47 protein-coding genes and 2 pseudogenes (2 of these 49 cut by a window edge) are annotated in these 57,671 nt (G+C 64.1%); 16 read left to right on the plus strand and 33 right to left on the minus strand.

The annotated features are described in order from the left end of the window. The 5 genes from aceE to CCOS191_RS25175 form a co-directional block, all read left to right on the plus strand. On the plus strand, positions 1-96 hold the 3' end of the coding sequence (gene aceE / locus CCOS191_RS25155) for a pyruvate dehydrogenase (acetyl-transferring), homodimeric type (RefSeq protein WP_046857433.1). 2,550 nt of this gene lie to the left of the window's left edge; 96 of the gene's 2,646 nt are visible here — the last part of the coding sequence; the start codon falls outside the window, past its left edge; the stop codon is at positions 94-96. Between the two features lie 13 nt (positions 97-109). Next, entirely contained in the window at positions 110-1,738 is a 1,629-nt protein-coding gene (gene aceF / locus CCOS191_RS25160) for a dihydrolipoyllysine-residue acetyltransferase (protein ID WP_046857434.1), read from the plus strand. Between the two features lie 254 nt (positions 1,739-1,992). Further along, positions 1,993-4,686, plus strand: coding sequence for a putative bifunctional diguanylate cyclase/phosphodiesterase (locus CCOS191_RS25165; RefSeq protein WP_046857435.1), 2,694 nt, complete (start codon positions 1,993-1,995; stop codon positions 4,684-4,686). Positions 4,687-4,834: 148 nt separating this feature from the next. Next, entirely contained in the window at positions 4,835-5,503 is a 669-nt protein-coding gene (gene msrA / locus CCOS191_RS25170; protein WP_023632108.1) for a peptide-methionine (S)-S-oxide reductase MsrA, read from the plus strand. A gap of 3 nt (positions 5,504-5,506) precedes the next feature. Next, positions 5,507-6,121, plus strand: a complete 615-nt coding sequence (locus CCOS191_RS25175) for a glutathione S-transferase (protein ID WP_046857436.1) — start codon at positions 5,507-5,509, stop codon at positions 6,119-6,121. Positions 6,122-6,304: 183 nt separating this feature from the next. Here the strand turns inward: CCOS191_RS25175 and creD are convergent, their stop codons facing one another. The 4 genes from creD to rloA2 all read right to left on the minus strand — a co-directional run bounded on the left by creD (position 6,305) and on the right by rloA2 (position 10,526). Then, positions 6,305-7,633, minus strand: a complete 1,329-nt coding sequence (creD, locus tag CCOS191_RS25180) for a cell envelope integrity protein CreD (protein WP_046857437.1) — start codon at positions 7,631-7,633, stop codon at positions 6,305-6,307. Between the two features lie 170 nt (positions 7,634-7,803). After that, a complete protein-coding gene (creC, locus tag CCOS191_RS25185) occupies positions 7,804-9,237 on the minus strand; it encodes a two-component system sensor histidine kinase CreC (protein ID WP_046857438.1) in 1,434 nt (477 codons plus the stop codon). Then, on the minus strand, positions 9,237-9,917 hold the full coding sequence (gene creB / locus CCOS191_RS25190) for a two-component system response regulator CreB (RefSeq protein WP_046857439.1): 681 nt from the start codon (positions 9,915-9,917) through the stop codon (positions 9,237-9,239). The genes creC and creB overlap by 1 nt, the downstream gene beginning before the upstream one ends. 108 nt (positions 9,918-10,025) lie before the next feature. Then, on the minus strand, positions 10,026-10,526 hold the full coding sequence (gene rloA2, locus CCOS191_RS25195; RefSeq protein WP_046857440.1) for a retropepsin-like aspartic peptidase RloA2: 501 nt from the start codon (positions 10,524-10,526) through the stop codon (positions 10,026-10,028). Positions 10,527-10,709: 183 nt separating this feature from the next. Between rloA2 and CCOS191_RS25200 the strand changes: the two genes are divergently transcribed. Then, complete coding sequence (locus CCOS191_RS25200; RefSeq protein WP_046857441.1) at positions 10,710-11,597, plus strand: acyltransferase; 888 nt, start codon at positions 10,710-10,712, stop codon at positions 11,595-11,597. Between the two features lie 171 nt (positions 11,598-11,768). Then, positions 11,769-13,118 (plus strand): APC family permease, encoded by a 1,350-nt coding sequence (locus CCOS191_RS25205; protein WP_046857442.1) that lies wholly within the window; start codon positions 11,769-11,771, stop codon positions 13,116-13,118. Positions 13,119-13,171: 53 nt separating this feature from the next. Here the strand turns inward: CCOS191_RS25205 and CCOS191_RS25210 are convergent, their stop codons facing one another. Together CCOS191_RS25210 and CCOS191_RS25215 are read right to left on the minus strand one after the other, a co-directional pair. After that, complete coding sequence (locus CCOS191_RS25210; protein WP_046857443.1) at positions 13,172-13,741, minus strand: DUF2780 domain-containing protein; 570 nt, start codon at positions 13,739-13,741, stop codon at positions 13,172-13,174. Between the two features lie 209 nt (positions 13,742-13,950). Continuing rightward, a complete protein-coding gene (locus CCOS191_RS25215; RefSeq protein WP_046857444.1) occupies positions 13,951-14,259 on the minus strand; it encodes a hypothetical protein in 309 nt (102 codons plus the stop codon). A 399-nt stretch (positions 14,260-14,658) separates the two neighbouring features. Between CCOS191_RS25215 and CCOS191_RS27725 the strand changes: the two genes are divergently transcribed. After that, the gene (locus CCOS191_RS27725) at positions 14,659-15,510 is read left to right on the plus strand and encodes an RHS repeat-associated core domain-containing protein (RefSeq protein WP_082120489.1); all 852 of its coding nucleotides are present in this window, start codon (positions 14,659-14,661) and stop codon (positions 15,508-15,510) included. 319 nt (positions 15,511-15,829) lie between these two features. On the opposite strand, the gene fdhA is transcribed toward CCOS191_RS27725, so the two are convergent. The 7 genes from fdhA to CCOS191_RS25250 form a co-directional block, all read right to left on the minus strand. Then, positions 15,830-17,029 (minus strand): formaldehyde dehydrogenase, glutathione-independent, encoded by a 1,200-nt coding sequence (gene fdhA, locus CCOS191_RS25220; protein WP_046857445.1) that lies wholly within the window; start codon positions 17,027-17,029, stop codon positions 15,830-15,832. Positions 17,030-17,315: 286 nt separating this feature from the next. Next, a complete protein-coding gene (gene purU, locus CCOS191_RS25225; RefSeq protein WP_023631289.1) occupies positions 17,316-18,173 on the minus strand; it encodes a formyltetrahydrofolate deformylase in 858 nt (285 codons plus the stop codon). A gap of 11 nt (positions 18,174-18,184) precedes the next feature. Continuing rightward, on the minus strand, positions 18,185-18,817 hold the full coding sequence (locus tag CCOS191_RS25230) for a sarcosine oxidase subunit gamma (RefSeq protein ID WP_046857446.1): 633 nt from the start codon (positions 18,815-18,817) through the stop codon (positions 18,185-18,187). A gap of 176 nt (positions 18,818-18,993) precedes the next feature. After that, positions 18,994-22,011, minus strand: coding sequence for a sarcosine oxidase subunit alpha (locus CCOS191_RS25235; RefSeq protein WP_046857447.1), 3,018 nt, complete (start codon positions 22,009-22,011; stop codon positions 18,994-18,996). Beyond that, the gene (locus CCOS191_RS25240) at positions 22,008-22,343 is read right to left on the minus strand and encodes a sarcosine oxidase subunit delta (RefSeq protein ID WP_023631299.1); all 336 of its coding nucleotides are present in this window, start codon (positions 22,341-22,343) and stop codon (positions 22,008-22,010) included. Before CCOS191_RS25240 ends, CCOS191_RS25235 begins: the two co-directional genes overlap by 4 nt. Before the next feature lie 17 nt (positions 22,344-22,360). Continuing rightward, complete coding sequence (locus CCOS191_RS25245; RefSeq protein ID WP_046857448.1) at positions 22,361-23,611, minus strand: sarcosine oxidase subunit beta family protein; 1,251 nt, start codon at positions 23,609-23,611, stop codon at positions 22,361-22,363. A gap of 15 nt (positions 23,612-23,626) precedes the next feature. Then, complete coding sequence (locus CCOS191_RS25250) at positions 23,627-24,880, minus strand: serine hydroxymethyltransferase (protein ID WP_046857449.1); 1,254 nt, start codon at positions 24,878-24,880, stop codon at positions 23,627-23,629. Positions 24,881-25,198: 318 nt separating this feature from the next. Here CCOS191_RS25250 and CCOS191_RS25255 point away from each other — a divergent pair, with 318 nt between their 5' ends. Beyond that, positions 25,199-26,239 carry a threonine aldolase family protein gene (locus CCOS191_RS25255; protein ID WP_046857450.1) on the plus strand — a complete coding sequence of 347 codons (1,041 nt, stop codon included), beginning with the start codon at positions 25,199-25,201 and terminating at the stop codon, positions 26,237-26,239. Positions 26,240-26,338: 99 nt separating this feature from the next. Here the strand turns inward: CCOS191_RS25255 and CCOS191_RS28855 are convergent, their stop codons facing one another. The 4 genes and pseudogenes from CCOS191_RS28855 to CCOS191_RS25270 form a co-directional block, all read right to left on the minus strand. Further along, positions 26,339-27,076, minus strand: coding sequence for a methyl-accepting chemotaxis protein (locus CCOS191_RS28855; RefSeq protein ID WP_442963679.1), 738 nt, complete (start codon positions 27,074-27,076; stop codon positions 26,339-26,341). 126 nt (positions 27,077-27,202) lie between these two features. After that, positions 27,203-28,369 (minus strand): annotated as a pseudogene (locus tag CCOS191_RS28860) (cache domain-containing protein); the annotation flags it as partial. A gap of 43 nt (positions 28,370-28,412) precedes the next feature. Further along, entirely contained in the window at positions 28,413-28,715 is a 303-nt protein-coding gene (locus tag CCOS191_RS25265) for a cell division protein ZapA (RefSeq protein ID WP_023630184.1), read from the minus strand. Then, positions 28,712-28,942 carry a hypothetical protein gene (locus CCOS191_RS25270; RefSeq protein ID WP_011536153.1) on the minus strand — a complete coding sequence of 77 codons (231 nt, stop codon included), beginning with the start codon at positions 28,940-28,942 and terminating at the stop codon, positions 28,712-28,714. Before CCOS191_RS25270 ends, CCOS191_RS25265 begins: the two co-directional genes overlap by 4 nt. Before the next feature lie 291 nt (positions 28,943-29,233). On the opposite strand from CCOS191_RS25270, the pseudogene CCOS191_RS28865 reads away from it, so the two are divergent. Together CCOS191_RS28865 and CCOS191_RS28870 are read left to right on the plus strand one after the other, a co-directional pair. Then, positions 29,234-29,989 (plus strand): annotated as a pseudogene (locus tag CCOS191_RS28865) (MCP four helix bundle domain-containing protein); the annotation flags it as partial. Further along, complete coding sequence (locus CCOS191_RS28870; protein ID WP_371920989.1) at positions 29,981-30,844, plus strand: methyl-accepting chemotaxis protein; 864 nt, start codon at positions 29,981-29,983, stop codon at positions 30,842-30,844. The pseudogene CCOS191_RS28865 and the gene CCOS191_RS28870, both read left to right, overlap by 9 nt. 107 nt (positions 30,845-30,951) lie before the next feature. Here the strand turns inward: CCOS191_RS28870 and CCOS191_RS25280 are convergent, their stop codons facing one another. Next, positions 30,952-31,716 carry an RHS repeat-associated core domain-containing protein gene (locus tag CCOS191_RS25280; protein ID WP_231867459.1) on the minus strand — a complete coding sequence of 255 codons (765 nt, stop codon included), beginning with the start codon at positions 31,714-31,716 and terminating at the stop codon, positions 30,952-30,954. Between the two features lie 153 nt (positions 31,717-31,869). Further along, complete coding sequence (gbcB, locus tag CCOS191_RS25285; protein ID WP_046857453.1) at positions 31,870-32,970, minus strand: glycine-betaine demethylase subunit GbcB; 1,101 nt, start codon at positions 32,968-32,970, stop codon at positions 31,870-31,872. Between the two features lie 297 nt (positions 32,971-33,267). Between gbcB and gbcA the strand changes: the two genes are divergently transcribed. Further along, positions 33,268-34,560 (plus strand): glycine-betaine demethylase subunit GbcA, encoded by a 1,293-nt coding sequence (gbcA, locus tag CCOS191_RS25290; protein WP_046857454.1) that lies wholly within the window; start codon positions 33,268-33,270, stop codon positions 34,558-34,560. 143 nt (positions 34,561-34,703) lie between these two features. Here gbcA and CCOS191_RS27735 read toward each other — a convergent pair whose 3' ends face one another. The 8 genes from CCOS191_RS27735 to CCOS191_RS25325 form a co-directional block, all read right to left on the minus strand. Then, positions 34,704-35,480: an RHS repeat-associated core domain-containing protein gene (locus tag CCOS191_RS27735; protein WP_082120492.1), complete on the minus strand. Its 777-nt coding sequence runs from the start codon at positions 35,478-35,480 to the stop codon at positions 34,704-34,706. Positions 35,481-35,578: 98 nt separating this feature from the next. After that, the gene (locus tag CCOS191_RS28090) at positions 35,579-35,809 is read right to left on the minus strand and encodes a hypothetical protein (protein WP_156177706.1); all 231 of its coding nucleotides are present in this window, start codon (positions 35,807-35,809) and stop codon (positions 35,579-35,581) included. 408 nt (positions 35,810-36,217) lie between these two features. Further along, on the minus strand, positions 36,218-36,988 hold the full coding sequence (gene etfB / locus CCOS191_RS25300; RefSeq protein WP_046857456.1) for an electron transfer flavoprotein subunit beta: 771 nt from the start codon (positions 36,986-36,988) through the stop codon (positions 36,218-36,220). Positions 36,989-36,998: 10 nt separating this feature from the next. Then, positions 36,999-38,231: an electron transfer flavoprotein subunit alpha gene (etfA, locus tag CCOS191_RS25305; RefSeq protein WP_046857457.1), complete on the minus strand. Its 1,233-nt coding sequence runs from the start codon at positions 38,229-38,231 to the stop codon at positions 36,999-37,001. Next, positions 38,231-40,183 (minus strand): dimethylglycine demethylation protein DgcB, encoded by a 1,953-nt coding sequence (gene dgcB / locus CCOS191_RS25310; protein ID WP_046857458.1) that lies wholly within the window; start codon positions 40,181-40,183, stop codon positions 38,231-38,233. The genes etfA and dgcB overlap by 1 nt, the downstream gene beginning before the upstream one ends. Before the next feature lie 173 nt (positions 40,184-40,356). Further along, entirely contained in the window at positions 40,357-42,417 is a 2,061-nt protein-coding gene (gene dgcA / locus CCOS191_RS25315; RefSeq protein ID WP_038707195.1) for a dimethylglycine demethylation protein DgcA, read from the minus strand. A gap of 15 nt (positions 42,418-42,432) precedes the next feature. Continuing rightward, a complete protein-coding gene (locus tag CCOS191_RS25320; protein ID WP_012316656.1) occupies positions 42,433-42,963 on the minus strand; it encodes a DUF5943 domain-containing protein in 531 nt (176 codons plus the stop codon). Between the two features lie 213 nt (positions 42,964-43,176). Further along, positions 43,177-44,154 (minus strand): dipeptidase, encoded by a 978-nt coding sequence (locus CCOS191_RS25325; RefSeq protein ID WP_011536164.1) that lies wholly within the window; start codon positions 44,152-44,154, stop codon positions 43,177-43,179. A 274-nt stretch (positions 44,155-44,428) separates the two neighbouring features. On the opposite strand from CCOS191_RS25325, the gene CCOS191_RS25330 reads away from it, so the two are divergent. After that, on the plus strand, positions 44,429-44,830 hold the full coding sequence (locus tag CCOS191_RS25330; RefSeq protein WP_046857459.1) for a lysozyme inhibitor LprI family protein: 402 nt from the start codon (positions 44,429-44,431) through the stop codon (positions 44,828-44,830). A gap of 55 nt (positions 44,831-44,885) precedes the next feature. Here the strand turns inward: CCOS191_RS25330 and CCOS191_RS25335 are convergent, their stop codons facing one another. After that, a complete protein-coding gene (locus CCOS191_RS25335) occupies positions 44,886-46,562 on the minus strand; it encodes a DUF4153 domain-containing protein (RefSeq protein ID WP_046857460.1) in 1,677 nt (558 codons plus the stop codon). A gap of 461 nt (positions 46,563-47,023) precedes the next feature. On the opposite strand from CCOS191_RS25335, the gene ilvD reads away from it, so the two are divergent. Beyond that, positions 47,024-48,865 carry a dihydroxy-acid dehydratase gene (gene ilvD / locus CCOS191_RS25340; protein WP_046857461.1) on the plus strand — a complete coding sequence of 614 codons (1,842 nt, stop codon included), beginning with the start codon at positions 47,024-47,026 and terminating at the stop codon, positions 48,863-48,865. Positions 48,866-49,029: 164 nt separating this feature from the next. Here ilvD and CCOS191_RS25345 read toward each other — a convergent pair whose 3' ends face one another. Further along, complete coding sequence (locus tag CCOS191_RS25345; protein WP_197541432.1) at positions 49,030-50,085, minus strand: haloacid dehalogenase-like hydrolase; 1,056 nt, start codon at positions 50,083-50,085, stop codon at positions 49,030-49,032. Between the two features lie 247 nt (positions 50,086-50,332). Here CCOS191_RS25345 and CCOS191_RS25350 point away from each other — a divergent pair, with 247 nt between their 5' ends. Next, positions 50,333-51,724: an L-cystine transporter gene (locus tag CCOS191_RS25350; protein ID WP_046857463.1), complete on the plus strand. Its 1,392-nt coding sequence runs from the start codon at positions 50,333-50,335 to the stop codon at positions 51,722-51,724. Positions 51,725-51,764: 40 nt separating this feature from the next. Here the strand turns inward: CCOS191_RS25350 and CCOS191_RS25355 are convergent, their stop codons facing one another. The 4 genes from CCOS191_RS25355 to CCOS191_RS25370 all read right to left on the minus strand — a co-directional run bounded on the left by CCOS191_RS25355 (position 51,765) and on the right by CCOS191_RS25370 (position 56,404). Further along, positions 51,765-54,155, minus strand: a complete 2,391-nt coding sequence (locus CCOS191_RS25355) for a TonB-dependent siderophore receptor (protein WP_442963654.1) — start codon at positions 54,153-54,155, stop codon at positions 51,765-51,767. A gap of 120 nt (positions 54,156-54,275) precedes the next feature. After that, complete coding sequence (locus CCOS191_RS25360; protein WP_231867460.1) at positions 54,276-55,259, minus strand: FecR family protein; 984 nt, start codon at positions 55,257-55,259, stop codon at positions 54,276-54,278. Then, a complete protein-coding gene (locus CCOS191_RS25365) occupies positions 55,256-55,789 on the minus strand; it encodes an RNA polymerase sigma factor (protein ID WP_046857466.1) in 534 nt (177 codons plus the stop codon). The genes CCOS191_RS25360 and CCOS191_RS25365 overlap by 4 nt, the downstream gene beginning before the upstream one ends. A gap of 99 nt (positions 55,790-55,888) precedes the next feature. Further along, positions 55,889-56,404 (minus strand): dihydrofolate reductase, encoded by a 516-nt coding sequence (locus CCOS191_RS25370; protein ID WP_046857467.1) that lies wholly within the window; start codon positions 56,402-56,404, stop codon positions 55,889-55,891. 54 nt (positions 56,405-56,458) lie between these two features. Here CCOS191_RS25370 and CCOS191_RS25375 point away from each other — a divergent pair, with 54 nt between their 5' ends. After that, positions 56,459-57,671: the 5' portion of a DUF2868 domain-containing protein gene (locus CCOS191_RS25375; RefSeq protein ID WP_082120493.1), read on the plus strand. Its footprint extends 179 nt past the window's final position; only the first 1,213 of its 1,392 coding nucleotides appear in the window; its start codon is at positions 56,459-56,461; its stop codon lies beyond the right edge, outside the window.

Raw genomic sequence — 57,671 nt, forward strand, 5'->3', positions numbered from 1 at the left:
CTGGCTGACCGTGGCGAGATCGAACCCAAGGTTGTGGCTGACGCCATCGTCAAGTTCGGCATCGACCCGGACAAGCGCAACCCACTGGACTGCTGAGGAGTATTTTTAAGTGAGCGAACTCATTCGCGTACCTGACATCGGCAGCGGTGAAGGTGAAATCATCGAGCTGTTCGTCAAGGTCGGTGACCGTATCGAGGCCGACCAGAGCCTGCTGACGCTGGAGTCCGACAAGGCCTCCATGGAGATCCCGGCCCCCAAGGCCGGCGTGGTCAAGGAACTGAAGGTCAAGCTGGGCGACCGCCTGAAAGAAGGCGACGAGCTGCTGGTCCTGGAAGTCGAGGGTGCCGCTGCTGCGGCACCTGAGGCGCCTGCCGCTGCTGCCCCTGCGCCAGCTGCTGCCCCAGCGCCTGCTGCCGAAGCCGCCCCTGCTCCGGCCGCAGCCCCGGCTGCCGCCAGCGTGCAGGACATCCACGTGCCGGACATCGGCTCGTCGGGCAAGGCCAAGATCATCGAAGTGCTGGTCAAGGTCGGCGACACCGTCGAAGCCGACCAGTCGCTGATCACCCTGGAGTCCGACAAGGCCTCCATGGAGATCCCGTCGCCCGCCGCTGGCGTGATCGAAGCCGTGCTGTGCAAGCTGGAAGACGAAGTCGGCACCGGCGACCTGATCTTCAAGATCAAAGCCGCTGGCGCTGCCCCTGCTGCTCCGGCTCCGGCCGCTGCCGCACCGGCTGCCGCTCCTGCCCCAGCTGCTGCACCTGCCGCTGCTGCTCCGGCAGCCGCCCCGGCACCGGTCGCCACCGCGCCGGCCGCCGGCAGCAACGCCAAGGTCCATGCCGGCCCTGCCGTTCGTCAGCTGGCCCGTGAATTCGGCGTCGACCTGGGTTCGGTCGCGGCTACCGGTCCGCACGGCCGCATCCTGAAAGAAGACGTGCAGGTCTACGTCAAGGCCATGATGCAGAAGGCCAAGGAAGCCCCGGCTGCCGGTGCTACCGGTGGTGCCGGCATCCCGCCGATCCCGGTCGTCGACTTCAGCAAGTTCGGTGAAGTCGAAGAAGTCGCCCTGACCCGCCTGATGCAGGTCGGCGCCGCCAACCTGCACCGCAGCTGGCTGAACGTGCCGCACGTGACCCAGTTCGACTCCGCCGACATCACCGAGCTGGAAGCCTTCCGCGTTGCGCAGAAGGCCGTGGCCGAGAAGGCTGGCGTCAAGCTGACCGTGCTGCCGCTGCTGCTCAAGGCCTGCGCCTTCCTGCTCAAGGAACTGCCGGACTTCAACAGCTCGCTGGCGCCAAGCGGCAAGGCGATCATCCGCAAGAAGTACGTGCACATCGGCTTCGCCGTGGACACCCCGGACGGCCTGCTGGTCCCTGTGATCAAGAACGTCGACCAGAAGAGCCTGCTGCAACTGGCTGCCGAAGCCGCCGCACTGGCCGAGAAGGCCCGCACCAAGAAGCTCTCGGCCGACGACATGCAAGGCGCCTGCTTCACCATCTCCAGCCTCGGCCACATTGGCGGCACCGGCTTCACGCCGATCGTCAACGCGCCGGAAGTGGCGATCCTCGGCGTCTCCAAGGCGACCATGCAGCCGGTCTGGGATGGCAAGGCCTTCCAGCCCAAGCTGATGCTGCCGCTGTCGCTGTCCTACGATCACCGTGTGATCAACGGCGCCGCCGCCGCGCGCTTCACCAAGCGCCTGGGCGACGTGCTGGGCGATATCCGCACCATGCTGCTGTAATAGCTGCACGCTGCCCCTCACTCGAGGGGCAGCACCGTTTTCGAGCTGCCACGCTCGTACCTCAACCCCGCCAATTGGCGGGGCTTTTTTTTATTGGGCCCGCTCCCACCAAGGACCTCGCTTCAGATTTCATCCTGTTGGCCGACAACCTGTTCACAGCATCCCGCATGGCCGCTTGCCAGCCCACGGGACATGATGCAACCTTGCCCGATACGCCGTGCCTCAGGCCGCGCCCCAGTTCAAGCGAGTCTTCGATGAAAAGCCAACCCGATGCCGCCAGCCGTGTGGCGGCCGAGGTCGTGACGCAGCTCCCCGTGCCCTCGCGGCTCGGCATGCTGCGTTTCGAACGGCTGAACGAAGCCAGTTGGGCGATGCTCTACCTCGATCCGGCCTGCGACCGCCAGTTCGGCCTGCCCGCCGCCGAGCTCTGCGCCCTGATCGGCTCGCCCTATGCCAGCCTCATGGAGCCGGAGGCGCGCTACAAGCTGCACGACGAGATCCAGCTGCAACTGGCCCAGCGCGGCTATTACCGGGTGCGCTATACCCTGCACGCCAGCCCCGCGCCACTGCGCCTGCTGGAAGTCGGCGAAAGCTACAAGCAGCACAACCGCCAATTGTTGCGTGGCTACCTGACGGTGTTCGACGACCACCAGCAGGACGCCCCCGACCTCGACGCCAACGACCTGGAATCGCGCAACAACCGCCTGCAGCTGGCCCTGCAGCTGAACCAGCGCGCCCAACAGGAGCAGCTCGAGCACCTGGACCGGGTCCGCGCCCAGCAGGACCTGATCCTGCGCCTGGCACGCCAGCGCTACAGCGTCGGCAACTCGCTGCTCGAAGCCGCCGAGCTGATCACCCGCAGCGCCTGCGAGATCTACCGGGTCGACTGCGCCAGCATCTGGTACCTGGACGACCAGCGCCTGGAGCCGATCAGCGCCTGGTATCGCCGCGAACAGCAGCACCGCATGCCCGAGGCGATCGACGCCAGCCGCTTCCCCGACTACCTCGAGGCCCTGCATGCCAGCCGCGCCATCGACGCCCACAACGCCAGCCACGACCCGCGCACCCGCGAGATGGCCGAGTCGCTGTACAGCACCGACGACAACGCCATGCTCGATGCCAGTATCCGCATCGATGGCCAGGTTGTCGGCGTGCTGTGCCTGGAGCAGACCGGCCAGCCGCGGGCCTGGCAGTCGGACGAGATCGCCTTCGCCGGCGAGCTGGCCGACCAGTTCGCCCAGGTCATCAACAACCACAACCGACGCACCGCCGCCAGCGCCCTGCACCTGTTCCAGCGCGCTGTAGAGCAAAGCGCCAGCGCCTTCCTGCTGGTCAACCGCGACGGCGTGGTGGAATACGTCAACCCCAGCTTCACGGCGATCACCCAGTACAGCACCGAGGAAGTCCAGGGCCACCACCTGGCCGAACTGCCGGCCCTGGAAAACCTCAGCGAGCTGCTGTTCGACTCGCCGTCGAGCCTGGCCATGGGCAACAGCTGGCAGGGCGAGTTCAAGAGCCGGCGCAAGAACCTTGAGCCCTACTGGGGGCAACTGTCGATCTCCAAGGTGTACGGCGACAACCGCGAGCTGACCCACTACATCGGCATCTACGAAGACGTCACCCAGAGCAAACTGGCCCAGCAGCGCATCGAGCGCCTGGCCTACACCGACAACCTGACCAACCTGGGCAACCGCCCGGCGTTCATCCGCAACCTCGACGAGCGCTTCGCCCGCGACAGCAACAGCCCGATCTGCCTGCTGCTGGTGGACATCGACAACTTCAAGCGGATCAACGACAGCCTCGGCCACCAGACCGGCGACAAGTTGCTGATCAGCCTGGCCCGGCGCCTGCGCAACAGCCTGGCCAACGGCGGCAGCCTGGCGCGCTTCGCCAGCAACGAGTTCGCCGTGCTGCTCGACGACACCAGCCTCGATGACGGCCAGGGCGTGGCCCACCAGCTGCTGCGCACCCTCGACAAGCCGATGTTCGTCGACAACCAGCTGATCAACGTCACCGCTTCCGTGGGCCTGGCCTGCGCGCCACTGCACGGCAGCGACCCGGCCACGCTGATGAAGAACGCAGGCCTGGCCCTGCACAAGGCCAAAGCCAACGGCAAGCACCAGGTCCAGGTGTTCACCGAGGTGCTCAACGCCGAGGCCAGCTACAAGCTGTTCGTCGAGAACAACCTGCGCCGCGCCCTGACCCAGAACGAACTGGAAGTGTTCTACCAGCCCAAGCTGTGCCTGCGCAGCGGTCGCCTGCTGGGCCTTGAGGCGCTGCTGCGCTGGAACCACCCCGAGCGCGGCATGATCCGCCCCGACCAGTTCATCAGCGTGGCCGAGGAAACCGGCCTGATCATCCCCATCGGCAAGTGGGTGGTGCGCCAAGCCTGTCGCATGAGCCAGCAGCTGCGCGAAGCAGGTCTTGGCAACCTGCACGTGGCCATCAACCTGTCGCCCAAGCAGTTCTCCGACCCGGAGCTGGTCGGCTCGATCGCCGGCATCCTCAAGGAAGAAGCCCTGCCGCCGCACCTGCTGGAACTGGAGCTGACCGAAGGCCTGCTGCTCGAAGCCACCGAAGACACCCACCGCCAGCTCGACGAGCTCAAGGCCCTGGGCCTGACCCTGGCCATGGACGACTTCGGCACCGGTTACTCGTCGCTGAGCTACCTGAAGAAGTTCCCGATCGACATCATCAAGATCGACCGCAGCTTCATCAACGAGATCCCCGACAACCAGGACGACATGGAGATCACCTCGGCGGTGGTGGCCATGGCCCACAACCTCAAGCTCAAGGTAGTCGCCGAGGGCATCGAGACGCCCGAGCAGCTGGCGTTCCTGCGCCGGCACCGCTGCGACGTCGGCCAGGGCTACCTGTTCGACCGCCCTATCCCAGGGCGCGAGCTGAGCGAAAAACTGCGCCGCTATCCGCGTGGGCCGGTGGACTGACAGCGGCACAAACCTCGGGCACTATAGAAGCCATCCAGGCCTCATCGCCGGCAAGCCGGCTCCCACAGTAATCACGACCTCCTGTGGGAGCCGGCTTGCCGGCGATAAGGCCAACACCTGTCCAACTGGTAAACACAGAGGAACGGCCATGGTCCTGCGTTCGGAAATCCTGGTGAACAAAAACGTCCTGCCCACCGCGGAACAGGCCCTGCCTGGCCGCGAAACCCCGATGACCCTGCCCGAGTTCCACTACGTGTTCGAAGGCACCCCGCTGCTCGGCCCATTCTTCGAAGGCGACATCGACTTCGCCATCTTCGGCCTGGGTTGCTTCTGGGGCGCCGAACGGCGCTTCTGGCAGCGCGAAGGCGTGGTCAGCACCGTGGTCGGCTACGCTGGCGGCTTCACCCCCAACCCGACCTATGAAGAAGTCTGCTCGGGGCTGACCGGCCACACCGAAGTGGTGCTGGTGGTGTTCGACAAGAACAAGGTCAGCTACCGCGAACTGCTGGCAATGTTCTGGGAGCTGCACAACCCGACCCAGGGCATGCGCCAGGGCAACGATGTCGGCACCCAGTACCGCTCGGCGATCTACTGCACCTCGCCGCAGCAACTCGAGGAAGCCCAGGCCAGCCAGGCCGCCTTCCAGGCCGAGCTGAGCAAGGCCGGCTTTGGCGAGATCACCACCGAGATCGCCCAGGCGCCGACCGTGTACTTCGCCGAGGCCTACCACCAGCAGTACCTGGCCAAGAACCCGGACGGCTACTGCGGCATCGGCGGCACCGGCGTGTGCCTGCCGCCCAGCCTGCAGGGCAACTGAGCCATGATCCTGTTCCATTCGCCGTTGTCACCGTTCGTGCGCAAGGTGATGATCGTCCTGCACGAGACCGGCCAGCTGGAGCGCGTCAGCGTGCAGGGCGTGAACATCAGCCCGCTGAACGGCGACGAGCAGCTCAACCGCGACAACCCGATCGGCAAGATCCCGGCCCTGCGCCTGGACGATGGCAGCGTGCTGCACGATAGCCGGGTGATCTGCGAATACCTCGACAGCCAGCACGTCGGCCTGCCGTTGATCCCCCGCGAGGGCTCGGCGCGCTGGCGGCGCCTGACCCTGGCCGCGCAGGCCGACGCGATCATGGATGCCGCGGTGGCCACGCGCTACGAGACTTTCCTGCGCCCGGTGGACAAGCAGTGGGACAGCTGGGTGACAGCGCAGGGCGAGAAGATCCGCCGCGGGCTGGCGAGCCTGGAGCACGAGCACCTGGCAGAAATCATCTCCGGCTTCGATATCGCCGCGATCGGTGTGGCCTGCGCCTTGGGTTATCTGGACTTGCGTCAGCCGGAGTTCGACTGGCGCGGAGAGTATCCGGGGCTGGCGGCGTGGTATGCCGAGGTGTCGAAGCGGCCATCGATGGTGGCTACAGCTCCTGTAGCCTGATCCACCGCAATCGCCGCGGTTCGTCGCCACGACAAGCCGGCTCCCACAGAGTTCAGCGCAATCCTTGTGGGAGCCGGCTTGCCGGCGATTGGGCTGCACAGCAGCCCCAGCATCAACGCGGTATCACAGGAAACAGCTGCCCGATCCGCTGCGCCAACCAGCGCCCGATCTCTCTATCCTCCCTCATACCCCCCTCCCCACCCGCGACCAGTCCAGCCGGCGGGTCAGCACCATGAACACACCCAGCAGGCCAAAGCACAGCAACGAGCCCATCAGCAGTGCGTAGTCCTCGGCGCTGAGCAGCCCGTAGAGCATGCCGTACAACGCCGCCAACCCCGCCGCAAAGCCCACCCCGCGTCCCAGGCTGCGCAGCACGTGCACCAGGTAGAAGCCGATCAGCAGCACACAGCCCGACGCCGACAGCCCATAGGCCAGGCCGAACCCCAGGTGCTCCGACAACGACAGCAGCAGCAGGTAGAAGAACGCCAGGGCCACGCCCACCAGGATGTACTGCACCGGGTGCACGCTGAGGTTCTTCAGCACCTCGAACAGGAAGAAGCCGGCGAAGGTCAGGGCAATGAACAGCAGCGCGTACTTGATCGCCCGCTCGCTCTTGAGGTACTGGTCCACCGGGTCGACGAAGCTGACGCCAAACGCCCGGTCGGTGAAGTCAGCGCACTTCTGCGCCGTGGCGCACAGGCGCACCGCCTCTTCCAGGTTGGTGGCGAAGAACGTGGTCTGCCAGTGGGCGCTGAAGCCTTTCTCGTCGATGGCGCGGCGGCTGGGCAGGAAGTTGCCGATGAAGCTCGGGTGCGGCCAGTTGGCGCGCATGTCCACGGTACTGCTGCGCCCGACCGGCAGCACGGCCAGTTGCCCGGTGCCCAGCAGGTCCAGGTCGAAGGCATAGGTGAACTCCCGGGCCTGCGGCTCGCTGAACTGCGGCAGGTCCACATGCACGCCGCCAGGCAACCAGTCGACACCGTTGCCGGGCTGGAACGGCAGGCGCTGGTCGTCCAACTTCAGTTCAAGGCTGTTCTCGATGCCGCGGATATCACTGATGCCGACCATCAGCCGCGGCTTGTCGAAGCGATAGTCGTCGTAGTCCTTCTCGATCCCCCAGCGCTCGGGCAGCTTGAAGCGGCCGCTGATCCTGCTCTTGGCATGGAACAGGCGCGCCTGGTAGATACCCCGGGCACGCAGCTCGGTATCGACGCCCACATCCATTTCGAAGGTTTCCGGCAGGAAATACAGCTGGCCGTGGACCGTGCTGGTTTCCTGGACGCTCTTGCCGTCCTTGTCGATCCAGCGGCGCTCGTACTTGCGATAGGGCACCACCACCACCGGGCCGCTGACCAGCTGGTCGAAGCTGGAGCTCGCGGCGATCTCGCCGAGCACGTTGTTGCGCAGTTGCTGACGTTCGTCGATCAAGCCGCCGATCATCAGCAGGGGAATCAGCAGCAGCAGGATCAGCACGGCGATCAGGCCGAGCTTGAAACCTAGGGTCTTGTTCATGGGGTTGGGCTCCGTTTGCGATGCGGGCAGTGTCTGCCCGCTGCGTGGAGCCCTTGGGGAGGGAATGTGGAGATTGTGTGGAGATTCGGGCTACCCGCGCGCATGCCATGCGCAAATCCCTGTGGGAGCCGGCTCGCCGGCGAAAGGGCCGCAAAGCGGCCCCCGGCAATTCAACTGACGCGCCGCGCCGGCAGCCACAACCTCACCCGCACGCCACCCTCGACGTTGTCCACCGCCAACGCCCCGCCATGCAACTGCATCACCTCGGCCACGAAGTTCAGCCCCAGCCCGGTGCTCTTGCGCCCGGTGCCGGGCCTTGGCAGCGAGTAGAAGCGCTCGCTGACCCGGCCCAGGGCATAGTCGGGGATCGCCTGCCCCTGGTTGAACAGGCTCAAGGCTACCCGCTCGCCATCGCGCTCCAGCTCGAAGGCCAATGCGCCTTGCTGCGGAGTGAAGTCCAATGCGTTGTCCAGCAGGTTGGCCAGCGCCTGGCGCATCAGGAATGGATCGCACAGTAGCCTGAGGCCCGCCGGGATCCGCTGGCGTACCTGCAACCCGGCACCGTCGATCCTCGTGCCATGGGCCAGCAGCAGCTCGTCGATCAGCGCCGCCACCGCCACCTGCTGCTCGTCCTCCAGGGCCTGCATCTGTTCGACCCGGGCCAGGTTAAGCAGCCGCTCGATCATCTGCTGCAAGCGGTCGCTCTCGCGCTCGATGTTGCCGGCAAAGCGCGCCCGCTGCTCTTGCGGCATGTCGCCCTGGAGCAGTTCCGAGGCGCCACGGATCGCCGCCAGCGGGCTCTTGAGTTCATGGGTGAGTGTGTGCACATAGCGTTCAACGTAGGCCTTGCCTTCGAGCTGAGTGCGCATGCGCTCCACCGCCGTGGCCAGTTGCAGCAGCTCGCCGCCCTTGTAGTGCGGCAGCGCGGCACGCTGACCCTCGCTGACCGCTTGGGCGTAATGAGTGAGGCGGCGCAGCGAGCGGGTCAGCCACCACGACAGCGCCGCCCCCACCAACAGGCCGAGCACGATCAGCCCGAGGCCGAGGATCAGCAGGCGCCGCTCGGAGCGATCGATGTAAGGCTGCAGCGAGCTGTTGGGCTTGGCCACGGTGACCACGCCGATGATCTGGCCGCCGTCGAGGATCGGCGCCGCCACATGCATCACCGAGGTGCTTTCATCATCCGGGTCGCTGCGGGTCGAGCGTGCGCCGTACTGGCCACGCAAGGTCAGGTAGACGTCATTCCAGCGCGAATAGTCCTTGCCCACGTCCCGGCCGCTGGAGTCGAGCAGTACGACGCCCTTGGCATCGGTCACGTAGATCCGGTGGCTGACCTGGTTTTTCGCCAGCCCCCAGATCTGCGCGCTCGGGCGCCGCTCGCCATAGGAGGCCAGTACCTGCGACAGGCGGCTCTGGGTCAGGGTGCCGTTCTTCACATCGTCATGAAGGATCTCGGCCAGCAGGTTGGCGGTGTCCACCAGGGTTTCTTCCGATGACTGACGCACCACCGGGCGGATCTGCTCGCGCACCGTGTTGAGCAGGAAGTAACCCGCCAGGCCGACGAACAGGAAGTACACCAGGAAGATGCGAATCCCCAGGCGCATCAGGCGTGCTCCGGGCTGTAGCTGTAGCCCAGGCCGCGGTGCGTCTGGATCGCCTCGGCATCGGGCGCGACCTGGCGCAGCTTGGCGCGCAGGCTCTTGATATGGCTGTCGATGGTGCGCTCGTAGCCCACGTCCGAAGCCACGCCCAAGCCATCGAGCAGTTGCTCGCGGCTGAACACCCGGCGTGGTTGCTCGAGCAGGCTTTGCAGCAAACGGAACTCGTGGCGGGTGAGCGCCAGCGCCTGGCCCCGGTAGCTGATGCGCATCGCCAGGGTATCGAGCTGGAACGGCGTGCTGTCGCTGGCCACTTCAATCCTTGGCGCCATGCGCTTGAGGATCGCCCGCACCCGCGCCGCCACCTCGCGGGGGCTGAACGGCTTGACCACGTAGTCGTCGGCGCCGATCTCCAGGCCCAGCACGCGGTCGATCTCGGCGTCGCGGGCACTGAGGAACATCACCGGCACCTCGCTGAAGCGGCGCAGCTGGCGGCAGGTCTCGAAGCCACTGATATCGGGCAGGCCGATATCGAGGATAACCAGGTCGGCCGGGCGCAGGCGCTGCTGCTCGACGGCGGCGCTGCCGAGGGTCACCCACTCGGTGCTGTGGCCGTCGGCCTGCAGGGCGTAGATGAGGGTGTCGGCGATGGCGGATTCGTCTTCGACGATGAGGATGTGGGGCATCTGAGCGGCAAGCCTCAAGCTGCAAGCTTCAAGTGAAAGCGGATCGCGGCAACTTACACCGATCCGCCGTTTCTTGCAGCTTGTCGCTTGAAACTTGCAGCTGGCGAATCAGCAGTCCGGCTTGCCCGCCGTGAACTTCTTCGCCGGGTTCACCGCCGCTTTGAACTCGCGCAGGGCCTTGGCGCCCACCAGCAGCGGGTAGTTGAAGCTGCTGCGGTCGACCAGGTTGACCTCCACGGTACGCTTCACGTCGCCCAGGCACAGCTCCAGGTCGACCACCGGGCGGCGCGACAGCTCGGGCGCATCACCTTCGTCTTCCTCGTCGGCTCGGTTCTTGATCTTGCTGATGCGCGCCAGCTTGTGTTCGTAGACCTTGCCATTGGCATCCTTGGTGGCCAGGCGGAAACGCACCCAGTCCTCGCCATCGCGGGTGAACAGCTCGATATCCTTGGCCGACAGCGACGCGGTGTAGGCACCGGTGTCCATCTTGGCCTTGAGGGTTTCACCGATCTCCGGCAGGGCGATGTTCTCGTAGCGGCCGTACAGGGTGGGCTCGGCGGCCATCACCGGCAGCGCCAGAAGGGACAGCAGGGCAAGCAGGGGTTTCACGGGGCAGGCTTCCTTGAGAGGGGTCAGTGCTTAGACTGCGCAGGCAGGATAGGTTCGTTGCAACAGGGTAAACAACACAATGTGAAACATTTGTCCCAGTTAATGGACGTACGACGTTTGGCGTAGGCCACTGCCCTGCTTATCATTAGCCACCGTTTACCTCACACCAACAAGAGTCCCCTTATGCGTCGCCTGCTGACCGGCATCCTCACCCTCACCCTGCTGCTGCTCAACACCCTGGTGCTGATCGGCCCGCTGCTGGTCTTCGCCCTGCTCAAGCTGGTGCTGCCGGGCCGTGGCCGCGACTACGCGTCGGCCGCGGTGATGTGGATCGCCGAAACCTGGTCGGAAATCGACAAGGCCATCTTCGCCCTGTGCATCCCCACCCAGTGGGACATCCGCGGCGTCGACACCCTGCGCCAGGACACCTCGTACCTGTGCGTGAGCAATCACCAGACCTGGGTGGATATCCCGGCGCTGATCGAGAGCCTCAACCGTCGCGTGCCGTTCTTCAAGTTCTTCCTCAAGAAAGAGCTGATCTGGGTACCGCTGCTGGGCCTGGCCTGGTGGGGCCTGGATTACCCGTTCATGAAGCGCTACAGCAAGGCCTTCCTCGACAAGCACCCCGAACTCAAGGGCAAGGACCTGGAGATCACCAAGGCCGCCTGCGAGTTGTTCAAGCGCCAGCCGGTGACCGTGGTCAACTACCTCGAAGGCACCCGCTTCACCGAGGCCAAGCGCGCCGAGCAGCAATCGCCCTACCGTCACCTGCTCAAGCCCAAGGCCGGCGGCGTGGCTTTCGTGCTGGCGGCGCTGGGCGAGCAGCTGGATGCGCTGCTCGATGTAACCATCGTCTACCCGGGCGACAAGGCGCCGGGGTTCTGGGACCTGCTCAACGGCAGCATCAGCCGGGTGATCATCGACATCCGCGTGCGCGAGCTGGACCCGGCGCTGTGCGAGGGCGATTACGAGAACGACCCGGCGTTCCGTCAGACGGTGCAGGCCTGGGTCAACCAGCTGTGGCTGGACAAGGACCAGCGGATCGCGCAGTTGCGCGCAGAGATGCGCTGAAACCAATGGCCCTGTCGCGCTCTTGCCCGCGATAGGGCCTACAAATACCTCACCGAACCCCGATTAAAATCCAGATTTATAATCGACATAAGGAACTCTTTGTTTGTCACCACCCGTCTGAGTGGATAAAAATCGATCAACCACAACTACAAGAAAAGCCAGGATCGATCGATGGCCAACCCTCCCTGCTCCGCCCCCGCGCAACTGCGCCGCGTCCTGGGCCTGCCCGCCCTGGTGTTCTTCGGCCTGGTGTACATGGTCCCGCTGACCATCTTCACCACCTACGGCATCGTCACCGAACTCACCGGTGGCCGCACCGCCGCTGCCTACCTGGTCACCCTGCTGGCCATGCTGTTCACCGCCACCTCCTACAGCTTCATGGTCAAGCGCTTCCCGGTCGCGGGCTCGGCGTACTCCTACACCAACATGGCGTTCGGCCCCAACGTGGGTTTCCTGGCGGGTTGGTCGCTGCTGCTCGACTACCTGTTCATCCCGATGATCAATTACCTGCTGATCGGGCTGTTCCTCAACATCGCCTTCCCGGCCATCCCGGCCTGGACCATCGTGCTGGCGGCCATCGCCGTGGTGACCGTGCTCAACGTGGTCGGCATCCACTCGGTGGCCAAGACCAGCAACCTGATCGTCGGCGCGCAGATCGTCTTCATCGGCGTGTTCATCGCCCTGTCCTGGCAGGGCCTGGCCGGCCAGCCGGTGGACCTGCTGGCGCCGCTGCGCGGTGATGGCAGCGCGCCGGGCTTCGGTGCCTTGATGGCCGGGGCGGCGGTGCTGTGCCTGTCGTTCCTCGGCTTCGATGCCGTGTCGACCCTGGCCGAAGAGTGCAAGGACGCCCGCCGCGACGTGCCGCGAGCGATCATTCTCACCACCCTCGGCGCCGGGCTGCTGTTCACCGTGCTGGCCTATGTCAGCCAGCTGGTGCTGCCGGGCAGCACCTTCGCCAACACCGATGCCGCCGCCAACGAAGTGATGATGAAGGCCGGCGGGCAGTTCCTCGCCAACTTCTTCACCGCTGCCTTCGTTGCCGGCAGCCTGGGCTCGGCGCTGGCCTCGCAGGCGGCGGTGTCGCGCATTCTGTTCACCATGGGCCGCGACCGCGTGCTGCCGCAGCGCAGCTTCGGCTACCTGTCGCCGCGCTTCGGCACGCCGGTGTTCGCCACCCTGCTGGTGTCGGCGTTCTCGCTGCTGGCACTGGTGATCGACCTGGCCACCCTCGCCTCGCTGATCAGCTTTGGCGCGCTGGTGGCGTTCTCGGCGGTGAACCTGGCGGTGGTGAAGACGCACCTGATGGATGACGCCGGACAGCGCACGCCGCTGGGCCTGCTGCGCTACGGAACGGTACCGTTGGTGGGGTTGGGCCTGACCTTGTGGCTGTGGACCAGCCTGTCGGCGCTGACCCTGGTGATCGGCTTATGCTGGTTTGCGTTGGGGCTGGCGTACCTGGCGGTGCTGACAGCTGGTTTCCGTCGGCCGGTGCGGTTGGTGGATTTCTCCGAGACCGCGTAGCTCCGCATGTCTCCTGCAGGAGCGGCGGTGCACCGCTCCTTCAGAGGGTGGGGTCAGACCGACGGGGTATTTACCGCCGGGCTACCCCACAAGCTCCCCAGGTTCTGCAGCAACGATCCGGCAATCCCCTGCTGCCCCAGGTACTGCAGGATCAACGGCGCGAACTGGCCGATCATCCCGGTATCCATGCCCAGCGCCTTGAAGGCGGTGTCCAAGTCGTTGCGGTTCTCGACTTCACCGCCCAGCGCATTGCTCAGGGCCGAGCTGTTCTTGTCGTTGCCCAGCAACTGCCCCAGCCCGTTCAGCCCACCCAGCGCATTGTTGCCCGACAGCAGGTCGAGCCCCGGCACAGCCTTGGTCAACTGCCCGTAGTCATCGCCGCTGAGGTTGTTGCGCGCCAGGCCCAACATGGCCCCCGCGCCGCCGATGGCTTGCTCGGGAGTGATCTTCAATTCGCTACCCAGCGTGTTGAGCAGGTTGGCCTGGGCGGCCGGCGCTTGCCCCTGGGCCTGATGGTTCTGGTTCTGCATGGCCGAGACGGCATTGGCTGCGTCGCTGAGGTTGAAGGCGAACACCGGGCTTGCGGCCAGGGTCATCAAGGTTGCCAGGGTGAATGCTTTCATCGGGAGAGACCTCGTCGGCCGGAATGGCCGGGAAACGAGGGGTTGGACTGGGGTGCCGGAGGTTTGTTCCGGGCCGGCCATCGGTGTTCATCCCAGGGGCCAATCGCTGGCAAGCCAGCTCCCACAGTGGATTGCGCAATAGTCTGAGCCCTGCGCGGTCCCTGTGGGAGCCGGCTTGCCGGCGATCGGGCCGCACGGCCCCAGCTATTTCAACCCGGCTGATAGAACCCCGAGGCAGGCACCTGCTTCAACGCCCCCACCAGCGCATCGACCTGCCCCCACGCGACAGTCAGATGCTGCAGGCTCGAAGCCTGGAGCTGCTTCAGATCGCCGTCGGTCGCCAGTTCCTGGGCGTGGTAGCCGTCGGTATAGGCGATGAACATGAAATGGCAGACGTTCATCAGCACCTCCTCGATGGGCACGGCGCCTTCGAGGATGGCGGTGGAGAGGGATTGGCCAGGTGGGAGTTGGAATTTGGCGTGGAGGTCTTCGGGTGGGTCGGGGACGATCTTTTTCATCGAGGCACCATGCTGTGTTGGGTGCCACCCGTCCGCTTCCACACATCAGGGTGACAGCTGTACACGGGGTGGAAAGACCGGTGCATGGTGAACCCGGCAGGCCCAGAGACCTCCCGCGTACAGCCGTCATGACGACAACAACCATGCTAACTGCCGGGTTTCCACGCCCGATCGCTGAACCGACAGCGACCGGGAAAGCCTAGAGGGCAGGATTTCCCCGGACAATCAGACGTGCATCGACAGATCGCGCAGGATATTTCCTGCAACCTCAAGCAGTAAGTGGGATATAGCCTCATCCCGGGTAGGATTCTTCCTCAGGCCTAGCATTTCTGCCAGTAGCGGGCCTAGCTCCGTTGCTGCAAATTTGAGTAGGAGACCCAAATTTATTTGGAGAAAGCCATGCGACCGAAGCACCTCTCCCCCTCGGCAACATCGTTACTGGCAACAGACATGCAAGGTTCAATATTGCGTGCGCATACAAAACAAGAACCTCTTTCACTATCGTATGCGACCTACGGATTCGACCCACGTGCAATCTCGGACAGCCCCCAACTCCGATTCAACGCAGAACTTCGCACAGTTGCAGGTTTCTACCTACTTGGCAGCTACAGAGCCTACAATCCAATACTGATGCGTTTTCACTCGCCCGATTACTTAAGTCCTTTCGGAGCCGGCAACATCAATGCTTACGTTTACTGCTCTAATGACCCGGTAAATTATACTGACGCCTCCGGCCACATGCGAAATCCGCTACGAAGCCCAGCGGCCTTAACGCTAATCGGCGGAAAAAGCATCGTAGATGGGAAGCTCTACAGAAATGAAATAATCGGCGGCCAAACTAGACGAGTACAAGCCCCCGGTTTCACCGCATCAGAAACTATCCATCTACAACAACTCAAAAACGAACAGCAGAACGAAATCCTGGCGACTATCCAAGAAATTTCTAATCTCAAAAGACGTTATGGCGCCGACATTGGAAAACTGCACGAACTAAATACCACCATAAATAGACTTAATGAGGATATTGACTATTACATTAATAGCCTTCCAAGGACTAAAGATCCCCGCGCAGTAGAAAACACGATCGTTCATATGCAAGACAAAAGACGGGGCGCTTACCGCGAAATCGCCGCATTACCGACAGGAACCTCAAGCGCCAGCGAAAATCTCTCTACACTCACCAAGCATTTGTCGCAGCTTGAAGGTGACCTTAAAAACGTGCGAGATCTTATGCGAGCCAACACCAATTAATAATTCTACCTATACATAAATCTTCAGGTTTCACAGCAGCTTCAGGCGCAAAGTCTCTCTACATAGGCTACCCGTATGACACAGGCACATAAGCGCATAAGCTCCACGACATTACTGGCAACTGATATGCAGGGCTCAGTGCTCCGTGAGCACTCCCCCAAAAAACCTGATGCTTTTTACGAAAGCCTCTCTGAAAAAGACAAAGCATCTCTTACCGCAAATTCATCAGAACCGAAAAATTCGCGCACTTAAAGTACATACCGAAAATGACTAATACAAAAAACAGAGCCCCTACCTACGGGGCTCTGGCTATTCCGACCTACGCCGCACTAAACGTCTTATGCGGATCAATCACAAACTTCTTCGGCACCCCCGCATCAAACTCGCCATACCCCTCCGGCGCCTGATCCAGGCTGATCACCTGCACCCCCACCACTTCGGCGATGTTGATGCGGCCCCACATGATCGCCTGCATCAGCTGGCGGTTGTACTTCATGGTCGGGGTCTGCCCGGTGTGGAAGCTGTGCGACTTGGCCCAGCCCAGGCCGAAGCGGATGCTCAGCGCACCGATCTTGGCGGCGGCATCCACCGCGCCCGGGTCTTCGGTCACATACAGGCCCGGGATGCCGATGTTGCCGGCAACGCGGGTCACTTGCATCAGCGAGTTGAGCACGGTGGCCGGGGCTTCGTGCTTGGCGCCTTCATGGCCATGGCCACGGGCCTCGAAGCCGACGGCATCGACGGCGCAGTCCACTTCCGGCTCGCCAAGGATATCGACGATCTGCTCGTGCAGCGGCGTGTCCTTGGACAGGTCGACCACCTCGAAACCCTGGGATTTGGCGTGGGCCAGGCGCAGCGGGTTGAGGTCGCCGACAATCACGCAGGCGGCGCCCAGCAGGCGGGCGGACGCTGCGGCGGCCAGGCCGACTGGACCGGCACCAGCAACGTAGACGGTGCTGCCCGGGCCAACGCCTGCGGTGACGGCACCGTGGTAGCCGGTAGGGAGGATGTCGGACAGGCAGGTCAGGTCGCGGATCTTCTCCATGGCCTTGTCGCGGTCCGGCAGTTTCAACAGGTTGAAGTCGGCGTACGGCACCAGCACGTATTCGGCCTGGCCACCGGTCCAGTCGCCCATATCCACATAGCCGTAGGCACCGCCAGCGCGGGCCGGGTTCACGGTCAGGCACACGCCAGTGTGCATTTCTTTGCAGGAACGGCAACGGCCGCAGGCGACGTTGAACGGGACCGACACCAGGTCGCCGATCTTCAGGCGCTCGACGTCACGGCCCAGCTCGACGATTTCACCGGTGATTTCGTGGCCGAGTACCAGGCCGACCTGGGCAGTGGTGCGGCCACGAACCATATGCTGGTCGGAGCCGCAGATATTGGTGGAGACCACCTTGAGGATGACACCGTGCTCGATCTTCTTGCCGCGCGGGTCCTGCATCTTGGGGTAGTCGATCTTCTGCACCTCGACCTTGCCCGCGCCGAGATACACCACTCCACGGTTACCAGACATGCTCTTACCTCGCTTGATTTGTATTTATGCAGCGGTGGTGGAAAGCGCCGCCTTTCCGTGGGCGGCCTGTGTTACTGGAATGAAGGGATTGTGGGCTTGATGGGGGATGGGGCGGTGACTGGATGCGACAGGGGGATGCCTGTTTGCGGCGCAAAAACCTGGGGCCGCTTTGCGGCCCATTCGCTGCGGTTCGTCGCCACGACAAGCCAGCTCCCACAGTGTCCGCGCAGAACCTGTGGGAGCTGGCTTGCCAGCGAAAGGGCTGCGCAGCAGCCCCGGCGATCTATCAGAGCACGACCGTGCGATTGGCGTTGAGGAACACCCGCCGTTCGATGTGATAGCCGACCGCCCGCGCCAGGGTCAGGCACTCGATATCCCGCCCCTTGGCGATCAGGTCTTCCGGATAGTGGCTGTGATCCACCACCTCCACGCCCTGGGCGATGATCGGCCCTTCGTCCAGGTCGTTGTTGATGTAGTGCGCGGTGGCACCGACCATCTTCACGCCCTTGTTGTAGGCCTGGTGATACGGCTTGGCGCCCTTGAAGCCAGGCAGCAACGAGTGGTGGATGTTGATCGCCCAGCCATCCAGCCGGCGGCACAGCTCCGGCGACAGCACTTGCATGTAGCGGGCGAGGATCACCAGTTCGGCGCCGCTCTCCTCGATCACCTGCAGCACCTTGCGCTCCTGCGCCGGCTTGTCGTTGGGGTCGAGGGCGAAGTGGTAGTACGGAATCTTGTGCCAGTGCGCCAGGGGCTCCAGGTCGGGGTGGTTGGACACCACCGCGACCACGTCCATCGCCAACTGGCCAATGCGTTGGCGGTACAGCAGGTCGTTCAGGCAATGGTCGGCCTTGGACACCATGATCACCACCTTGGGACGGTGGTTGGGCGCGGTCAGCTCGAAGGCCATGCCGAAGGCTTCGCTGCGTTCGGCGAGGCCGGCACGGAAGCCCTCCTCGTCGAAGCCGTCCGCGGCGCGGAACTCCACACGTATGAAGAACCGCCCCGACAACCGGTCATCGAAGGAATGGTGCTCGGTGACGTAGCAGCGCTGCTCGTAGAGGTGACGCGTCACCACATCGACCGTGCCGAGCATGCTCGGGCAGTCGGCGGTGAGAATCCAGGTGTCCGGTGCCCGACTCATGGTGCTGCTCCTTACGCTTCGATGGCCAGGCCGTACTCGGCCGACGCGTCCTGCAGCCACAGCCACCAGTAGTCGGAGAAGCTGCGGCGAATCACCAGCTCCCAGGTGTCCTCGGCGGTACGGCGGATCACCAGTTGCGACTTGGCGAACACGGTGCCGACGGCCTTGCCGACCGGGAAGTTGTTCGGGTGTACATCATAGCTGGTGGATTTCATCAGCACGTCGCGCACGTTGGGGCCACGCAGTTCGAGCAGGGTCTGCCCACCGGTGACGTTGACCACCTGGATATGCTGGCCGTCGAGGGCATCGCGCAGCTTCTGCTCCACCGTGAACTCCTGGCCGCCGGGGACGATCAGCAGCCACTCGTCCGGGCCGACCCACTGCAGCGACATCTCGCTGTTGGCGACCACGGTCAGGGCCACCGGCAGCTCCAGGCCAAGGGCCTTGTGCACGCCGCCGGCGAAGGCCTGGTCATGGCCGTCGCCACGCAGGGTCAGGTGGCCGAGGAATTTCTTTTCGCGCAGGGTCACGCCTGCGTTCTTGCGGCCCTTGCCGACCAGGCTGGCCAGGTCGGCGTGGTGCAGTGGCGACTGAGCCTTGGCTTCAGGGCCTGGGTTTTGCTGGAAGACGTTGATAGCGCTCATTTCTTACCTGCCTTGAATTCGTGTACGTCGAAGCGATGCAGCAACTGGATGGATGCGCTGGCCCCATCGCTGGCAAGCCAGCTCCCACAGGGACCGCATCGTCCTCAGGAACTGCATCGAACCTGTGGGAGCCGGCTTGCCGGCGAAGGGCCTGCCTGCCCCCACAGGGCCCGGAATCAAACGTTCTGCCGCTCACCCTTCGGATCGAAGAACACCGAAGACACGATTTCCGCCTCGATCACGCTGCCATCGGCCTGCGGCGAATACACCCGCTCGCCCATGCGCTTGAGGCCGCCCTTGACCACGCCCATGGCGAACGAATAGCCCAGGGAGTTGGCCGCGTAGCTGGAGGTGACGTGGCCGACCATGTCCATCGGGATCGGCTGCTTGGGGTCGAACACCAGCTGGGCGCCCTCCGGCAGCCACACGTTCGGGTCCACGGGCTTGAGGCCCACCAGCTGCTTGCGATTGTCGCGGGTGGTGTCTTCACGGTTCATGCCGCGCAGGCCGATCCACGAGAAGGCCTTGTTGCGGCCCACGCACCAGCTCATGTTGAGGTCGTCCGGGGTCATCGAGCCGTCGGTGTCCTGGCCAACGATGATGAAGCCCTTCTCGGCGCGCAGCACGTGCATGGTCTCGGTGCCGTACGGGGTCAGGTTGTACTTTTTGCCCGCCTCGGCGATCTGCTCCAGCACGCCCATGGCGTAGTTGGCCTGCACGTTGATCTCGTACGACAGCTCGCCGGTGAACGAAATGCGGAACACCCGCGCCTGCACGCCGCCGACCAGGCCTTCCTTCCAGCTCATGAACGGGAAGCCGTCCTTGTCCAGGTCGATGTCGCTGACCTCGGCCAGCAGCTTGCGGCTGTTGGGGCCGGACAGGGTCATGGTCGCCCAGTGGTCGGTGACCGAGGTGAAGAACACCTTCATTTCCGGCCATTCGGTCTGGTGGTACAGCTCCAGCCACTGCAGCACGCGGGCCGCGCCGCCGGTGGTGGTGGTCATGATGAAGTGGTTGTCGCCGACACAGGCGGTCACGCCGTCGTCGAAGACCATGCCGTCTTCCTTGCACATCAGGCCGTAGCGGGCCTTGCCCACGTCGAGCTTGGTCCAGGCGTTGCTGTAGATGCGGTTGAGGAACTCGCGGGCGTCCGGGCCCTGGATGTCGATCTTGCCCAGGGTCGAGGCGTCCAGCAGGCCGACGCTGTCACGCACGGCCTTGCATTCGCGGGCCACGGCGGTGTGGATGTCTTCGCCGGGCTTGGGGAAGTACCACGGGCGCTTCCATTGGCCGACGTCCTCGAACTCGGCGCCATTCTTGATGTGCCAGGCATGCAGGGCGGTGAAGCGCACCGGCTCGAACAGGTGGCCGCAGTGCCGGCCGGCTACCGCGCCGAAGGTCACCGGCGTGTAGTTGGGGCGGAACATGGTGGTGCCCATTTCCGGGATGCCTATCCCGAGCGAACGGGCGGCGATGGCCAGGCCGTTGATGTTGCCCAGCTTGCCCTGGTCGGTGCCGAAGCCCAGCGCGGTGTAGCGCTTGACGTGCTCGACCGACTCGAAGCCTTCGCGGGTGGCCAGCTCGATGGCCGCGGCGGTGACGTCGTTCTGTTGGTCGACGAACTGCTTCGGCGCACGGGCGGTGCCTTTGTCGTGGGGCACCTGGAACAGCGCCACGGTGGCCTCTTCCTTGCGCGCCAGGGTTTTCGGCAAGGTGCCGACGCTGGCCTTGAAGCCGGCCTCGGTGGCGGCGCGAACACCGCCTTCGAAACCGTCGGCGATCACGTCACCGAGGGCGTAGACGCCGTTTACACCACCGACGCACACGCGCTTCTGCGGGGCATCGCCCGGCACGAAGCCGAGGATGTCTTCACGCCACACTGGGCGACCGCCCAGGTGCGAGGCCAGGTGCACCACCGGGCTGTAGCCGCCGGAGGTGGCGATCAGGTCGCAGTCGAGGGTTTCACCGGGGCTGGTGACCTTGTGCGCCTGCACATCGATGGCGGCCACGCGGGCGCCGGTGACGTGCTTGCTGCCCTTGGCCTCGATCACGGCGCTGGAGGTGAGGATGCGGATGCCCTTGGCACGCGCCTCCTCGACCAGCGAACCGCGTGGGTTGTGGCGGGCATCGGCGATGGCGACCACCTGCAGGCCGGCGTCGTGCCAGTCCAGCGCGGCGCGGTAGGCGTGGTCGTTGTTAGTCGACAGCACCAGCTTGCGGCCTGGGGCCACGCCGTAGCGGCGCACGTAGGTGGACACGGCGCCGGCCAGCATGTTGCCCGGCAGGTCGTTGTTGCCGTACACCAGCGGGCGCTCATGGGCGCCAGCCGCCAGCACCACGCGGTTGGCGCGCACGCGATGCACCCGCTGACGCACCTGGCCGATCGGGGCGCGGTCACCGAGGTGGTCGGTGAGGCGCTCATGGATGGTCAGGAAGTTATGGTCGTGGTAGCCGTTGACCGTGCTGCGCGGCAGCAGGGTGACTTCCGGCAGGCTTTCCAGCTCGGCCACAACCGCATTGACCCAATCGGCGGCCGGTTTGCCGTCGAGGGTTTCGCGGCTGTCGAGCAAGGTGCCGCCGAATTCTTCCTGCTCGTCCGCCAGGATCACCCGTGCGCCACTACGGGCGGCAGCCAGCGCGGCGGCCAGGCCGGCGGGGCCGGCGCCGACGATCAGCACATCGCAGTGCTGGTTCATGTAGTCGTAGCTGTCCGGGTCGTTCTGCAGCGGCGCGCGGCCGAGGCCCGCCGCCTTGCGGATGTACTTCTCGTAGGTCATCCAGAACGACTTGGGGTACATGAAGGTCTTGTAGTAGAACCCGGGCGGCATCATGCTGCCGCCGACCTTGCCGATGATGCCCATCATGTCGTTGTTGACGTTCGGCCAGCCGTTGGTGCTGGTGGCCACCAGGCCTGCGTACAGGGCCTGCTGGGTGGCGCGCACGTTGGGGATCTGGGTGGCTTCGCTGGCGCCGATCTGCAGGATCGCGTTCGGCTCTTCGGTACCGGCGGCGATGATCCCGCGGGGACGCGAGTACTTGAAGCTGCGCCCGACGATATCGACGCCGTTGGCCAGCAGCGCGGCGGCCAGGGTGTCGCCGGCATAGCCCTGGTAGGTCTTGCCGTTGAAGGTGAAGTTCAGCACCTTGCTGCGGTCGATACGGCCGCCGCTGGCGAGGCGATAGGTCTGGCTCATACTTTTTCCCCTTGGCCCTTGGCGGTCGCTGGCGCGCTGCTCTGTTTCGAGGCGGCGGTGACCTGAGGCTTCTCGCCGATCTTGTAGGTTTCCAGAATCTCGTAGGTCACGGTGTCGCGGGTGACGTTGAAGTACTGGCGGCAGCCGGCAACGTGATCCCACAGCTCGTGGTGGATGCCACGCGGGTTGTCGCGGAAGAACATGTAGGTGCCCCACTCCTCGTCGGAGCAGGCGTTCGGGTCCAGCGGGCGGGCGATATGCGCCTGGCCGGACGCGTGGAATTCTTCCTCGGAGCGCAGCTCGCCGCAGTGGGGACAGAAGATGTGCAACATGACGGTTGTCTCCGGGGTCAGTGGGCGACGGCAGCGGCGCCGTGTTCGTCGATCAGCGCGCCGTTGTAGAAACGGTCGATGGAGAATGGCGCGGCCAGCGGGTGCATCTCGCCCTTGGCCAGGCTGGCGGCAAACACGTTGCCCGAGCCTGGGGTGGCCTTGAAGCCGCCAGTGCCCCAGCCGCAGTTGAAGAACATGTTCTTCACCGGGGTCTTGGAGATGATCGGGCAAGCGTCGGGGGTGGTGTCGACGATGCCGCCCCACTGGCGGTTCATGCGCACGCGGGAGAGGATCGGGAACATCTCGACGATCGCCTGCAGGGTGTGCTCGATGACCGGGTACGAACCGCGCTGGCCGTAGCCGACCCAGCCGTCGATACCGGCGCCGATCACCAGGTCGCCCTTGTCGGACTGGCTGATGTAGCCGTGCACGGCGTTGGACATGATCACGCTGTCGATGATCGGCTTGATCGGCTCCGATACCAGCGCCTGCAACGGGTGCGATTCCAGTGGCAGGCGGAAGCCGGCGAGCTTGGCCATGTGCCCGGAGTTACCGGCGGTGACCACGCCGACGCGCTTGGCGCCGATGAAGCCCTTGTTGGTCTCGACGCCGATCACCGCGCCGTTTTCCTTACGGAAGCCAATCACTTCGGTCTGCTGGATCAGGTCCACGCCCAGTGCGTCGGCGGCACGGGCGAAGCCCCAGGCCACGGCATCATGGCGAGCCACGCCGCCACGCCGTTGCACGGTGGCGCCGAGGATCGGGTAGCGGGTGTTTTTCGAGCAGTCCAGGTAGGGGATCTCGGCCGCCACCTGTTCGGTGCGGATCAACTCGCCGTCTACACCGTTGAGGCGGTTGGCGTTGACCCGGCGCTCGGAGTCGCGGATGTCCTGCAGGGTGTGGCACAGGTTGTAGACGCCGCGCTGGGAGAACATAACGTTGTAGTTGATGTCCTGCGAAAGGCCTTCCCACAGCTTCATGGCGTGCTCGTACAGATGAGCCGACTCGTCCCACAGGTAGTTGGAACGCACGATGGTGGTGTTGCGAGCGGTGTTGCCGCCGCCCAGGTAACCTTTCTCGATCACCGCGACGTTGGTGATGCCGTGCTCCTTGGCCAGGTAGTAGGCGGTGGCCAGGCCATGGCCGCCACCGCCGACGATGACCACGTCGTAGACCTTCTTCGGCGTCGGCGTGCGCCACATGCGCTGCCAGTTCTCGTGGTGGCTGAGGGAGTGCTTGAAGAGGCCGAAGCCCGAATAACGTTGCATGGTGTTCTGCTCCACTCAGCGGTAGACCGGGAAGTCGGCGCACAGCGCGGCGACGTTCTTGGCCACATCGGCCTCGACATCGGCGTCGCCCAGGTTGTCCAGCACATCGCAGATCCAGCCGGCCAGGGCCACGCACTGGGCGACCTTGAAGCCGCGGGTGGTGACGGCCGGGGTGCCGATGCGCAGGCCCGAGGTGACGAACGGCGACTGCGGGTCGTTGGGCACGGCGTTCTTGTTGACGGTGATATGGGCGCGGCCGAGGGCGGCGTCGGCGTCCTTGCCGGTCAGGCCCTGGCGGATCAGGCTGACCAGGAACAGATGGTTGTCGGTGCCGCCGGACACCACGTCGTAGCCGCGCTCGATGAACACCTGGGCCATGGCCTGGGCGTTTTCGATGACTTGTTTCTGGTAGGCCTTGAATCCAGGCTCCAGCGCTTCCTTGAAGCACACCGCCTTGGCGGCGATCACGTGCATCAGCGGGCCGCCCTGGGCACCGGGGAACACGGCGGCGTTGAGCTTCTTCTCGATCTCTTCGTTGGACTTGGCCAGGATCAGGCCGCCACGCGGACCGCGCAGGGTCTTGTGGGTGGTGGTGGTGACCACGTCGGCGAAGGGGATCGGGTTGGGGTACAGGCCGGCGGCGACCAGGCCGGCGACGTGGGCCATGTCGACGAACAGCAGCGCGCCGACTTTATCGGCGATCTGGCGGAAACGCGGGAAATCCAGAGTCTTGGAGTAGGCCGAGAAGCCGGCGACGATCATCTTCGGTTTGTGTTCCACGGCCAGGCGCTCGACTTCGTCGTAGTCGATCAGGCCGGTGTCGGTGTTGATGCCGTACTGCACGGCGTTGTAAAGCTTGCCCGACGAGGACACCTTGGCGCCGTGGGTCAGGTGGCCGCCGTGGGCCAGGCTCATGCCCAGGATGGTGTCGCCGGCCTGCAGCAGGGCCAGGTACACGGCGCCGTTGGCCGAGGAGCCGGAGTGCGGCTGGACGTTGGCGTAGTCGGCGCCGAACAGCTGCTTGGCGCGCTCGATGGCCAGCGCTTCGACCTTGTCGACATGCTCGCAGCCGCCGTAGTAGCGCTTGCCCGGGTAGCCCTCGGCGTACTTGTTGGTCAGGCCGCTGCCCTGGGCCTGCATCACGCGCTTGCTGGTGTAGTTCTCCGAGGCGATCAGCTCGATGTGATCTTCCTGGCGCTGCTCCTCGGCATTCATCGCCGCCAGCAGTGCGTCGTCGTAACCCTGGATCTGGTCTTGCTTGCTGAACATCGTGTATCTCCCGGCAGCGATCGTTTCTTGTCTGGTGAGGGTTTTCCCACCCTTTGCAGCGATGGTATGACCGGGCACGGCGGTACAGATGCCTGCGCGCGCCTTGCAATGGCGCGTTTACGACATTGCTACCCCAAGCGCCACACAGCCCTGTGGGAGCCGGCTTGCCGGCGATGGGGCCAGACGCAGAACCATCGCTGGTTGAGCGGACGATATCTCCGGCAAGCCGGCTCCCACAGGGATAGCGATGGCCTGTATAGGCAACCGCCGAATCGATGGTTTAGAGTGCGTGCCTGCGTCGTAAAAAGGACAGGCGTCATGACCAATAACAACCAGCAATTCGCCAGCGACAACTATTCCGGCATCTGCCCCGAAGCCTGGGCCGCGATGGAAAAGGCCAACCAGGGCCACGAACGCGCCTACGGCGACGACCAGTGGACCGAACGCGCCTCGGAGTACTTCCGCAAGCTGTTCGAGACCGACTGCGAAGTGTTCTTCGCCTTCAACGGCACCGCCGCCAACTCCCTGGCCCTGGCCTCGCTGTGCCAGAGCTACCACAGCGTGATCTGCTCCGAGACCGCCCACGTCGAGACCGACGAATGCGGCGCGCCGGAGTTCTTCTCCAACGGCTCCAAGCTGCTCACCGCGCCTAGCGTCAACGGCAAGCTCACCCCCGAGTCGATCCGCGAAGTGGCGCTCAAGCGCCAGGACATCCACTACCCCAAGCCGCGGGTGGTGACCCTTACCCAGGCCACCGAAGTAGGCACCGTCTACCGCCCCGACGAGCTCAAGGCGATCAGCGCCACCTGCAAGGAGCTGGGCCTGAACCTGCACATGGACGGCGCGCGCTTCACCAATGCCTGCGCGTTCCTCGGCTGCTCGCCGGCTGAACTGACCTGGAAGTCTGGCGTGGATGTGCTGTGTTTTGGCGGCACCAAGAACGGCATGGCGGTGGGCGAGGCGATCCTGTTCTTCAACCGCGACCTGGCCGAAGACTTTGACTACCGCTGCAAACAAGCCGGGCAGTTGGCGTCGAAGATGCGCTTTTTGTCGGCGCCATGGGTCGGCCTACTCGAAGACGGCGCCTGGATGCGCCATGGCCAGCACGCCAACCACTGCGCGCAGCTGCTGGCGTCGCTGGTGAGTGACCTGCCGGGGGTGGAACTGATGTTCCCGGTTGAAGCCAACGGGGTGTTCCTGCAGATGCCGGAACCTGCGCTGGAGGCGCTGCGCAACAAAGGCTGGCGTTTCTATACCTTCATCGGTAGCGGTGGTGCGCGGTTCATGTGCTCGTGGGATACCCAGGAATCTCGCGTGCGGGAGTTGGCGGCGGATATCCGCGGTATCTTCAACGCCTGACAGGCCGCCATCGCCGGCAAGCCGGCTCCCACAGGGTTAAGCGATCACCTGTGGGAGCCGGCTTGCCGGCGAAACGAGCGCAAAGCGCTCGCCTGCGACTCAAAGGCGGAACCCACCCATCTGCCGCGCCAGGTCATCGGCCAAACCACGCAGCGCCTGGCACTCCTCGCGGCAATCCTGCACCTCGGCGGCCGTCTGCCGCGCCAGGTCGGAAATGCCCTGTACCGTCCGGTTGATCTCCTCGGTCACCGCCGACTGCTCCTCCGTTGCCGTGGCCACCTGCTCGTTCATGCCGCTGATGCGCTCGACCTGATCGGTGATCGCGCCCAGCGAGGTGCCGGTGCGCTGGCTCGACTCGACCCCGTTGCCGGTGGCCGTTTGCCCGGCCTGCATCGACGCCACCGCCATGCCGGCGCCGTGCTTGAGACGCTGGATCATCTGCTGCACTTCGTCGGTGGACACCTGGGTGCGTCGCGCCAAGGTGCGTACTTCATCGGCGACCACCGCGAAGCCCCGGCCCATCTCGCCGGCCCGCGCTGCCTCGATGGCGGCGTTGAGCGCCAGCAGGTTGGTCTGCTCGGAAATGCTGCGGATCACCGCCAGCACTTCATCGATCGAGGCAACCTCGTCGGCCAGCTGGGTCACGGCCTCGGCGGCGCGGCCGATCTCCCCGGACATGCCCTCGATGTTGTGGATGGAGCGGCGCACCACCTCCCGCGCCTGCAGCGCCTCTTCCCGCGCCGACTGCGAAGCGTGGGCAGCGGAGCCGGCGTTCTGGGCAATATCCTGCACGGTCAGGCCCATCTCGTGCACGGCGGTGGCAACCATCTCGGTCATTTCCTGCTGGCGGCCCGAGCGCTCGGCGGTGTTGTCCACCACCTGGGTCACCTGCTCCACCGACTGGTGCAGGCGTTCGGTGGTGCGCAGCACTTCGCCGATCAGGCCACGCTGGCTGTCGAGGAAACGGTTGAAACCCCGGGCCAGGTCACCCAGTTCGTCCTGGCGCGCATCGTCCAGGCGATGGCTGAGGTCGCCCGCGCCACCGCCGATCTGCACCAGCGCCGCCGTGACCTGGCGGATCGGCCGCACCAGCCCGCGCGCCAGCAGCACCACCAGCAACAACGAGATCAGCGCCACGCCGCCACCAATCAGGCAGGTCTGCCAGATGGCCTGGCGCGCCTGGGCATAGATCTCGGCTTCTGGCACCTCGGCCACCAGCGTCCAGTTCAGGTCGCGCAAGGGCAAGCCCAAGGCCAGGTAGTCCTCGCCATCACGTTGGAAACGGCTGCTGCGCAGGCCCTCGCCGCCCACCAGCACAGCTTTCGCCGCCTCGACGTCCAGTTGCTCGGCAAGTTGACGCTTGCCGCTGAACTGCTGGTCGGGATGCACCTGGATCAGGCCGTCGTTGCGCACCAGGAACACCTTGCCGTGCTCGCCGAAGCTGAAGTCGTGGATCAGCTTGGACAGCTCGGTCATGCGCAGGCCCATGCCCGCCACGCCCACCAGCTGGCCGGCCTTTTCCACGCGATAGTCGATGAACAGCGCCAATTCGCCCGTGGAGCCATCGATGTCGATGTTCAGCATGCGCTCGGCACCGCTGTCGATGTAGCCGTAGAACCAGTTGTCCTTGGGGTTGGCGCGGCTGAGGGTGCGGTCCAGGCCTTTTTCGTTGTAGTAGTTGCCGCTCACCGTGGAGGCGACCAGGGTGGTAAAGGCGTGGTTGCGCTGCTTGGCGGCGTCGAGGTACTCGATGAACGCCGGCAGCGCGGCGGGATCTTCACCGGCAGCCAGCCAGTCGCGCAGGAGGGTGTTGCCGGCGATATCCGCGGCAGCCACCAGCGGGCGGCCGAGCATGCGCTCGATATCGTTGCGGATGGCCTCGATACTGGCCGGCAAGGCCGTATCGACCAGATAGCGTTCGGTCAGGCGGTTGAGCGCCACCGTGTAGATCGCCACCACCACCAGGATGCTCGCCAGCAGGGCGGCGCCCATGCTCGCGATCAATTGCCATTGGATGCTCCGCCGCCAGATGCGCATGTGCCACTCCCCGATAATTATTGTTTTTCGGGAAGTGTATACACTTAAGTATCCAGTTGTTCCAGTGATCTGCGACAGACTGGACGCCCGCATCGCGGGGCAAGCTCGCTCTCACGAAGGCGCACGATGACGTCAGTCAGACGTCGGAGACGGCCTTGCTGATGGCATCGACCGTAGCGTCGATCTGCGCCTGAGTGCGCTCGAGGGTGCGGTCGTGCTCGCGCTGCAGTTCGATCTGCTTGGAGCACAGGTTCAGGGCGGCCAGCACCAGCAGCTTGTCGCCGATCAGGGTCGGGTAGCTGCGCTTGGTCTCGGCCAGGGCGACATTGAGCATGCGCACGGCCTGGTTCAGGGTTTCTTCCTGGCCCTCGGGGGCCTTCAGCGAATAGTCGTTGCCCAGGATCGACACGACGTTGACCGGCTGCGCTTGCAGTCTCATGCGTTCACGACACCTGCGCTGGCGCGCTCGACCAAGGCCTGAATGCGTGCGGCGGTGGCGCCGTGCTTCTCTTCCTGTTCCATGAGCGACAACTGCAGGCTGTCGTTCTCTTCCTTGGCCTGGGCCAGTTCCTGGCTGAGGCTGGCGTTCTGTTCGGCCAGCTGTGCGTTCTTGTGCATCAGGTCGCTGACCAGTTGCTCGAGTTGATTCAGGGAAGTTTCCAACATGCGTCTATCTCGGTTGTTGCAAAGGGCGCACACGATAAGGAAAAACCTGCGCCCCCGCCATTAAATATCGGATTCAAAAGGTGTTTGCCGGGTTCAGGTTGACCCAGGATCAGCCCCCTTGTTCCGACCTGGGTCAACCGCTGGTCAGGAAAATAGTTAGCTGCCTCACAATTTCATCAAGTCAGCCTAAAGACTGGCCGGTCACGACCGATAGGCAGGCAGGTCTTCTTCCGTCGCATGGATCGCGGCACCTCTTCTGCCTTGGAAACCGCCTCCATGTCCTTACGCAATATGAATATCGCGCCCCGCGCGTTGCTCGGGTTCGCCGTGATCGGTGTGCTGATGCTCGGCCTGGGTATCTTCTCGCTGATCCAGATGGGCAACATCCGCCAGGCCGGCGTGACCATCGAAGAAGTCAGCGTGCCCAGCATCAAGACCCTCGACGAGCTGACCGCACTGAACCTGCGCCTGCGCACCCTCTCCTACCGCCTGCTGCTCAACCGCGAACCGGCCACCCAGCAAGACACCCTGCGCCTGCTGGACGAGCGCAACGCACAGATCGACAAGGCGCGTCGCGCCTACGAACCACTGGTGACCGCCGCCGACGAGAAGGCCGCCTTCGACCAGTACGGCCTGCTGCTCAACCAGTACCGCCAGCTCGAGGCGCGCATGCGCAGCCTGAGCCAGGCCGGCGACCTCGATGCCCTGCGCGACCTGCTCAACCGCGACCTGCTGGACAACTCCGAGCAGATCAACAAGGTCATGGACGCGCTGGTGCGCATCAACACCGACCAGACCAGCGCCACCAACGCCCAGGCGGCCGAGCAGTACAGCGGCGCCTTCGCCCTGGTCATCAGCCTGCTGGTAGCGGCCACGGTGCTGACCTTGCTGTTCGCCTTCCTGCTCACCCGCAGCATCGTCAAGCCCATCGACGAGGCGCTCAAGGCCGCCGAGCAGATCGCCGAAGGCGACCTGACCCACAGCATTCACGCCGACGGCACCGATGAGGCCGCGCGCCTGCTCAAGGCCATGGCCAAGATGCAGGACAAGCTGCGCGACACCTTGCAACTGATCGCCGGCTCCGCCACCCAGCTGGCCTCCGCCGCCGAAGAGCTGAACAGCGTCACCGACGAAAGCGCCCGTGGCCTGCAGCAGCAGAACAACGAGATCGAGCAGGCCGCCACCGCCGTTACCGAAATGACCAGTGCCGTCGAAGAAGTGGCCCGTAACGCGGTCAGCACTTCGGAAGCCTCCAGCGAAGCCAGCCGTTCGGCCGGCGATGGCCGCGACCTGGTACTGGAGACCGTGGGCGCCATCGAGCGCATGAGCGGCGATGTGCAGGCCACCGCCAAGCTGATCGCACACCTCGCCGAGCAGTCCCGTGATATCGGCAAGGTGCTCGACGTGATCCGCGGCCTGGCTGACCAGACCAACCTGCTGGCGCTCAACGCCGCCATCGAGGCCGCCCGCGCTGGCGAGGCAGGCCGTGGTTTTGCCGTGGTTGCCGACGAAGTGCGCGCCCTGGCCCACCGCACCCAGCAGTCCACCAGCGAGATCGAGCGGATGATCGGCAGCATCCAGGGTGGCACCGAGCAAGCCGTGGACTCGATGCGCACCAGCACCGAGCGCGCCGAATCGACCCTGAACATCGCCCGTGGCGCGGGCCTGGCGCTGGACACCATCGCCGGCGCGGTGGCGCAGATCAACGAGCGCAACCTGGTGATCGCCAGCGCCGCCGAGGAGCAGGCCCAGGTGGCCCGCGAGGTGGACCGCAACCTGGTGAACATCAACGACCTGTCGGTGCAGAGTGCCACCGGGGCGCACCAGACCAGCGCGGCAAGTGCCGAGCTGTCGCGGCTGGCGGTGGATCTGAACGGGTTGGTGGCGCGGTTTAGGACCTGACGGTCGAAGCTGGGAGGCGGCCTCAGCTTGATTGAGCTGAGACTGGAGCGGCATCCCTCGTGAGGCTGACCATGCCTGCCAAATAGTGGCAGCCATGGTCAGTTACATTAGACAACTTGTACTCCATCCGCCTCTCTCATGTTGTAGACACGTTGGTTCATGTCACTAGGGGGGCTCAACTGGCCTGGAGGGCGTTCCGTGACGACCTGCTCCAATCCATCTGGCTGCCCATTGACGGGAAGCGTAGCCATTAGCGGAACCCTACTATCCAAGCCTTGGGATTGAGCCACTACCGTCCCATTTTCCCTGTTTTTCAAGGTAAGCTCGCGATGTTTCAACGCTGATGCTGTCCCCAAAGCGACGACCCCCGCCAAAGTGAACTCTTGGGCGCCCGGAGCACCGGCAGCCTTCAGAGTGAGTGCAGTCATTAGTAAGGCATGACCAGCTTTCTTGGACAGCGCAGAGGCTACAGCCAACTTTCCGCCCTGCGGCCAGGTCCTCCATGTCCATGTCACTCCGAGCGTGTGTTGTATCGCTGAAGCGACGAGCATGACTGCTCCTGGGATTCTACCTGTCGGGTCATTGCGGTTTATCGGATCTGCACCGCAGTATGCATAGACATTGATTCCGCCCTTGCCGAACGGGCTCAGCGCATCAGGCTCATGAAAGCGCATCAAAACTGGGTTGTACCGACGATGGCCGTTACCCAATGGATAGCGATCCATTCGCGCATCGCGTGACTGGCCACAGAAACCTGTCATTGGGCCGATCGGTGACGGTACCTCACCATAGGCCGTATAGCTGCGGCCGGGAAATCCGACACCGTCGATGGGGCTGTTCTGTCTGTCACAGGCAAGCAGATAGATAGCCACTGTTCACTTCCCTTCGCCGAGGATCCCGCCCGAAGATTGGCAGCGATACGGCGCAAGTGGAACTGGCAAAAGTATCAGGTGCCCACGTTGGGCCTGTGAGCCGGTTTGTCGTAGCGGCGCAAGGGCTGCGAAACAGCCCCCGGCGCATACGGATCAATACTCGATCCGCACATCCCCCTTCGGCACGCTGCAGCACGACAGGATGTAGCCCTCGGCTTCGTCCTCCTCGGTGATCCCGCCGTTGTGCTCCATCTCCACCTCGCCGCCGAGCTTGAGCACCTTGCAGGTGCCGCAGATGCCCATGCCGCAGGCCTTGGGGATCATCAGCCCGACCTTGGCCGCCGCCGCGTGCACGGTCTCGCCCGGGGCCACGCGGATGCTCTTGTCGCTGCCGACGAACTCCACCAGGTTGAGGTCGGCCACATCCACTTCCGGCGCATCGGCAGCCGCTTCGGCATGCTCCACCGCATCGGCCTTGGCTTCAGGCGGCGTCGCGCCAAACGATTCCTCGTGGTAGTTCTTCATGTCGAAGCCGACCGCTTCGAGCATGCGCTTGACCGCGCTCATGTAGGGCGTCGGGCCGCAGCAGAATATGGTGCGTTCGAGGTAGTCCGGGGCAATCAGCTCCATCAGCCGCTGGTTGAGATAGCCGCGATAACCCGCCCACGGCTCGCCCAGCCCGTGCTTCTCGCAGATGATGTGCAGGCTGAAGTTGGGGATGCGCGAGGCCATCTGTTCCAGTTCGCGGTGGTAGATGATGTCTTTCGGCGAGCGGGCGCTGTGCACGAACACCATGTCGACATTGGCGTTGGTGTCGTAGAACCAGCGGGCCATGGACATCACCGGGGTGATGCCGACGCCGCCTGACAAGTACAGCGTCTTGCCGGCCGGGAAGTCGATGGCGTTGAACAGGCCCACCGGCCCGTGCACCGGCAGCTCGGCGCCTTCGTGCATGGTGTCGTGGAGGAAGTTCGACACCAGCCCGCCCGGCACCCGCTTGACGGTGATCGAGAAGCTGTAAGGCACCGACGGCGAGCTGGAGATGGTGTACGAACGCATCACCGGCTTGCCTTCGATCTCCAGTTCCAGGGTGACGAACTGCCCGGGCTTGAAGAAGAACATGATCGGCTGGTCGGCCATGAAGCAGAAGGTGCGCACGTCCCAGGTTTCCTGGATGACCTTGACGCAACGCACGATGTGGCGGCCATTGGCCCAGGTCTGGGTGGTAACCGGATTGAGGAAGGTATCGGACATGTTCATCTCCAGCAGCCGACTGTCGGCCTTTCTTATGGCTCCGATAATGCGCATAGCGCCGTCTACGTACATTCCCATCCGCGACATCGGCGTGCTTATCGCGACCAGCCCCGCGCTACAAGGGCTGGCGCGTCGGAATTCGATGCGGCCATGTCGCCCGTGGATATGGTCCTTTCCCTGCCCGGACGCACACTCCTCGGCAAAACAACACGCTGTTTATCCCGAAGAACAGCCTTGCGGCACTACAACAACGATTAGCCACTTCAGCCGGCCGCACGCGGCCACGAGGACCACACGATGGACGTCACCGCAACCCTGAGCCTGGGCGATCCACTGGAACCTGCACGCAAGGCCACCGCCGAGATGCTGCAGACCCGCGAGCGCACCTACTCGCTGCCGCAACCGTTCTACTGCGATGAGCGCCTGTTCCAGATCGACATGCAGGAGATCTTCCACAAGGAGTGGCTGATCGCCGGCATGGTTTGCGAGATCCCGACCAAGGGCAACTACATCACCCTGCAGATCGGCAAGAACCCGATCATCGTGATACGCGGTGCCGAAGGTAAGGTGCATGCCTTCCACAACGTCTGCCGCCACCGCGGCTCGCGGCTGTGCGTGAGCGACAAAGGCAAGGTGGCCAAGCTGGTCTGCCACTACCACCAGTGGACCTACGAACTCGATGGCCGCCTGCTGTTCGCCGGCACCGAGATGGGCGACGACTTCGACATGAACCAGTACGGCCTGAAACCGGTGAACGTGAAGGTGGCCGGGGGCTACATCTTCATCAGCCTGGCCGAGAATCCGCCGGCCATCGACGAGTTCCTCGCTACCCTCGACCACTACATGGAACCGTACGACATGGAGAACACCAAGGTGGCGGTGCAGACCACCTTGATGGAAAAGGCCAACTGGAAGCTGGTGCTGGAGAACAACCGCGAGTGCTACCACTGCAACGGCTCGCACCCGGAGCTGCTGAAAACCCTGCTGGAATGGGACGACACCAACGACCCGCGCGCCAGCCAGGAATTCAAGGATCACGTGGCCGCCTCAGCCGCTGCCTGGGATGCCGAGAAGATCCCTTACCTGCACAAGAGCCATGGCCTGCGTAACCGCATCGTGCGCATGCCGCTGCTCAAGGGCACCGTGTCAATGACCATGGACGGCAAGGTGGCGTGCAAGAAGCTGATGGGGCGCATCAAGAACCCCGACCTGGGCTCGATGCGCATCCTGCACCTGCCGCATTCGTGGAACCACTGCATGGGCGACCACATGATCGTGTTCACTGTGTGGCCGATCAGTGCGCAGGAAACCATGGTCACCACCAAGTGGCTGGTGCACAAGGATGCGGTGGAGGGGGTGGATTACAACCCTGAAGAGATGCGCAAGGTGTGGGACGCCACCAATGACCAGGATCGGCGGTTGGCCGAGGAGAACCAGCGGGGGATCAATTCCACGGCTTACCAGCCGGGGCCGTATTCGAAGACTTATGAGTTTGGGGTGGTGAATTTTATTGACTGGTATAGCCAGCGACTGTTGAACAATCTGGGGGCGGAGCCGGCGCCGTATCTAAAGGAAGTTCTGGCACAGTAGCGAGAGCATCAGCCATGCCTGCGCCTATCGGCAGCAGGCGTGGCTTTTGAAATGCAGGTCGCCCATCCACTTATGACTCATAAACCACATATCGCACAGGAAAATTCAACACCAACAATCACTACTTAACATTAGCCTGACTTCTAACTTTCGCCAACCGCATCAACATCAACTATAGCCGACTCCTCGGAGTTGGGATCCCCTCGGACTTCTGAAGCACGACTTGCTAAAACTTTTTTCTGCCTCGCCCTGTCTAGATCCACACTATTCACCCACACATCCAGACCACCTGAAGCAATAGCACTTAACATGGCAAAGCCTTTGATAATATCGGCATCGTCAAGCACCCGATCTCTCTCCATGGTCTGTAATGTATCGACAGGGTCTGTTACAGCCGGAGCGTTCCTCTTAACAATCTCGCTAGTGCCCAAGAGACCCAACGATAAACCCTTTAACACCCTGCTAGCAATTTCGGGATACTTCATAGGATCGCTCCAGGAGCGAGCCGAGCCATTCACCCTCTGCTTCCACCATTTCAAGCCAATATTTAGAATATCAAACGAGACCTTTCCGCCGAGATAAAGAGTGACTATCTGCGACGCAAATCTTCCACTTGAATCAAACCTGTTTATCGGGTCACGAACACAATATGCATAAGTATTGGTCCCACCTTTACCAAAAGGGCTTAGCCTGTCAGGTGAGTGAAAACACATCAATACTGGACTGTAGACCCTATAGCCATTGCCCAGGGAATACCAACCCACTGCGGGCTCGCACAGCTGGCCGGTGAAACCGAGACTTGGCTTCGCGGTGAGCCCATGCTTGTAACCATATGGCAAGTACGCGGCAGTGCTATTCCATGCACCAAACCGGGCAAGTGGACTGTGAAGGCGATCAACTGCCAGTAGCGTGCTCGACATTAACCAGAACTCCTACGAGGAAATGACAGCCGATAAGGTCGATGCCTGCCCCGCGAAGGCCTGCACAGCCCTGTAGCAGGCCGACTGGAAGTACGCTATCACCGGCGCGCAATTGTGATAACTGGTAAAAATGCCAGGACAAGGGCAGGCTTCTTAACCTTCAGCGCCACTTTTATCCATAAGATGCCTATGTGGCGGCTGCGGCGAGCCGATCGTTCAAAAAACGATCGAATAAATGGACGCCACGTAAATAAAGGCCTGTAGCACTCATCCAACACGTTATCCACAGGGACGCCAACAGCATCTGTTGAAAACAGCAGGTCAACCATCACGTTTGCTGTGGATATCATGCGCCAGGCCTATCGATGCATGGCTTTACAGCATCCTGCACAGTTTTGATCATTTTCTGATCAACTGCATGCAAGGCACCGACACCGCGGGCTTCAAGCAACTCTTTACAAATTATCCACAGGTCGATCAACAGCATTTGTGGGCAAATACTTGCTTAAGCGATCCAATCCGGATTCAAGGCTTTCAACTCGCCAAAACCTGGGCTGATCATTTTTCGACCGACTGCCCGTGCGCCTTGAGTTTCGTGCCCTCCAGCGAATCGCGAACACTTTATCCACAGTGTGGCAAACAGAAACGGCGGGCAAAAAGCAACGATCGCCTCTACAGGCGATACGCAAGGCCAGTAGGAGCGGAGCTATACGGAGACGACGTGCCCCCTGGTGGTATCAACGCAGGACGCCCTCCTCGACCAACAACTTGAGGATCGCCTCGGCGCCCTCTTGTGGAGAGACATCCTTGAGCACCTTGCCGCCCCCGCCACTGGCCTTGGCCGTGGCGGCCTTCATGCGGTCGGCGCCACTCTTGGCCTTGATCACCTTGAGCCGCTTGGGTCGTGGGCGGGCCGGTTGCAGGGCGTCTTCGGCCAGCACCGGATCGTCCACGACCTCTACCGTGCGTGCCGCCAATACCCCGCGCCGCGCCGGGCCGAAGGCTGATTGCCGTGGCTTGGGCGCGGCGTTATCCACAGTCGCCAGCAATGGCAGGCGCACTTTCAGGCGACGCCGCTGGCCGCGTGGCAGTGCCTGCAGCACCTGGGCGGTGCTATTGTCGATGGATTCAACCTCGGCCAGCCCCACCACCAGCGGCCAACCCAGCTTCTCGGCCAGCAGGAATGGCAGCATCCCCGAGCCTTCGCCGGTTTCCGCCTGGCTGCCGGTCAGCACCAGCTGGGCTCCCGCGTCACGCAGATAATCGCCAAGCACGCCCAGCACATCGGCGCCCGCAGGCTGTTCCAGCACATCCAGATGATCCAGCCCCATGCCCAGATACGCACGCAGCGCCTCTTCGCGAGGATCGCCGGCATGCACCACCTGCAAGTTATCCCCAGCCAGCTGCAGGCCCAGTTCGACGGCGCGGGCATCCTGCTCGGCGCGACGGGCGCGCCCGGAGCTAGGGTGGGCACCGATGGAAACCAGGCTGATGACTTTCGTACTCATGCTTGTGCCCTTATGCCGCGTCGCGCTGGCCGCCACTGCGGAAGTTATCCACAGCCTCGATCAGTGCCTGGAGAATCGCCGAGCTGTCGCCAATCACCGACAGGTCAGCCCGTTTGATCATGTCGCAGCCCGGGTCCATGTTGATCGCCACCACCTTGTCGCAGGCACCGATGCCCTGCAGGTGCTGGATGGCGCCGGAGATACCCACAGCCACATACACCCGCGCGGTAACCCAGGTGCCGGTGGCGCCGACCTGGCGGTTGCGCGGCATGAAGCCGTCGTCCACCGCCACCCGTGATGCGCCTTCGGTAGCGCCCAAGGCAGCGGTTGCCTGGTGATACAGGTCCCAGTCCTTGACGCCGTTGCCGCCGGAGACGATGAACTCGGCCTCTGCCATGGCGATGGCCGCCGGGTCCACGGCCACCGATCCGAGGTCTTCGATGCGCGACAGGCTGCGCGCCACGCCTGTGGACAACTCCACCGGCAGGGCTTCATGGCGAGTCTCGCTTACCGGCTCGGCGCATTCGGCGGCGGCCAGGATCAAGCGTGGCGTGGCGCGCTGGATATCCTGCTGACCTGCGCCAGCACGGCCAATGCACTGGCCATCCTTGACCTGCCACACCCTTGTTGCCGGGCGCTCACCCAGGGCTGCGGCGAAGCGTCGGCCCAGCTCTCCGCCGCCGCTGCGGCTGTCAGGCAATAGCCAGTGGCGCGGTGCGAACTGGTTATCCACAGCCCGCAGACCCTGGACCAGTTGTTCCGGTGCATAACCCTCGAAGGCCTCACCCTCGATGACCAGCAGGCGGTCCACGCCGGCTGTGGAAAAGTTGCTTTCCTTGTGCTCGCCGAACACCACGGCCAGCACTGCGCCGTCGTTGCCGGCGAGGCTGTGGGCCAGGCCCAGCAGGTCGCGGTCGTGGCTGCCGAGACGGCCGCCGACCATATCCGGGACCACGGCGATATAGAACGCAGGCGCAGCCACGCTGTGCAGCGGCAACTGTACTTCGGCAGCTGCCGTGCGCCGGCCGCCGACACCGGTGCCCTGCTGGGCGCCGCTGCGGTCGATGCGCTTGAGGCCGTTGGGGCCGATGAAGCCGGCAGCAATCGCATGGGGGTTCTTGCGCATCAGCCCATTGGGGCCCATCCAGCTGGTTTGTTGCGTCTGCATGGCCGCATGCAGCGGGTGCAGGCGGTTACGGGCGATCCACTCGGCGCGTGGGTCACGGCGGATGATGTCGCTCATCAGTGCACCTCCGCAGGTTCACGTTTAGCCGCTGGCGACTTTGCGCTGGCGGGGGCCTCTTCTTCGATCAGTACATCGGCGACCAGCTCGGCCAGGTCCTTGATCTGTGGCCGCGGTTCGACCACGCCTTCGAGCATCGCCGTGCACTGCGGGCAGCCCACGGCCACCAGCTCTGCTTCGGTTTCGCGGATATCGTCCATGCGCATGTCGGGGATACGCTGCTTGCCGGGGATATCGGTGATCGGCGCACCGCCGCCTCCGCCACAGCAGCGGGAACGGAAGCCCGAGCGCTGCATCTCACGCACTTCGATACCGAGGGCCTTGAGCACGTCGCGCGGGGCTTGGTACTCGCCGTTGTAGCGGCCCAGGTAGCACGGGTCGTGGTAGGTGACGCTGCCGCCCTTGTGCTGGCCGAGGTTGAGCTTGCCGGCGGCGATCAGTTCGGCGATGTAGGTGCTGTGGTGCTGCACCTGGTACTCGCCGCCAAGGGCGCCGTACTCGTTCTTCAGCACATGGAAGCTGTGCGGGTCGCAGGTGACGATGCGCTGGAACTGATATTTGGCCAGGGTCTGGATATTGCGCTTGGCCAGTTGCTGGAACGTTGCCTCGTCGCCCAGGCGGCGCGCCACGTCACCGCTGTCTCGCTCTTCCAGGCCGAGCACGGCGAAGTCCACGCCGGACGCTTTGAGCACTTTGACGAAGGCACGCAGGGTGCGCTGGTTGCGCATGTCGAAGGCGCCATCGCCCACCCAGAACAGCACCTCGGTGGTTTTCACCTCTGAGAGCAGCTTCAGGTTGAGGTCGGCCGCCCAGTTCATCCGCCCGCCGGGGGCGAAGCCGCCGGGGTTGTCGGTGGCGATCAGGTTGTCCAGCACCTCGGCGCCCTTGTTCGGCGTGGCGCCCTTTTCCAGGGTCAGGTGGCGGCGCATGTCGACGATGGCATCGACGTGCTCGATCATCATCGGGCATTCCTCGACGCAGGCGCGGCAAGTCGTGCACGACCACAGCGTCTCGGCATCCACCAGGCCGTTGACGATCGGCTGGTGCGGGTGGCCGCCATGCTCGCCGATCAGCTTGCCCGGGTACGGGCTGCCGGCGAACCGCGCGTCGGTGCCACCGGCCAGGCCGATGACCATGTCCTGGATCAGTTTCTTCGGGTTCAGCGGCTGGCCAGCGGCGAACGCCGGGCACATGGCCTCGCATTTGCCGCACTGCACGCAGGCGTCGAAACCGAGCAACTGGTTCCAGGTGAAATCCACCGGTTTTTCCACGCCCAGCGGCGCATTCGGGTCTTCCAGGTCCAGCGGCTTGAGGCCCGTGGAGCGGCCACCGCCAAAGCGCTCGGCGCGGCGGTGCCAGGCCAGGTGCAGGGCGCCGGCGAAGGCGTGCTTCATCGGCCCGCCCCAGGTCATGCCGAAGAACAGCTCGGACACGCCCCACAGCACGCCGACACCCAGCAGTGCGACCAGTACCCAGCCGCCCGTGCCTTCAGGCAGGATCCCCGCCACCGGCAAGGTGGCAATGAAGAAGCTCGCCGCGAACATCAGCAGGCTCTTGGGCAGGCGCATCCACGGGCCCTTGGACAGCCGGGAGGGCGGGCTCAGCCGGCGTTTGAAGACAAACAGCGCGCCACTGAACATGACCACCGTGGCCACCAGCAAGGCGTAACCGAGGATCTTGCTGTGCAGGCCAAAGCCATGCACCAGGATCGCCAGCACGGCCGAGAGCACGAAGCCGCCGGCGGTGGCCACGTGGGTCTTGGACATGTACTTGTCGCGCTCGACCACATGGTGCAGGTCCACCAGGTAGCGCCGCGGCATGGCCAGCAGGCCGCCAAGCAGGTCGACCTTGCTCGGCCGCCCGCGCCGCCACATGCGCACCCGGCGCAGGGCGCCGAGCACCGCCAGGGCGAGGGCGGTGAACAGCAGGATGGGTAGAAGGGTGTTCAACATGGGAGGCTCCCACAACAGCTGGATTCTTGCGCCGCTCCCAAGAGCGGCGCGGAGCCCTGTAGGAGCGGATTCATCCGCGATGAGGCCGGCACAGGCTGATGGGCTCTGTCGACGCTATCGCGGATAAATCCGCTCCTACAGGGTGGCCAATCCCGCCTCTAAGGGCGGTGCGATCAGAAATCCTTGCACAGCCGCAAGGCGTCGTAGATCGCCGCATGCACGTTGCGCTGGGCCACGCAGTCGCCGATGCGGTACAGCAGGTAGCCCTCGCCCGGCTGGCTGAGGATCGGCTGCGGCTTGATGGCGAACAGCGCCTCCACGTCGATCTGGCCCTTGTTGCGCGAACCGTCCTTGAGCGCGTAGTACAGCTGCTCGTCGGGACGCACACCGTTCTCCACCACCACCTGGTCGACCACCCGTTCTTCCTTGGCGCCGGTGTACTCGTTCTCGAGCACCGCCACCAGCTTGTCGCCCTCGCGGTAGACCTTTTCCAGCATCATGTCGCCGGTCATGATCACTTCTTTCGGGTACATGCTGCGGTAGTAGGTCGGGAAGGTGGTGCCGCCCATGGCCACGCCCGGTTTGATGTCGTCGGTGACGATCTCGACCTGGCTGCCCTTGTCGGCAATGAAGTCGGCGACCGACATGCCGGTGAATTCGCAGATGGTGTCGTACACCAGCACGTTCTTACCCGGCGCGACCTTGCCGTCGAGCACGTCCCAGCTGCTGACCACCAGGCCTTCGGCAGCGCCCCAGTGCTCGTTCTGTTCAAGGAACGAGTGCCCGCCCACCGCCAGCACGATCACATCCGGGCGCAGGTCCTGGATGGTCGCCACGTCGGCGGCAGTGCCCAGGCGCAGGTCGACCTTCAAACGCGCCAGCTCCAGCTGGTACCAGCGGGTGATACCGGCAATCTGGTCACGCTGCGGGGCCTTGGCGGCGATGGTGATCTGCCCGCCAATCTGCTCCTTCTTCTCGAACAGGGTCACGTCGTGGCCACGTTCGGCTGCCACGCGGGCCGCTTCCATGCCGGCGGGGCCTGCGCCAACCACCACCACCTTGCGCTTGACCCCGGTGGTCTTCTCGATGATGTGCGGCACGCCCAGGTATTCACGGGAGGTCGCGGCGTTCTGGATGCACAGCACATCCAGGCCCTGGTACTGGCGATCGATGCAGTAGTTGGCACCGACGCACTGCTTGATCTGGTCGATCTGGCCCATTTTGATCTTGGCGATCAGGTGCGGGTCGGCCATGTGCGCGCGGGTCATGCCGACCATGTCCACGTAGCCGCCTTCGAGAATGCGCGTGGCCTGGTTCGGGTCCTTGATGTTCTGCGCATGCAGCACCGGTACCTTGACCACTTCCTTGATGCCGGCCGCCAGGTGCAGGAACGGCTCCGGCGGGTAGCTCATGTTGGGGATGACGTTGGCCAGGGTGTTGTGGGTGTCGCAGCCCGAGCCGACCACGCCGATGAAATCGAGCATGCCGGTGGCGTCGTAGTAGGCGGCGATCTGCTTCATGTCCTCGTGGCTGAGGCCATCGGGGTGGAACTCGTCGCCGCAGATGCGCATGCCCACGCAGAAGTCGTCGCCGACTTCCTTGCGCACGGCCTTGAGCACTTCCAGGCCGAACTTCATGCGGCCTTCGAAGGTGCCGCCCCATTCATCGGTACGCTTGTTGACCCGCGGGCTCCAGAACTGGTCGATCATGTGCTGGTGCACGGCCGACAGCTCGACGCCGTCCAGGCCGCCCTCCTTGGCCCGGCGCGCAGCCTGGGCGTAGTTACCGATCACCCGCCAGATCTCTTCCACCTCGATGGTCTTGCAAGTGGCGCGGTGCACCGGTTCACGGATGCCCGATGGTGACATCAGCGTTGGCCAGTTGAAGCCGTCCCAACGCGAGCGCCGGCCCATGTGGGTAATCTGGATCATGATCTTGGCGCCATGCTTGTGCATGGCGTCGGCGAGGTTCTGGAAGTGCGGGATGATGCGGTCGGTGGACAGGTTGACCGAGGCCCACCACTCCTGCGGGCTGTCGATGGCCACCACCGACGAGCCACCGCAGATCGCCAGGCCGATGCCGCCCTTGGCCTTCTCTTCGTAGTACTTCACATAGCGGTCGGTGGTCATGCCGCCATCGGTGGCATACACCTCGGCGTGCGCGGTGCTGAGCACGCGGTTGCGGATGGTCAGCTTGCCGATCTGGATCGGCTGGAACATTGCTTCGAAGGCCATGACGCTATCTCCGGCTTACAACGGCTTTGTAACGAACAGGCCATCTTCGTGGCCTTCTTCCGACCCGCCGTAGACCTGTTCGGCCACGGTGCGGATCGAGCTGCCGCGAGCGGCGAGAATCTGGTCCATGGCGCCGGCGAACCAGCCGGTGAACATGTAGTCGACCTTGCGGCCGCACTTGCCGTACACGTACACGAACGCCGAGTGCTTGAGCTTGACGCTGCAGGTGCCTTTATCCAGGTCGATGTCCTGGATCTCGAACAGGCCCCAGCCACGCTGGCTCAGGCGCTTCATGTAATGCTCGAACACCGCCACGCCTTCCAGGCCATGGCATTCGGCTTCCTTTTCGCACCAATGCCAGGCGGACTTGTAGCCGGCCTTGTAGAGGATCTCGGCGTAGGCGTCGGCGCCCAGCACTTCCTCGATGCCCATGTGGTTGTTGACGAAGAAATGCCGCGGCACGTAGAGCATCGGCAGGGCGTCACTGGTCCAGACACCGGTCTCACTGTCGACTTCGATTGGCAATTGCGGGGCGATCTTGGCCATGGAAACTCAACTCCATAAAATTATTGGATTCGATCAAAAGCCGCTTTGGCTTTTGCTTTTATAAAAAGCCGCAGTGAGTGCTGTTGGGGCCGTAGCGAGCGCGTCGAGCGCAAGGAAGGGCCGAAGCGAAAAGCGAGACAGTGCCGAGGCACGGCGAGCTTTTCGTGAGGGCCTGACGCAGCGATCGGCGTGCGCAGTAGGCCCCAGCAGTGCTCACTCGCCCCAGACGTCCTTCAGGACGTTGACCCAGTTTTCGCCCATGATCTTGCGCACCACGCGCTCGCTGTGGCCGCGCTTGAGCAGCGTCTCGGTCAGGTTGGGGAACTCGCCGACGGTGCGGATGCCCAGCGGGTTGATGATCTTGCCGAAGTTGGTCAGGCGCCGGGCGTAACCCTTGTCGTGCGTGAGGTACTCGAAGAAGTCCTGGCCATGGCCCTGGGTGAAGTCGGTACCGATACCGATGGCGTCTTCACCGACGATGTTCATGGTGTACTCGATGGCTTCGGCGTAGTCGTCGATGGTCGAGTCGATGCCCTTGGCCAGGAATGGCGCGAACATGGTCACACCGACGAAGCCGCCGTGGTCGGCGATGAACTTCAGCTCTGCGTCGGACTTGTTGCGCGGATGTTCCTTGAGGCCTGAAGGCAGGCAGTGGGAATAGCAGACCGGCTTCTTCGATTCGAGGATGACTTCCTCGGAGGTTTTCGAGCCGACATGGGACAGGTCGCACATGATGCCGACGCGATTCATCTCGGCGACGATCTCGCGACCGAAGCCCGACAGCCCGCCGTCGCGCTCGTAGCAGCCGGTGCCGACGAGGTTCTGGGTGTTGTAGCACATCTGCACGATGCCCACGCCCAGTTGCTTGAACACGTCGACGTAGGCGATCTGGTCCTCGAACGCGTGGGCGTTCTGGAAGCCGAAGAGGATGCCGGTCTTGCCCAGTTCCTTGGCCTTGCGGATGTCGGCGGTGGTGCGCACCGGCATCACCAGGTCGCTGTTTTCGCGGATCAGCTTCTGGCTGGAAGCGATGTTGTCGACGGTGGCCTTGAAGCCCTCCCACACCGACACCGTGCAGTTGGCCGCGGTCAGCCCGCCTTTGCGCATGTCCTCGAACAGCTCGCGGTTCCATTTGGCAATGATCAGGCCGTCGATGACGATGCTGTCGGCGTGAAGTTCGGCTGGGCTCATCAGGCTGTCCCCTTTTATTGAAGTTTGCAGGCGCCGAACCTTGTGCCGACGCTTTGGGGCCAGCATATGCCTGCGGCCCGAGGCGCCCCGATGCAAAAACGACAGGGGGTTTGCCGAAAGCGTCAATGGCCGACCTGGCACGCTCTAACGCGCCCCTCGGCAATGAGAGCGAGTCTCGACAACGCTGTTTCATGAACATTTTCTCGGGGAGCTATCGCCCGGGCCTGGGCTGAGCGAGAATCCAGCGACTCGCAGCCTCTTCAGGAGAAACCCGATGAAATCAATGGCATGGCTGGTCTTGCTGGCAGTGGCTTTCGGCGCGCACGCCGCCGAAGAGGAGAGCACCCCCTGCGACAACGTCGAGACCGACCAGCAGGGCTATGCCTGCGCCGCCTACAACAAGCAGACCGCCGAGCGCGAGCTGAAGGCGGCCTATGACGACCTCATGCAGCGCATTCGCGACCAGTACGCGGATGAAAGCGACAAGGCCGCGGCGCTGAGCGGCAAGATGGAGGCCGCCGAGAAACTCTGGACGCAGTTGCGCGACGCCGACTGCAAGGTCGAGACCTGGGCCGAGAAACCCGGCAGCAAGGCGTTCGAGGCGGCGTGGGACACCTGCGTGGCGCAACGTAGCGATGAGCGGTCGGAGTACCTGCAGGGCATCGGCCAGCAATGACCCTTTGCCCGCGACGGGCCGCCAAGCGGCCCCCGGGGAGTTTCCGCGCCGGGCGCTAGCGCCTGAAGTCCGGCCGCAGCTCCTGGCCATCGATGCTCAGCGTCTTGTAACGCGGCGCCACCAGTTTCACAGCCCCCTCGCGAATACCGTTGGCCAGGCTTTCGAGGTTTTCCATGTTGCCGCTCAGGCTGCCCACCTCGCGCCACTCGCGGTCTTCCCAGGTGAACACGAACAGCTGCGATGCATAGGTGTGCCGGGGGATCATCAGCACCTCGTTGTGCCCGTCGCCATCCAGGTCGACTGCCCACAGGTAGCAGCCCTTGCCACCGCACTGGCTTTGCGCAAGCGTCGCGTCGGCCAATGACTCGCTGCTCGATTGCACCGGCCCGAGCCACTCGAACTTCGGGCCATGGTCTTCGGCCACTGTCGGTTGACGCACCTGGGCCATCTGCACCAACAACTGCTGGCGGCGGCCCGCATCGAACAGTTCATCCGTCTGCAGCCGCTGCTCGAGCTGCTCGAAGGCTTCACGCCCCGGTTGGCCGAGGTCGCGATACAAGGTCTCGGCGTCAAACTCGGTGATCGCCGTGTGCCCGTTGACCAGACGCTGCACCTGGCTCCTCGCACTCAATGCCTGCGGATCGAGCAGCGGCGTGTAGAACACCACCACCAGCAGCGCACTGAGCAGGGCGATCCATGGATTGCTCAGGCGCAGGCTGTGCAGCCAGGCCTGGCGCGAAGCCAGCACCGCCCAGACCGCCGCCAGGCCATGCGCCAGCATCACGCCCACCAGCATCGACGCCATGATCCGTGTCGGTGTCAGCCCGTACTGGTCGATACGCAGCCAGCTCGCATAGGCAGCCAGGCCCACCAGCACCGGCAGGCACAGCAGGCTGGCCTCCACCAGGCGCTTGAGCAGCGCGGGGTAGACGCTACCTTGCCGGCCATCCTGGAACACGCCGTTGACCAGGAACAGGTTTATGCCCGCCAGTACCAGCAGAAGAGTGGTCGAATAGCCGGTGTCCCACACCGGTTGCAGGCCGGAGAACGGCAATGTCAGGGTGAACAGCACGGCGATCAGCGCGCTGAGCGGCAGCAGGAAGCGGCACAGCGTCAGCAGGATGCCGCGCAGCAGGCCGATGATCTTCTCGTTTTCCCGGCCCATGCGCATGCCCAGCGAAAACACCACCGGCAACACCAGCCAGAGAAACACCGGTGACTCCACCGCATCCTTGACCTGCGCAACGCCCAGCATGCTGAACAGCAGCGCGCACAACCACAGCAGTTGCCAGAACAGTCCGGTCAGCAGCTGTGCCAGGAACACGATGAAAACGTTGTTCCAGGCATGCCGGAACAGGTCTTCGTAGCGCGGGCGCAACCCTTCGCCGGTCGGCCAGGCGAGAATGAACGCAGTGCCGATATAGGCCAGCACGATGGCGGCCAGGCACCAGGTCTGCTGCAGCCAGTCCATATGCCCGGTATCGAAGAGCCAGGCACTGATCTCGCTGAGCAGCGCGGTCAGGCCCAGTACCAACCAGCCGGTGCCACGCTGCAGCACCGCGTTGCCAAGCAACTGCAGGTTCACGCCGGCTACCGCCACCGCGACGCACAGGGCTACCGACAGGCTGAAACCCAGCAGCTGACCCTCCCCCTTCACGGTGGTGAGCCACACCAGACCCTGGATCAGGCCGATGACGACGTAGAACAATAAGGAGCGACTTGGCGCTGGCATTGCAAATCCTTTTGGCCAGTGAGGTAGGAGGCGCGCAAGTCTACCGAAACCGGCTCGTACCACGCCAAGGCCTTTACCTTGCGGGCTGGCGGCAGCCAATTATCACAACGCCATTCCCTCATGAGCGCGGCGGTGTAGAATCGGGCTATTCATCGCCAGACACCCCCGGCGGGTTTATGAGCTCTGGTCGAGCCTGCGGCGATCCCGCGCGGTCCTTCGACCCCCATCCGTGCCTGTGGCAACCGGCCTTCGGCGTTTTTAGGACAAGAGAAGCTCACTCCCTGATTTGGGTTTGCGCGAAAAGTCGCCGAGCGGCGATCAGGCAAGGCGAAAACAGGCGAGGAAGCGGAGTTTGCTGGTTGCAAATGAGCATTCCGAGCCTGTTTTCAACGCAGCATGATCGTCGCGCAGGCATTTTTCGCGCAAAGCCAGTGACCTGATTAAGCCGCCAGGAGCGCTATATGCCTGATTATCGTTCCAAGACCTCCACCCATGGCCGCAACATGGCCGGCGCCCGTGCCCTGTGGCGCGCCACCGGGATGAAGGACGAAGACTTCAAGAAACCGATCATCGCCATCGCCAACTCGTTCACCCAGTTCGTCCCGGGCCACGTGCACCTGAAGGACCTGGGCCAGCTGGTCGCCCGCGAGATCGAACGCGCCGGTGGCGTGGCCAAGGAATTCAACACCATCGCCGTCGATGACGGCATCGCCATGGGCCACGACGGCATGCTGTACTCGCTGCCCAGCCGCGAGATCATTGCCGACGCCGTCGAGTACATGGTCAACGCCCACTGCGCCGACGCCATCGTCTGCATCTCCAACTGCGACAAGATCACCCCCGGCATGCTGATGGCCGCCCTGCGCCTGAACATCCCGGTGATCTTCGTCTCCGGCGGCCCGATGGAAGCCGGCAAGACCAAGCTGGCCAGCCACGGCCTGGACCTGGTCGACGCCATGGTCATCGCCGCCGACTCCTCGGCCAGCGACGAGAAGGTCGCCGAGTACGAGCGCAGCGCCTGCCCGACCTGCGGTTCGTGCTCCGGCATGTTCACCGCCAACTCGATGAACTGCCTGACCGAGGCCCTGGGCCTGGCCCTGCCGGGCAACGGCTCCACGCTGGCGACCCACTCCGACCGCGAGCAGCTGTTCCTTACCGCTGGCCGCACCATCGTCGAACTGTGCAAGCGCTACTACGGCGAGGGCGACGCGTCCGTGCTGCCGCGCAGCATCGCCAACTTCAAGGCGTTCGAGAACGCCATGATGCTCGACATCGCCATGGGCGGCTCGACCAACACCATCCTGCACCTGCTGGCCGCGGCCCAGGAAGGCGAGGTGGACTTCGACCTGCGCGACATCGATCGCCTGTCGCGCAAGGTGCCGCAGCTGTGCAAGGTGGCACCGAACATCCAGAAGTACCACATGGAAGACGTGCATCGCGCCGGCGGCATCTTCAGCATTCTCGGCTCGCTGGCCCGTGGCGGCCTGCTGCACACCGACCTGCCGACCGTGCACAGCCCCAGCATGGAAGAAGCCATCGCCAAGTGGGACATCACCCAGACCGATGACGAAGCCGTGCACACTTTCTTCAAGGCAGGCCCGGCCGGTATCCCGACGCAGACCGCGTTCAGCCAGTCGACCCGCTGGGAAACCCTGGACGACGACCGCGAAAACGGCTGCATCCGCAGCTTCGAGCACGCCTACTCGCAAGAGGGCGGCCTGGCCGTGCTGTACGGCAACATCGCCCTGGACGGCTGTGTGGTGAAGACCGCCGGCGTGGATGAGTCGATCCACGTGTTCGAGGGCAACGCGAAGATCTTCGAAAGCCAGGACAGCGCGGTACGCGGCATCCTCGCCGACGAAGTGAAGGCCGGCGATATCGTCATCATCCGCTACGAAGGCCCGAAAGGCGGCCCGGGCATGCAGGAGATGCTTTACCCGACCTCGTACCTGAAGTCCAAGGGCCTGGGCAAGGCGTGCGCGCTGCTCACCGATGGCCGCTTCTCCGGCGGCACCTCGGGCCTGTCCATCGGCCATGCCTCGCCGGAAGCCGCCGCAGGCGGCGCCATTGGCCTGGTGCGCGATGGCGACAAGGTGCTGATCGATATCCCCAACCGTTCGATCAACCTGCTGGTCAGCGATGAAGAGCTGGCCGCGCGTCGTGTCGAGCAGGACAAGAAAGGCTGGAAGCCGGCGGAAGTACGCCCACGTAAAGTGACCACTGCGCTGAAGGCCTATGCCCTGCTGGCCACCAGCGCCGACAAGGGTGCGGTGCGTAACAAGGCAATGCTCGAAGGGCTGTGAGGCTCTGACGGCAATAAGAACCGGCGCCTGGTGCGCCGGTTTTTTTATGCCTGAGGAGGCCTCATCGCCGGCAAGCCGGCTCCCACAATGTAATCGCAGGCCTTGGCATTGCACCTGTGGGAGCTGGCTTGCCAGCGATTGGGCCGGAACAGGTTATGCGTATTTCACTGAATCTGCTCCGGCGTCACGATCACCCAGTTCTTGTCCGCCGTCACCGGCAAGCCTTCCTTGGCCTGGGCCGCTGCATTCTTCGCGATCATGCCGTTGAGCTGGTCCATGTACTTGGCCTTGCGGTTTATCCACAGGTGGATGCCGCCTTTGTTCACATCAACGCCGTGGAACTGCATGTAGCCATCGCTGGTCGGGGTATCGCCTCCCACCAGCACCGGTTTCTTCCACTCGTCGATGTAAGTCAGGATCGCCGCCTGCTTGCCCGCCATCCAGGTGGCCGGCGTCCACAGGTACGGGGTCAGCTCCAGGCCTTCGTTGGCCTTGGGATCGTACTGCCCGGCGCTGATCTGCTTGCGCGCCGTGGTCAGCTGGCCACTGGCGCGGTCCTTGAGCAGCAGGCTCACACCGATCACGTTCTGCGGTTTGACGTTGTAGCCGTACTTGGGATCGGAGGCGACCATGCGTACCAGCTCTTCGGACGCCGCCGAGATCACATAGACCTCGATGCCGTTCTCCATCAGTTTGTTGTACAGCTCGGCCTGGCCCGTGAAAACCTTCGGCGGCTGCACTTCGATACTCTTGACCTGATCGCCCTCGAAGTAGGTGCTGGGGATCGGCTTGCCCGAGGCCATCAGTTCGTCGACCTGCTGCTTCAGCTCCTTGAGGGTGAAGCCCGAGAACACCTGGGCCACCCAGGGGTAGCAAACCATGTCATCGAGTTCGCACAGGCGGTAGTAGTAACTGAACAGGCTCTCCTTGTGCTCGGCGCTGTCCTTGAACGGGATGAGTTTGAGCGAAGGGTCGAGCTTTTCGCGGGTCAGCAGGCCCTTGTTCTCCATGAACGGCAGCAGCGCCTCTTCAAGGTCGAAGCGGTAGCTGGTGTTGTCCATGTCGAACACCGCGTAGTTACCCTTGTTGGCGTTGGCGGCAATCATCGCGTCGAGCTTCTGCGCGGCTTCGGCCGGCCAGTGCTTGAGCTCGGTGGCCGCCCAACTGCTGGCACTCAGCAACAGGGCAAGGCCGCCGGCAAGGATTTTCGGAGCTGACATCATGTGCGGTTCTCCCAAAGACGTGGCCGCTCAACCCTAGACCTGATTTGTGACAGGCAGGCATGCGCCACCGACCTCGAAGCAACCGCAAACGCCATGTGTATTGCCAAAAACGACCAGGCGTTATTCCATAAACGACTATGCAAATTCCTTTTAGGTATAAATTCGTTTGTTTTCAGGCTGTTAGCATTTCCGTTCGTAATCGCTCACAGAGGCGATGCCTCTTTTGCCTTTTTCCGGAGCTTCAATGAACCTGCCGCTGTCACTCAACCTGCTGGCGTTCCTGGCCCTGCTGCTGGGCCTGGCGCAAACCCGTCGTACCGACTGGAGCCTGGCCAAGAAGGTGCTGCTGGGCCTGGCCCTCGGCGTCGGCTTCGGCCTGGTGCTGCATACGATCTACGGCGCCGGGCACCCGGTGCTCAAGGCCACCATCGGCTGGCTCGACCTGGTCGGCAATGGCTACGTCGGTTTGCTGCAGATGATCGTCATGCCGCTGATCTTCGCCTCGATCCTCAGCGCCGTGGCCCGCCTGCACAACGCCTCGGCGCTGGGCCGCATCAGTGTGCTGAGCATCGGCACCCTGCTGCTGACCACCGCGATCGCCGCGCTGCTCGGTATCGCCCTGACCAACCTGTTCGGCCTGAGCGCCGAGGGGCTGGTGGCCGGCGCCCAGGAAAGCGCCCGCCTGCAGGCCATCCACAGCGACTACGCGGGCAAGGTCGCCGACCTCAACATCCCGCAACTGCTGCTGTCGTTCATCCCGACCAACCCGGTCGGCGACCTGGCCCGGGCCAAGCCGACCTCGATCATCAGCGTGGTGATCTTCGCCGTGTTCCTGGGCCTGGCCGCTTTGCAGCTGATCAAGGACGACAAGGACAAGGGCGAGCGCGCCCTGTCGGCCATCGACGTGCTGCAGGCCTGGGTCATGCGCCTGGTGCGCCTGGTGATGAAGCTCACCCCCTACGGTGTGCTGGCCCTGATGACCAAGGTAGTGGCCAGCTCCAACCTCGACGACATCCTCAAGCTGGGCAGCTTCGTGGTGGTGTCTTACATCGGCCTGGGCCTGATGTTCGTGGTCCACGGGGTGATCCTGGCGCTGACCGGCGTCAGCCCGCTGCGCTTCTTCCGTAAAGTCTGGCCGGTGCTGACCTTCGCCTTCACCAGCCGCTCCAGCGCCGCCAGCATCCCGCTGAACATCGAGGCGCAGACCCTGCGCCTGGGCGTGCCGCAGTCGATTGCCAGCTTCAGCGCCTCGTTTGGCGCGACCATCGGCCAGAACGGCTGCGCCGGCCTGTACCCGGCGATGCTGGCGGTGATGGTCGCCCCGGCGGTGGGCATCGATACCTTCGACCCGCTGTGGATCGCCACCCTGGTGGCCATCGTCACCCTCAGCTCGGCAGGCGTTGCCGGCGTCGGCGGCGGCGCGACCTTCGCCGCGCTGATCGTGCTGCCAGCCATGGGCCTGCCGGTGGAACTGGTGGCGCTGTTGATCTCGGTAGAGCCGCTGATCGACATGGGCCGCACGGCGTTGAACGTGAATGGCTCGATGACGGCGGGCGTGGTTACCAGCCAGTTGCTCAAGCAGACCGACCAGCAGGTGCTGGCTGGGGATGAGCATGCGCAACTGAGTCACTCCTGAGAGATTATCGGGGGCGCTTTGCGCCCCCGGCGATCCCGGCTCAGTACGTCGCGCGCAGCTTGAGCGTCAGGTTGCGCGGCTCGCCATAGAAGTTCGAGCCCCAGGCACTGTCCACACGCTCGTAATACACACGGTCGAACAGGTTGTTGGCCGTGAGTGTCGCCGACAGGTGCTTGTTGAAGCGGTAACCCACCTGCGCCGTGGCGACGCTGTAGCCACCCTGCACGAAGTCCACGCTGTTGCGCGTGTAGTAGGTGGAACTGACCACCCGCACACCACCACCGACACTGAACCCTTCCAGCGGCCCATCGGCGAACGCATAGCGCGTCCACACATTGAAGTTGTGCTTGGGCGTGATGCTGATGCCCTGGTAGTCGGCCTGACGCCCCGACTCCAGGCGGGTGAAGGCGTAGCCGGTGCTGATGCTCCAGTTGTCGGTCAGGTTGCCGGACAGCTCGGTTTCCCAACCCTGGCTGCGCACCTTGGCCTGGGCCTCGTAGAACGGCGTCTGGTCGATTTGCTGGGCGCGGTTCTCGTCGTAGATGCGGAACACCGCCACGCTGCCGTTCAGGCGGCCGTCGAAGAACTCCCGCTTCAGGCCCAACTCATACTGTTTGCCCTCGCGCGGCGCCACCGTGCTGTCGCCGCCGGCCATCTGCGTCTGCGGCTTGTACACCGTGGTGTAGCTGGCATAGGCCGACAGTTCAGGGGTGAGCTTGGCGACCAGCGCACCGTAGGGGATCACCTTGCGGCGAACACTGGTGTGGGGGTCGGAGAATTCGTTGAAGAACGGGTTGGCATTGTGGCCATCGCTGTCGAACCAGATCACCCGGCTGCCAAGGATCACGTCCAGCCAGTCGTTGGCGCTGACCTTGGTGCGGGCATACAGTCCGTACTGGTTCGACTTGGACGAGTTGCCGTTGTCCATGGCGTAGTCGATCTTGGGGATGTCGATGCTGCCCGGGTCGAACACGTTGATGTCGAACCACTCCCGGCCACCGTAGCGGAAGTCCTTGTCCACATGCTGGTAGTCGGCGCCTACGGTGAGCTCATGGGTACGCCCGAACGCCTCGAACGGCCGCGTCACGAAGCTGTCCAGGCCCAGGGTCTTGATATGGGTGTAGTAGTTGTAGGCCACCGCGGAACTGGCACCGGTCACCGGGTCAACGGCGCCGTCGGTCCAGGTGAAGTTGCGCGTGGGTGCCTCGGCGTCGCGATAGGTCAGCGAGGTCTTGAACTGGCCACCATCGTCCAGCGCATGGTCGACCTCGAAGAAGCTTTCCCAGACCCGTTCGTCCAGCTCGTTCCACTTCGCGTCGACGAAGGTCGAGCGCTTGACGTCGAGCAGCTTGCCGCTGTCGTAGGCCGGCAGACCGAACGCGGGCACCGACTTGTTGCGCTGGTAGGCGCCGCCCAGGGTCAGGGTGGTGGCCGGCGACAGGTCGTACTCCAGGCGCCCGTACATCATCGGACGCTCGTTCTGGGCGTAGTCGACGAAGGCCTGGTTGTTCTCGTAGGCGGTGACGAAACGCCCGCGCAGGCTGCCATCGCTGTTCAGCGGCCCGGTGACGTCAACCGTGGAGTGGTAACGGTCATAGGTACCCGCCGACAGCTCACCAGACAGGGCAAACTCGCCCAGGGCGCGCTTGCGCACCAGGTTGATGGTGCCGCCGGGTTCGCCCGCGCCCTGGTACAGGCCGGATGGCCCGCGCAGCACTTCGACACGGTCATACATGGCCAGGTCGAACGCCGTGGCCATGTCGCCTTGCCCGGTGGGCTGGGTGACGCCATCGACCTGCACCAGGTCGACCGGGAAGCCGCGCATGTAGACGTCATTGAGGTTGGAGCCAGTGTTGTAGCTCTTGATCGTGGTACCGGTCACCTGCCGCATGGCGTCCTGCAGGCTGTTCATGTTCTGGTCGTCCAGGCGCTGGCGGGTCATTACCGACACCGACTGCGGGATGTCCTTGAGCTTCTGCTCGCCCTTGCCAAGGGTCAGCGACCCAGTGGTATAGGAGCCGGTGCCTTCGGTGGTGGTGCCCAACTGGCTGCTATCGATCTTCACCGCGCCCAGTTGCATCGCGTCGTCGTTCCCGGCGCGCTGGCGCTCCAGGGTGACGCTGTCGTTATCGATGTAGGCGGCATTCAGGCCAGTGCCCTGGAGCAGGCGGGCCAGTGCCTGGTCCTGTGGATAACTGCCACTCAGGCCCGGCGAGCGCAGGCCCTGGGTGAACTCACCGGGTACCAGCACCTGGATCCGGGTAACCGCACTGAAGGCCGCCAGGGCCGAGTCCAGCGACTGCGCCGGGATGTCGAAACGGTAGACCTGAGCCTGCGTGGCGGCCTGGGCCTGCAAGGGTCCGGCCAGCGCGGCGCTGCCAAGCGCGATGGCCAGGCCGAGCACGGCCCGAGTGGCGGTGGTTTTCATCAATGGGGCTCCCCGAAAGCGTCAAAGTGATCGACTGGCGCGGCTCTGTCTGAGAGTGCTTATTATTTGCGCCTACGAAATCAAGGACGTCGGCCCGGCGGGAATCCCCGAAAAAATTTTCAATCAGCCTTCGCGCAGGATGCGCAGGTAAGGTGTGTACTGGTCGGCACGCACGCCCAGGGTATGGGTCAAGGCCTTGAGCACGGCCTCCGGCTTGTCGATGTCGAACACGCCGGAGACCTTGCGCTGGCGCAGGCCGTCGCCCAGCACCAGGGTCTGTCCGGGCCAGTAGCGATTGAGTTCGGTCACCACCTCACCCAGCGGCTGCTGACTGAATACCAGTTGCCGCTCGCGCCAGGCGAAGGCGCGGGCGGGCTCGAAGCCATGCACGGCACCCGGCCCGCCTGCCGCGTACTCCACGGCTTGCCCGGGCTCGAGGAACACCCCCTGGCCTGCACTGGCGCGAACTTCGACCTTGCCCTGGGCCAGTTGCACGCGGGTCTGCCCGCCCGTCTCGGCCACGCTGAAACGTGTACCGACTACCCGCACCCAGCCCTCACCGGCACGCACCACGAAAGGCCGGGCCACATCGCGGGTTACCTCGAACCAAGCCTCGCCGCGCAACAGCCGGACACGCCGCTCGGTGGCCCCCAGCTCGACCTGTACGGCGCTGTCGGTGTTGAGCTGGATGCGCGAGCCATCCTCCAGCTGCAGGCTGCGCGTCTCGCCCGTGGCGGTGGCGTAATCAGCGCGCCAGCGGTCGAGCCAAGGCGTCTGGACGAGCAACACACCCAACAGCACCGCCGCCGCGGCAGCACTTGCCACCTTGGGCCAGATCCGGCGTCGGGGGGAGTGCCAAGCCGCCTGCTGGTCTTCCCGCAGGCGCCTGGCCGGGCCCTGCAAAGCCCCCAACAGGTCGAGCACTTCCTCCCAGGCATTGGCATGCGTCGCCCCCTGCGCGCGCCATACGGCGAACGCCTGGCGTTCGTCCAAGGTGACGTCCTCGGCATGCAGACGGTAATACCAGGCTGTGGCTTCGGCGAACAGGCGCTCGCTGTCGGGCAGGTCGCTCATGGGATCGGTCGCACTCTCGGGATGACGGCTCATGGACGTTGCCCTCTCGCGTCACCGGCCAGCCGCGCCTGGATGAAGGCGCGGCAATCGAGCAATGCCCGACGCAGCTGGTACTCGACACTGCGGGGCGTGACGTTCATGCGCTCGCCGATCTCGCGGTAGGTGCAACCGTCGACATGATAGAGCAGGAAGATGTGCCGGGTCGCCTCAGGCAGGGCCTGGATCGCCGCCTGCATCAGCGCCTGCTCCTGCTGCGCGGCCAACTGGTCGTCGGCGCCGGGGGCTTCGCTGGCCAGTTCGTCGCTGGGCTCGCCGCCATCCAGGCGCTCGCGGCGAATGGCCTGGCGCTGGTGATCTCGCACCAGGTTGCTGGCAATCGTGAAGAGGAAGGCCGGCAGGTTGTCGATCTGCTTGTCGGCAGGCAGCCGCGCCAGGCGCAGGAAGGACTCCTGGGTCAGGTCGGCGGCCACTTGGCTATTGCCGGTGCGCCGTGCGACGAACGCCTCCAGGGCCTTCTTGTGCTCGGTGAACAACCGGGCGATCTGCTTGTTCCACGAAGACACGGCACATCCTGGCTCTGGGTCTCAAGAGGAGCGAACGCTAGCAGAAGATGATATTTGTTCGCAATTGCAGTTATCGCGTATCAGCGGCCCCGAACACACTCAAGCCTTGTCCCAGACTTCGAAGTGATAGGCCGGCTTGTCCGCTTCGGACTGCGCCTCGCTCGAGGTCAACTGCCACTGCCCGTCGTCGAACTCCGGGAACCAGGCATCGCCCTGCGGCGACAATTCCACCCGGGTCAGGTACATCCGGCTCACCAGCCCTTTTTCCAGCGCCTGCCCATACAGCTGAGCACCGCCGATCAGCATCAATTCCCCGACGCCCTGCTCGCGCGCCCACTGCTCGGCGCGCACCAGCGCCGACTCCAGCGAAGCGAACACCTCGGCGCCGGCCAGTTGCAGCCCAGGTTGCCGGCTGACGACGATATTCAGCCGTCCCGGCAATGGCCGGCCCAGCGAATCCCAGGTCTTGCGCCCCATGATGATCGGCTTGCCCAGGGTGGTGGCCTTGAAGTACTTGAAGTCCCCCGGCAGGTGCCAGGGCATGGAGTTGTCGATGCCGATCACACGGTTCTCGGCGAGCGCCGCGATCAGGCTAAGGGGGAGTGATGTATTCATGCCGGCGAGGATAGCACCGGGCACGTGGGTTATGCTTGCGGCCAGACCTGTGCAATGGAAGAGCTTGTGACTGCACCCACTCCACTCGACAAGCGCTGGCTCACCGAAGCGGTACGCCTGCGCGAGGAACACGCCGGCCCTCTGGAAGACCAGGAAGCCAACCGCCGCGCCCGCCAGCAGGGCGGCGACCTGGCCACGCGCATCGAGGCCCGTGCCCTGTGGCTGGCCGAGCGCGACGGCATGGACACGGCGCTGCGCCACTGGAAACAGGGCGCACGGCTGGCCCTGCTGAGCTTGATGGTCCTGGCCCTGTTCAGCGGTGCAGGCCTGGGGCTGGCGGCCCTGGGCGACGGCCAGCGGCCGGTGAACGTGTTCTGGGCCCTGGGCAGCCTGCTCGGGCTGAATCTCGTGCTGCTGCTTGGCTGGGCCGTGGGTTTCTTCTTCGCCGGTGAGCATGGCGCGGCGCTGGGCCGCCTGTGGCTGTGGCTAAGCGAGCGTTTTGCCCGTGACGCCAAGGCCGCGCAACTGGCCCCCGCGCTACTGGTGCTGCTGCAGCGCCAGCGCCTGAACCGCTGGCTGCTCGGCCTGTTGGTGCATGGCCTGTGGTCACTGGCGATGCTCGCGGCGCTGGGCATGCTCCTGGCCCTATTGGCGACGCGACGCTACGGCTTCGTCTGGGAAACCACGCTGCTTGCCGCCGAACCCTTCATCAGCCTCACCCAGGCCCTCGGCGCCCTGCCCTCGCTGCTCGGTTTCGCCGTGCCCGACGAGGCGATGATTCGCGCCAGCGGCGACACCCTGCCGGCACTCGATCTGGCGCGCCAGGCCTGGGCCAGCTGGCTGCTCGGCGTGGTGCTGGTCTATGGCCTGCTGCCCCGCCTGCTGCTGGCCGCGCTGTGCCTGTGGCGCTGGCGCCAGGGCCGCGAGCGCCTGGCGCTGGATCTCAATCTGCCCGGCTACGCGCAGCTGCGCGAAGCCCTGATGCCGCGCAGCGAACGCCTCGGCGTGCAGGACCCAGCCCCCGACACCCTGCCCCGCTTCGAGGCCGGACAGCTGGAGCGCGACAGCGGCGGTGCCCTGCTGGTCGGCCTGGAGCTGGACGACCAGCGCCCCTGGCCACCCGCACTGCCCCGTTCGGTCACCCATGCGGGCGTGCTCGACAGTCGCGAGTCGCGCAACAAGCTGCTCGAGCAACTCAGCCGTTTCCCACCGGCGCGCCTGGCCGTCGCTTGCGACCCACGCCGCTCGCCCGACCGTGGCAGCCTGG

It is taken from the genome of Pseudomonas sp. CCOS 191, assembly GCF_001007005.1.
In the GTDB taxonomy this organism is placed as follows: Bacteria; Pseudomonadota; Gammaproteobacteria; order Pseudomonadales; family Pseudomonadaceae; genus Aquipseudomonas; species Aquipseudomonas soli.

Excerpts from the sequence above, each read along its gene's own strand:
- CCOS191_RS25320 (WP_012316656.1), bottom strand. The coding sequence starts at position 42,963 with ATGGCCAAGATCGCCCCGCAATTGCCAATCGAAGTCGACAGTGAGACC.
- CCOS191_RS25165 (WP_046857435.1), top strand. The coding sequence starts at position 1,993 with ATGAAAAGCCAACCCGATGCCGCCAGCCGTGTGGCGGCCGAGGTCGTG.
- CCOS191_RS25360 (WP_231867460.1), bottom strand. The coding sequence starts at position 55,259 with ATGAGCCGTCATCCCGAGAGTGCGACCGATCCCATGAGCGACCTGCCC.
- CCOS191_RS25255 (WP_046857450.1), top strand. The coding sequence starts at position 25,199 with ATGACCAATAACAACCAGCAATTCGCCAGCGACAACTATTCCGGCATC.
- CCOS191_RS25215 (WP_046857444.1), bottom strand. The coding sequence starts at position 14,259 with ATGAAAAAGATCGTCCCCGACCCACCCGAAGACCTCCACGCCAAATTC.
- gbcB (WP_046857453.1), bottom strand. The coding sequence starts at position 32,970 with ATGTCCGATACCTTCCTCAATCCGGTTACCACCCAGACCTGGGCCAAT.
- etfB (WP_046857456.1), bottom strand. The coding sequence starts at position 36,988 with ATGAGTACGAAAGTCATCAGCCTGGTTTCCATCGGTGCCCACCCTAGC.
- CCOS191_RS25240 (WP_023631299.1), bottom strand. The coding sequence starts at position 22,343 with ATGTTGCACATCTTCTGTCCCCACTGCGGCGAGCTGCGCTCCGAGGAA.
- CCOS191_RS25335 (WP_046857460.1), bottom strand. The coding sequence starts at position 46,562 with ATGCCAGCGCCAAGTCGCTCCTTATTGTTCTACGTCGTCATCGGCCTG.
- CCOS191_RS28090 (WP_156177706.1), bottom strand. The coding sequence starts at position 35,809 with ATGGTTGACCTGCTGTTTTCAACAGATGCTGTTGGCGTCCCTGTGGAT.
- CCOS191_RS25270 (WP_011536153.1), bottom strand. The coding sequence starts at position 28,942 with ATGTTGGAAACTTCCCTGAATCAACTCGAGCAACTGGTCAGCGACCTG.
- CCOS191_RS27725 (WP_082120489.1), top strand. The coding sequence starts at position 14,659 with ATGCGACCGAAGCACCTCTCCCCCTCGGCAACATCGTTACTGGCAACA.
- CCOS191_RS25370 (WP_046857467.1), bottom strand. The coding sequence starts at position 56,404 with ATGAATACATCACTCCCCCTTAGCCTGATCGCGGCGCTCGCCGAGAAC.
- etfA (WP_046857457.1), bottom strand. The coding sequence starts at position 38,231 with ATGAGCGACATCATCCGCCGTGACCCACGCGCCGAGTGGATCGCCCGT.
- CCOS191_RS25230 (WP_046857446.1), bottom strand. The coding sequence starts at position 18,817 with ATGAGCGCTATCAACGTCTTCCAGCAAAACCCAGGCCCTGAAGCCAAG.
- dgcA (WP_038707195.1), bottom strand. The coding sequence starts at position 42,417 with ATGGCCTTCGAAGCAATGTTCCAGCCGATCCAGATCGGCAAGCTGACC.
- CCOS191_RS25265 (WP_023630184.1), bottom strand. The coding sequence starts at position 28,715 with ATGAGACTGCAAGCGCAGCCGGTCAACGTCGTGTCGATCCTGGGCAAC.
- CCOS191_RS25175 (WP_046857436.1), top strand. The coding sequence starts at position 5,507 with ATGATCCTGTTCCATTCGCCGTTGTCACCGTTCGTGCGCAAGGTGATG.
- CCOS191_RS25245 (WP_046857448.1), bottom strand. The coding sequence starts at position 23,611 with ATGCAACGTTATTCGGGCTTCGGCCTCTTCAAGCACTCCCTCAGCCAC.
- CCOS191_RS25210 (WP_046857443.1), bottom strand. The coding sequence starts at position 13,741 with ATGAAAGCATTCACCCTGGCAACCTTGATGACCCTGGCCGCAAGCCCG.
- CCOS191_RS28855 (WP_442963679.1), bottom strand. The coding sequence starts at position 27,076 with ATGACCGAGATGGTTGCCACCGCCGTGCACGAGATGGGCCTGACCGTG.
- CCOS191_RS25200 (WP_046857441.1), top strand. The coding sequence starts at position 10,710 with ATGCGTCGCCTGCTGACCGGCATCCTCACCCTCACCCTGCTGCTGCTC.
- CCOS191_RS25235 (WP_046857447.1), bottom strand. The coding sequence starts at position 22,011 with ATGAGCCAGACCTATCGCCTCGCCAGCGGCGGCCGTATCGACCGCAGC.
- fdhA (WP_046857445.1), bottom strand. The coding sequence starts at position 17,029 with ATGTCTGGTAACCGTGGAGTGGTGTATCTCGGCGCGGGCAAGGTCGAG.
- CCOS191_RS25205 (WP_046857442.1), top strand. The coding sequence starts at position 11,769 with ATGGCCAACCCTCCCTGCTCCGCCCCCGCGCAACTGCGCCGCGTCCTG.
- CCOS191_RS28870 (WP_371920989.1), top strand. The coding sequence starts at position 29,981 with ATGCAGGACAAGCTGCGCGACACCTTGCAACTGATCGCCGGCTCCGCC.
- ilvD (WP_046857461.1), top strand. The coding sequence starts at position 47,024 with ATGCCTGATTATCGTTCCAAGACCTCCACCCATGGCCGCAACATGGCC.
- CCOS191_RS27735 (WP_082120492.1), bottom strand. The coding sequence starts at position 35,480 with ATGTCGAGCACGCTACTGGCAGTTGATCGCCTTCACAGTCCACTTGCC.
- CCOS191_RS25325 (WP_011536164.1), bottom strand. The coding sequence starts at position 44,154 with ATGAGCCCAGCCGAACTTCACGCCGACAGCATCGTCATCGACGGCCTG.
- dgcB (WP_046857458.1), bottom strand. The coding sequence starts at position 40,183 with ATGTTGAACACCCTTCTACCCATCCTGCTGTTCACCGCCCTCGCCCTG.
- CCOS191_RS25350 (WP_046857463.1), top strand. The coding sequence starts at position 50,333 with ATGAACCTGCCGCTGTCACTCAACCTGCTGGCGTTCCTGGCCCTGCTG.
- CCOS191_RS25345 (WP_197541432.1), bottom strand. The coding sequence starts at position 50,085 with ATGTCAGCTCCGAAAATCCTTGCCGGCGGCCTTGCCCTGTTGCTGAGT.
- creB (WP_046857439.1), bottom strand. The coding sequence starts at position 9,917 with ATGCCCCACATCCTCATCGTCGAAGACGAATCCGCCATCGCCGACACC.
- msrA (WP_023632108.1), top strand. The coding sequence starts at position 4,835 with ATGGTCCTGCGTTCGGAAATCCTGGTGAACAAAAACGTCCTGCCCACC.
- CCOS191_RS25330 (WP_046857459.1), top strand. The coding sequence starts at position 44,429 with ATGAAATCAATGGCATGGCTGGTCTTGCTGGCAGTGGCTTTCGGCGCG.
- gbcA (WP_046857454.1), top strand. The coding sequence starts at position 33,268 with ATGGACGTCACCGCAACCCTGAGCCTGGGCGATCCACTGGAACCTGCA.
- CCOS191_RS25250 (WP_046857449.1), bottom strand. The coding sequence starts at position 24,880 with ATGTTCAGCAAGCAAGACCAGATCCAGGGTTACGACGACGCACTGCTG.
- creC (WP_046857438.1), bottom strand. The coding sequence starts at position 9,237 with ATGCGCCTGGGGATTCGCATCTTCCTGGTGTACTTCCTGTTCGTCGGC.
- purU (WP_023631289.1), bottom strand. The coding sequence starts at position 18,173 with ATGAGTCGGGCACCGGACACCTGGATTCTCACCGCCGACTGCCCGAGC.
- creD (WP_046857437.1), bottom strand. The coding sequence starts at position 7,633 with ATGAACAAGACCCTAGGTTTCAAGCTCGGCCTGATCGCCGTGCTGATC.